A 57,671-nucleotide genomic window follows, 5' to 3' on the forward strand; every position below is an offset into this window, starting at 1 on the left:
TGGGCGCCCCCCGTGCCCGCCCCCCCGCGGGGGGGGGTTTGCGGGCCCGGCGGGGGGCCCCCCCGGGGGGGGGGGGGGGGCCCGGGGGGGGGGGGGGCGCCCCCGGGGCCCGGCCCCCCCCCCGCCACAGTGCGGGCCGGGTGGTCGGGATGGTGGGCGGAATGCGCCGGCTCGGTTGCCGGGCGCCGCCGACAGCGGTGCGTGCGCCGGCGGGGCCGGACGGCCCGCGGGTAGGGGTGCCCGGGGTCGGCGGATGTGCGGCCCGTTCTCAGGTCTTGCGCGCGACCGCGCCGAACTGGGGGACGACGGGCGGAAGTTCGCCGGTGGGGGAGTAGGCGCGCCAGCGGGCGCAGGAGACGACGCCCGGTTCGAGCATCTCCAGGCCCTCGAAGAACCGGTCGAAGTCGGCGCGGCTGCGGGCGGTGATCGGCGGTGTGGCGTTCTCGTTCCAAAAGCGCATCGCCTCGACGTTGCCCTCGCCGCCGAGCTCGGTGGTCGGGTGGGTGACCACGAGGTAGCTGCCGGCGGGCACCGCGTCCATCAGTCGGCGCACGATGGCCACGGCCGTGTCGGTGTCCAGGATGAAGTTGAGGCTGCCCAGCAGCATCACCGCGATCGGCCGCTCGAAGTCCAGCGTCGCCGCGGCGGCGCGAAGGATGGAGTCCGGGTCGTGGGCGTCGGCATCGATGTAGTCGGTGGCGCCTTCGGGGGTGCTGGTGAGCAGGGCGCGGGCGTGCGCGAGCACCAGGGGGTCGTTGTCCACGTACACGATCCGCGCGGCGGGGTTCACCCGTTGGGCGACCTCGTGCGTGTTGTCCGCGGTGGGCAGCCCGGTACCGATGTCCAGGAACTGGTCCACGCCCGCCTCGCCGGCCAGGAACCGCACCGCCCGGCCCAGGAAGACGCGATCCGCCCGGGCGACTTCGCCGATCGAGGGGAACATGTCGGTGACGTGGTCGCCGACCTTGCGGTCGATCGGGTAGTTGTCCTTGCCGCCCAGCCAGTGGTTCCAGACCCGGGCGTTGTGCGCCACGTCCTGGTTCGATGTCGGCGGGCCCTCGGCGGGTCGACTCTCGCTCACGGGGTGGTTCCTCTTCCCTGGACGCGTTCACCCGGCACGCTCCGCACGGAAGACGGCGCCGACCGGCGCGATCGAACCGATTCCCCAACCATTGTGCCAGGCCGGCGCGGATCGGCTCGCTGCGGTGCGTGGGCGTGTCGGCCCGCGCGGAGCAGCCGACCGCCCGGCTCGCCGGCCCGCGACCGGCGCCGTTGTGGCCGGTCCGGCCCGGGTCGGGGATGGTGGAGGGATGACCGGGCAGCGGTTCGACACATGGGCGGTCGGGGACGCCTACGAGCGGTACATGGGGCGATGGAGTCGGGCGGTCGCGGCCGAGTTCGTGGCCTGGCTGGATGCCGCGCCGGGGCTGCGGTGGCTGGACACGGGCTGCGGTACGGGCGCGTTGACCGCGACCGTGGTGGCGCGGGCCCGACCCGGATGGGTGCTGGGCCTGGACCGGTCCGCCGCCTTCGTGGCGCGGGCCCGGGCCGAGGTGCCCGCGCCGGCCGGCTTCGTGGTGGCAGACGCGACGGCGCCGCCGCTTCGGGAGGGCGCGTGCGACGTCGTGGTGAGCGGACTGGTGCTCAACTTCCTGCCGACGCCCGCCGCGGCGGTGGCCGGGGCGACCCGGGTGGTGCGGCCCGGCGGGACGGTGGCCGCATATGTGTGGGACTACGCCGAGGGCATGGAGTTCCTGCGGTACTTCTGGGCCGCCGCCGGCGCGGTGGACCCGGCGGCGGAGCGGTGGGACGAGGGCCGCCGGTTCGCGGTGTGCCGTCCCGATCGGCTGCGGGAGTGCTGGGAGCGGGCCGGGTTGCTCGACGTGGCGGTCGTACCGATCGAGATCACCACCGGGTTTGCCGGCTTCGCGGACCTGTGGGAGCCGTTCCTGGCCGGGCAGGGCCCCGCTCCCGGGTATGTGGCCGCGCTGTCCGGGCCGGCCCGGGACCGGCTGCGGGAGGCGCTGCGGGCGTCGGTGCCGACTCGGGCGGACGGGTCGATCGTGCTCGGCGCGCGGGCCTGGGCGATCCGCGGCGTGCGGCCGGGGCGGGTGCACGGCTGAACCGGGCGGGTGTGTGGGGCGGGCAGGCGGGTCGAGGGCGGCTTGCCGGGCGGGGGTCGCGCCCGGGCGTTCGGTGCGCGCGTGGGCGTACGCGGGTCCGCGCGGCCGGCGGAGTGTGCGCGGCATGTGCGCGGGCGGCCGACGCAGCGGTGCGAAGGCGCCGGAGCGGATACGGAAGTGTGTCGGGCGGGACGGGTGTCGGTATTGTCGGGATTTCCGGCGGCGAGCAGAGGCCGGCCTTTTGCATATGCAATTGCATGGGCGTCACTCGGGAGAGTGGATTCGACGAACGGGCGTGTCCTCTCCATGATGAGGGTGGAAATCTGGTCGTTCCGAGGCGTTGACGCTTTCCGATCGGGTCTCGTTGGCGTGTGTGCTTTTATGCCCTCGGACCTGCGGTTCTCGGCGCATCGACCGTTCGATGATGTCGGATCGACAGGACGTCCTCGATCGTTTCGGATGCTCGGGGCCGGGCTCCGTGCATTTGCATTTCCGTGGATTCGTTGATGTCCGGGAAAGTCTGGGAGTAGCTTCCGGAACGTCGAATGACCCCGGGCGGCGGTCGCCGCTCCGAGGTCATCGGAAACAACGATCAAGGAATCGCCCATGCTGATCGAATTATCCGTCGGAGGGTTTTCCGACCGCCTCCGACGATTCCCGAATGTACTATTCCGTGCTTTCTCTTCGGGGAAACGACGGGGAGTGCGGAGGTTGCGGACGTCCTGCTCCGGCCGAGCACCGCGGCGCCGCCGGCGAGATGCGGGCGTACCGCGGATCCGGCGGATCCCTTGATTGCCTCGCCCGGAACCGGAAGGAGAAACAGGGGATGAACACCCGAAGGGGCATCACCAGGTGCGCGGCGTGCGGGCGGCGCTTCGCCCAGCGCAAGGCGACCGGCCGCAAGCGGATGTACTGCGACCCGACGTGTCGGCGGCGCGCGCAGCGGGTGCGCGAGCGCGAGCGGGGCGCGCGCCCTCCGGCCGACTCGCGGGGCCTGGAGGCGGGCATCGTGGAGATCCTGCGCCGGGTGGCCTGCGCACTGGAGGAGGCCGAGCGCACCCGCGAGCCGCTGCGGGTGCGGCTGGCGTACGCGGATCGGCTGAGCGGGGAGACCCAGCGCTATCGGGCGGTGGTGGGCGAGGCGCACCCGCCCGCGACGACGCGGGTGCGCCCGGAGTGGTCCGCGCAATTGGCCGCGCGCCTGGGCGCTCGGGGGCACCCGGGGGCGGACGGCGGCGGTGGCGAGGACCTGTCCTGCTCGCAGCACGCGGGGGAACGGTTGGCCGCGGCGCTGCGCGAACTGCGCCGCCTCGACGGAATCACCGTCGCGGACCTGGCCTGGCAGGCCGGAATCAGCGTGGAGTTCCTGGCCCGGATCCTGGCCGGAGAGGTGTGGGCGTCGTGGCCGGTGGTGGAGACACTGGCCGGCAAGTTGACCGGCGACGCCCACGAGTTGCGGGCATTGTGGGAGTGTTCGCGCGGCATCGATCACGGCATTCGGCGCGAACTGCGGGATCTGGTGCGGTTGTTGGCGGCGATGTTGCGCGGGTTGTGGTTGGCCGCCGGGCAACCGGCACCGGATCTGCTCGGCGCGGCTCCGTTGACCGCCGACATGCCGGCGCGGATCCTGGCCGGCGAACTGATCCCGGACCGGGCCTGCACCGAGATCCTGGTCGAGCGACTGGGCGCACATCCCGATGTGGTGCGCAGGTTGTGGACCCAGGTGCACTACGGCGTGCTGACCCGTCTCGGCGATGCCGGATTCCCGTCCGGCGGATTGGCGTTCGCCGCGCTCGACGGTCCCGAGACGGGTGCGCACGCACGTTCCGGCGCAGCCGACCCGGGCTCGGGTAGCCGACGCGGGGCCGCCGACCCGGATGCACCGGCCCGTTCGGGTGGTGTCGATGTCCCTTGACCCGGCACCGGTCCGATCGGGCACCGTCGGCGTCGCGGTCGTCGGGCGGTCCCGTGCTCCGCTCGACTTCGCCGCGTTCTGCCTGCTGCACCGGGCGCGCTGGGCGCAGTACGCCCGACTGCGGGTGGGCGACCCGGTCCGCGGCGAGCGGGCCGTGCAGTCGGCGGTCGCGGAACTGGCCACGAACTGGGCGGACATCCTGCGCGGGCCGAACCCGACCGCCGGGGCCTGGCGCATCCTGGGCCGCGCGGTCGCCGGCTCGCCCGGGCCGGCGCCGGACTCCCTGCACGAGGCATTGCCGTCGCCGCAGGCGGACGCGGTGATGCTGCACTACCGCCTGGGCATGACGCTCACCGCGACCGCCGACCTGATGGGCACCGATCCACCGGAGGTGGCCGCGCAGTTGGTGCTCGCCGAACGCAGCCTGCCCACGGATGTGGTCAAGGCCCTCGAACGCGGTCCCGAAGCCGCACCGGTGTCCGGACATCGCGATCGATGAGACGGCACGGGTCGTGCGGCCCCTCCCGCGCGGCCCGTTCCCGCCCGGCCGTCTTCTCCTCCCGGGCGGCCCGTCTCGCTCCGGTGGCCTTCTCCCGCTGCATGGCGGGTCTCGCTCCGGCCACCTCCTCCCGCCGCGCGGCTCGTCTCGCTCCGGCCGCCTTCCGCCGCCACGCGACCCGTCTCGCTCCGGCCACCCTCCCCGCCCGCGGGGTCCGTTTCTCCCCGGTCGCCGTTTCGCCCGTCGTCCATTGGTTCACCCGCGCCGATGCGGGCCGCAATGCTGCGGGGCGCATCTCGATCGAGTACCTGCCCCGGGACGACCTGCGGTCCTAGCATGGCCCGTGGGCCCGGGACGGCGGCGGCGCACCGGCGGGCGCGACAACGAGGGGGCAGGATGGGGCACGGGGAGAAACACGATTCCGAGATCGACGTGGACACACCCAGCGCGGCCCGGATGTACGACTGGTACCTCGGCGGCACGGAGAACTATCCCGCCGACCGGGCGGCCTGCGAGGAACTGCTGAAGATCGTCCCGAGTACCCGCGAACTGGCCCGCAACAACCGGGCGTTCCTGCAACGGGTGGTACGGGTGCTGGCCGCCGAATACGGGGTCCGGCAGTTCCTGGACCACGGATCCGGCCTGCCGACCCGGGAGAACGTGCACCAGGTGGCCCAGGGCGTCGACCCCGCGGCCCGGGTGGTCTACGTCGACAACGACCCCATCGTGCTGGCGCACGGCCGGATGTTGTTGGAGGAGAACGACAACACCGCGGTGATACAGGCGGACATGACCGACACCGCGGGCATCTTCGAACACCCGGAGGTCGAACGGCTGATCCGGCTCGACGAACCGGTCGCCGCGCTGTTCGTGTCGGTCCTGCACTGCCTGCCCGAATCGGCCGAGCCCGCCGCGATGATCCGCCGGGTCGCCGAGCGGCTGCCCTCGGGCAGCTTCATGGTGATCTGCCAACTGGTCAGCGAGGACCCGGCGATCCGGGACGGGGTCAGCGACTTCATGGCCGAGGCGACCGGGAACAACTGGGGTCGGGTGCGCGAACCCGCCCAGGTGGACGGCTACTTCGACGGCCTGACCATCCTGGAACCGGGCCTGGTCGAGGTCTCCACGTGGCGGCCCGACTCGCACGTGACCGCACGGCAGCAGACCGACGAGTGGATCGAGTACGGCGGCCTGGCCCGGATCCCCTGACCGGGCCCGCCGCGAACCGGAACGACGGGTGCGCCGCGGCCTATCCGGACGGGGTTCGACCTCCGTCCGGGGCCTGCCCGGCCGCCGCGAAGTGCCGCTCGGCGTCGCGCAACATGCGTTGGCTGGACAGGCGGTCCTCGGCCACGGCCCACAGTCGCAGCAGAATCTCGCGGTAGGCGTCGATGTCCGCACGCCTGCTCAAGTACGTGGCGCTGTTGGCCTGTTCCAGGTAGATCATCTCGCTCGGCCCGCCCGAGGCGAAGCGCAGATACGTCATCGGCGACGGCGGCGTGATGCTGGCCGCCCGGTCGAAGCGCACGATGCGGATGTTGATCCGGTCCCGGGCCGATTCGGCCAACAGGTGCCGCATCTGCTCGGCCATCACGTCCGGACCGCCGACCGGCCGCCGCAGGATGCCCTCGTCCAACAGTGCGGTCAGGTCCGGACGGCGCTCGTCGGCGAGCAACGCCTGTCGCTGACGCCGCAGTTCGATCCGCCGCTCGACCTCCTCGTCGGCCGCCCGAGGCAACCCGGTCCGCACGATCGCACGGGTGTACGCGGGCACCTGCAACAGCCCCGGTACGACATGCACCTCATAGGTGTCGATCTTGGTCGCCGCGTCCTCCATGCCGATCAACCGCGCCAACCAGCCCGGCATCACGTCGCTGTAGTGGCTCCACCACGCGCGCTCCAGCGCCTTCTTCAGCAACTCCTCTATCTCGAAGAGGGATTCCTCGTCGTGGACGCCGTAGAAGCGGACCAGATCGAAGACGTCCCGGGCGCGCGGCGGGCTCTCGCCCCGCTCCAGCCTGCTGATCTTGGACATCGACGCCCGAATGGCCTCGGCCGCGTCCTTGAGCCCCTTGCCGTTGTCCAGACGCAACTTGCGCAGTGTGGCGCCCAGTACCTTCACGGCAGCGGCCGGACTGCTCTGCTGGGTCAGTGACACCACCGGTGCGATCGACGGGACGCGGGCCGGGCGGTCGGCGGACATGCGGGCTCCAGGAATGGACGTGTCGACGCACGCCATTATTCCGAGGAGGAACCCGCGTGTCCGTCGATCCGGTCGGCCGCGACCCGGTCGAACCGCCGGGCTCAGTCGATCAAGGAGTCGAACTCGCCGCTCTTGGCGCCCGCCACGAACGCGGCGAGCTCCGCTCGCGCGTAGATCAGAGCCGGCCCTCGCGTGAACCGTGAATCGCGGACCGCGATCTCCCCGCCGGGCAGCGCGGCCAGTTCCACGCAATTGCCCTCGGCCGTGCTCGCACTGCTCTTCACCCACGTCACGGACCCGAACGAGTCCGCCGGATCCCCGTTGCCGGCACGCATTCCTCATCACCCTTTCCGAACCCGTCCGCTCGTGGCCCGAACGGCGCGATCACGGACGCGACCGCCCTCGTGCAAAGCCACCTGCATTTGCATCATGGATCCGACAAGCAGCCTAGTCGCGGGAAGCCCGGCGTGAAGTCCCTCGAAAGAGTGCCCGTGTGCTCGGCGCGCCGACCCGCCCGCCCGCTTCCGGCAGGGCGAATCGCTCGCGCGGGGAACGGGATTCGCGTTCAATACTTTTCGAAAATCTCGACGATCGCCGAGTCGACCTGCTCGGGGCGCTCCGGATGGCCCAGGCGGCCCGCGTCGGGGATCGTGACGACGTCGTGGCCGTGCCGGAAATGTGGTCAGGACGGCCGTCCGTGCTCGCTCAGGCTCTCCGCCGCCCGGGCGACCAGTCTCCCGACGCGTGTGCACCCGGCTTCGTCGAGTCGGCCGGCCGGGGCGCTGACGATCAGCGCGGCCATCGGGCGGCCGGTCGCGTCGAGCACGGCCGCCCCGACGCTGGAGATGTCGGCGTTCACCGCGCCGATGCTGAGCGACCAGCCGCGGCTGCGAGTGTCGGCCAACTCCCGCCCGAAGCATTCGTCGTGCGGATCGATGCCGGACAGGTCCCATTCGTCGGGGGGTGTGGCCGCGCACAGGGCCAGCCCGGCCGCGCTGGTGGCCGCGGGGAACACCAGCCCGATGCGTGGGACGGTGCGCACGAGCTGCCGGCTCTCCGCGACATCGACGGCGACGATGCGCCCGGCGTCGGGCACCGCGAGGGTGACCGTTTCCCCGGTCGCCTCGCGCAGGTCCGCGAGCACGGGACGAGCGCGGGTCGACAGGTCGTCACGGCGTCGCGCCTGAGCCGCCAGGACCAGGGGGCGGGTGGTCAGCCGCCATCGGGTGGGCGGTTCGGCGGTGGGCCGCAGCCATCCGCTCGCGTGCAACGTGACCAGGACCCGCTGTAGGGCGCTCTTGTCCACTCCGGTGAGGCGAGCGAGCTCCGCCACCCCGACGGGCTCGTGCGCGGCGACGACCTCGATCACTTCCAGGGCGCGCGCAAGGCTCTGCAGGGGCTTGACGGCCATCGGGAACCCTCCGATACATTGCGGATCACTGTGCAACATACCGTGTCGCATGGCGACACACAAGGATCAGGGAGTTGTCGTGACGACCCTCGACCCCGAGCTGTTCCTCCCCGATCCCCAGCCCGCCGAGGTGCGGTACACCGTCATCTCGGTCGACGACCACGTCGTCGAGCCGCCGCACCTGTTCGACACCCATCTGCCGGCGTCACTGCGCGCACGCGGCCCGCGCATCGTCGCGGACGCGAACGGCGCGCAGGTCTGGGAGTTCGAGGGCGAGCGCTACTCACAGGTGGGCATGAACGCCGTCGCCGGCCGCCGGCCCGAGACGGTCAAGCTGGAACCGGCGCGCTTCGACCAGATGCGACCGGGCTGCCACGACGTGCACGCCCGGGTTCGGGACATGGACCTCGGCGGCATCTGGGCCATGCTCAACTTCCCGTCCCAGATCACCGGGTTCTGCGGCCGCGTGTTCGCGCAGGCACGGGACGTCGAGGTGGGCAAGGCGTGCGTGCGCGCGTGGAACGACTGGATGTACGAGGAGTGGTACCGCGCCTACCCCGAGCGGATCATCCCCGGCGGGATCACCTACCTCGCCGACCCGGCCGAGGCCGTGGCCGAGATCGAGCGCAACGCGGCCCGTGGCTTCACCTCGGTGACCTTCCCCGAACGCCCGCACGCGATCGGCCTGCCGTCGCTGTGGAACCGCGAGCACTGGGACCCCATCATCCGCGCGTGCGACGACACCGACACCGTCATCTCGCTGCACGTGGGCAGCTCGGGCATGCACGCCATCCCGCCCGGCGGCCCCGCACTGCAACTCGGCGCGACGATGTTCGGCCAACTGTCCCTGGGCGCGTGCAGCGAGTGGTTGTGGTCCGGCTACCCGGTCCGGCACCCGAACCTGAAAATCGCCATGAGCGAGGGCGGCATCGGCTGGGTGCCCATGCTCATCGACCGGCTCGACAACATCGTCGACCGTTCCGGCTACGGCCTGGGCTGGGACGACCGCCCCGCCGACGTGCTGCGCCGCAACTTCTGGTTCTGCACCCTCGACGACCCCTCCACGATCGCGCTGCGGCACGTCATCGGCGTCGACCACATCATGCTGGAGACCGACTACCCACACGGCGACGGCACCTGGCCGCACACCCAGGACGTGGTCGCGCGCCACTGGGGCGACATCCCCGCCGCCGAGCTGCGGATGATGTGCAGCGAGAACGCCGCGAAGCTCTACCGCCACCCGCTGCCCGACGTCGTCCTGCCGCTCGACGCCTGAGCGCCGCGGACCCGGCCGCGCGGGCCGGACCCCGGTCGACTCTCCCTCTGTGAAAGGCATTCATGGCATTCGAACCGACGCCCGGAAAGCTGATCCCCGATCTCACTCCCGCTCAGGAGATCGTGCTGTTGGCGCGCACGCTCTGGCGCGAGGGCTACGACGACCACCTCGCCGGCCACATCACCTACAACCTCGGAGACGGCACGCTGCTGTGCAACCCCTGGTTGCTGACCTGGAAAGAGATCCGCCCGCGCGACATCATCCGCATCGACCTGGAGGGCAACGTCGTCGAGGGCGATTGGCCCGCGCCGCTCGGCATCCCGCTGCACCTCGAACTGCACAAGGTTCGCCCGGACGTCCGGGTCGCGATGCACAACCACCCGCGATTCGGCACGGTGTGGGCCGACATGGGCGAGGTGCCGCCCGCGTACGACCAGAGTTCGGCTCTCGGCGGCGGGGACCTGACGCTCGTCGACGAGTACGACGAGGCGGTGAACAATTCCGCAGCCGCGCGCACGGTGGTCGCGGCGATGGGCGACGCCGACCTCGCGCTGCTCGCCGGGCACGGCGTGTTCGTCCTCGGCGTCAGCACGCGCGCCGTCCACCAGCGCGCGGTCGCCCTCGAAATCCGCTGCCGGAACGCCTGGATGGTCCGCGCCGCCGACGGGCGCCGGACCAGCCCGCTGCCCACGCACTGGCTCGAACGCAGCCGCGGCAGCGACGGCAACGGCTTCGTCGGCTTTTGGGAGTCCTCGGTGCGCGCGGAACTGCGCCTCGCCCCGGATCTCCTGGCCGACCCCGGAGAGGCCGACTGACCCCGGACGTTCCAGTACAGCGACCCGGGCTGCGCCATCGAACTGCGCGCGTTCGCCGAGGACGGCTACGTGCCGGTCGAGGCCGCGGACACCGGACGCGGCATTCGCGCCGACGAACCACCCACGGGCTGGGCGAAGTTGGTTCGCGGAAGCGTCGCGCGGGACGCCGGGCAGTGGCTTGGGGCCGGCCCTGCCGTTCTACGGGGTCAAGGCCGACGGCAGCAAGCCCGACATCATGGGTGGGGGAGTCCGCGCCGCTCTCGCCGGTGGCCGGAAATCCCCTGTCCGGTAATCCCGAGGTCCCGCTTCTCCGCCGCTTCGTGGTGGGGGAGAGGGGCCTTTCTCGGATTCTCGGCTCGATATTCAAGGCATGGCTCGATTTCCGAGGGCGGCGTAAAACACCCACCGGGCTTCGATACGCCGGAGAATGCATCAAGCCCGAGAGGAAACGTTTCTTCATGGCGCTTTGCTGATCGAATGGTTGCGATCATGCAAGATTATGATCGATGCCGGATCATTCAGTCAAGCGCGTGAGCAGGTGCAATTCCACACAGTCAGTGCACTGACACGGACAGCTAACATAGGTCTAGACCGGTGGCAAAAGAACCGAAAGGCTCTGCTGCGTGCGCACTCCGGAAGGGTTCCGTTCACGAACGGTTCATTCTCGGGGTCGAGGTCGGCCGGCCTCGATGCTCCGCGCACAATCGCGGCCCGCGTGTCCCGGACCGCAGGCGATAAACCGTTCGGCGTGCGTCGGGTGACGGTGTAATAGGTATCGGCGGATAGTCCAAAAGATGAACGCCGGATATCGAATTCCGCTCCGAATCAACCGAACGCCGACGGCGGAGCCGGGCGGGCCCTGCCCGCGCTTCGGCCTGCCCCGGTGCGCGCGCCCCGTGCCGCTCGGCCCGGCGGCGTATCCACCGATGCCTCCCGGGGGCGGAGTCCGCCGCGCCGCGACCCGGTCGTTCCACAGCACCACGACCAACGCTCCACCGAAAGGAACCACCCCGATGTCGCCCACTCGCACCACCCACCTCCGGCCCCGGCCGCGCCGCCGGCGTCCGGTATCCCTGGTCGTCGCCGCGCTGGTCTGTGCCGCGACGGCCTGGGTCGGTTCGCCCGCCGCCGGCGCATCGCCCACGGCGGGCACCGCCTCAGCCGGCGCCGAGGCCGCTCCCGCGGCCGTTTCCGCGAGCACTCCCGCCGGTGCAGGGCCGGTGAGTCCGGCCCTGGTCACCACGACGGCCCACCCCGGCAACCAGGTCGCGCTCACCTTCGACGACGGACCCAGTCCGCAGTACACCCCGCAACTTCTGCAGGTGCTCAAGAAGCACCAGGTCAAGGCGGTGTTCTGCGTCGTCGGCGAAATGGTCGAGTGGCAGCAGCCGATGGTCCGCGCGATCGTCGCCGACGGCCACACCCTGTGCAACCACACCTACCGCCACCGCGACCTGAGCACCGTCTCCCCGGCCGAGATCGAAGCGGACATCCAGCAGACCAACGACCGGATCCATGCCGCCGTACCCGGCGTCGAAATACCCTACTTCCGTGCGCCGTACGGCAATTGGGGCCAGTCGCCCGCGGTCGCCGCGAACCTCGGCCTGCGCCCGCTGAGTTGGACCCTGATGCCCGGCGACTGGGAACTGCCCGGCGTGGACGTCCTCCTCCAGCGCCTTCGTGACGGGATCACCCCGACCGGCGTGGTCACCCTGCACGACGCGGGCGGCGATCGCCAACAGACCGTGGACGCGGTCGACCGCCTGATCACCGAATACAAGGCCAAGGGCTGGAACTTCGACCTCCCGTCCCGCTGAGCCCTCGTCCCCCGAGCCCCCTTCGCGCTGAGCCCCCGTCCCACCGAGCCCGCCGCCGCGCCGACCTACCGTCGGCGCGGCGGCCGTCCCGATCCCACCGGCCCTCGACCTCCGGCGGCACCCCGCAATACCCGGCCCGCGCACCGGTTGCTCGTGTGCGCGACCGCGGGGAAGCCGGGTGTGCCCAGCGGGCCCGGCGCGTGTGAAACGCCCACTCCCGGTGCGTCGCAGGGCGGATCGTGGTCGGCCGGGGTCGGTATGCGCCGAGGCCGACTTCGTCACCCGACCGGGCGCTCGGGTCGCGTACCGGTCAAGCCCGCTGCCCGGTCCCGGCGCCACCCGCAGGCTTGCGGCCGACCCCCGCGTACATCCACTGGCGGTCCGCGTGCGGGCGGGGCAGGCGGTCGGCTCGCCAGGTCGAGATCGGGACCACTCCGGGCTCGACCAGGCTCAGCCCGGTGAAGAACGCGCGCACGTCCCGGAGGGTGCGCGGGAACAGTGGGGCGGCCGAAAGCCGGTACGTCTCGGCCGTGGCCCGGGCCGCCTCCGGACGCAGATCGGCGGCCACGTGCGAGAGCACGAGCGCACTGCCGGGCGCCGTGGCCGCCATCAACTCGCCTACCACGGACCGCGGATCGTCCGCGTCCGACAGATAGTGCAACACCGCGGTCAGCACCACCGCCACCGGCCTGCGGAAGTCCAACCCGGACCGCCCGGCCGCCCGTTCCAACAGCGTGCCGGGATCCCGAAGATCCCCCTCCGCCACGTGCACCCGACCGGGCCGGGTGGACAACGCGCGGGCGTGCGCGAGCACCAGCGGGTCGTTGTCGACGTACACCGCCCGCGCCTCCTCGGTCGCGAGCACCGCACACTCGTAGGTGTCGCCGGCTGTCGGCAGACCCACCCCGATGTCGAGGAATTGACGGATCCCGCACCCGGCCGCGAAGGACACCGCGCGCCGCAGGAACGCCCGATTCGCGAAGGCCATCCCACGCACCTCCGGCGCCAGGGCGAGCACATCCGCCGCGGCGCCGCGATCGATCGCGAAGTTGTTCTTCCCGTTGAGGTAGTGGTCGTACATCCGCGCGGGATGCGGCAGATCGGCGCGCAACCCGGACAACCGCGACCAGGGCACCGGCGCCGCCGGAGGCGACTCCGGAGGTGCCGGCGCCCTGGCCGCAGGCACCCGCGCCGGCGGTCGTACGCCCGGTCCCCGTACGTCCGGCCCCCGTGTGCCTGACGTCCGCGTATCCGATGTCCGTACGACCGCCGCTCGCGTGTCGGCCGGGCAGCCGCCGCGCGGCGTGCCACCCGGTGTCCGGTCAGGCATCACAATCATCGGCCTTCCCGACTGTCGACGCGCGAGTCGCGGGTCGCGGGCCGCCCGAATCGGGCGAGGCGGGGATACCCGCCGGGCGTCCCGCATCTTCCTCCGTACCACCGCCCGGGAGGTCAGCGGCGGAGGAAATCCTTGACGACAGCGTCGAATCGTTCGCGTTCCTCAACGAAGGGCACATGCCCGCTCGCAGGGAACTTCGCCACCCGCGCGTCGGGCAAAACCCCGGCGAGCCAACCGGCGAGGTCCCCGGGGAAGATCCGACTGCGCTCGCCGTAGACGAGCAGGGTCGGCACGTTCACCTCGGGCAGCACCGGCCGCCAGTCGGAATGCGCCATGTCCATCCAGACATCCAGCGCGGAGGAGGTATGGGTCTGGGTGGTCTCCGCATACGCCGCGTCCACGGCCTCCGCAGCCGGCGGCTCGGCGAAGCACGCCTGGATGAACGGCTTGATCGCCGACGGCCGGGCATGCCGAACCGTCTGCGCGAACACGGCCAGATCCGCGGCCGAGTAGCCGCCCTGCAACGGGAACTCCCAGTCGGGAGCATCCATGAAGCACGGAGACTGATCGACGAACACCGCGCCGCGCAGCCCGGCGCAGCCGAACTGCCGTACATACGACAGAATCACCGATGTAGCCATGGACCAGCCCACCAGCGTCGATTCGGACAGATCCAGTGCCCGAACCAACTCGTGGACATCACGGGCGTATTGGGCCAACGAATGCCCCTCGGGCGTCTTGCCCGATCGTCCGTGCCCGCGGAAATCGGCGAGGATCACCCGGTTCTCCGCCGCCAGCGCGGCGACATTGCCCGCCCAGAAGGTGCTGTTCATCGTCCACCCGTGCAGCAGCAACACCGGCCGGCCCGAGCCGTGTTCCTCGTAGTACAGCGGAACGGCGTCGGACAACTCCAGATAGGGCACCGTCTCTCTCCTCCGATCCCGGCCGCCGAGTCGCCGACGTGCGCCACCGCAGTCTGCGCGAGCGCCCGCACGTTCCACCAGACACCGGAGGGGGGTTGCAGCAACGTTGCACATTCCGCTTTGCCATCCGGTACGAGGGCGACGCGGGCGCTGCCGGGTGCGGGCGGTGGCGATGTCGTCGATTCGGCCCATACGCCCCATACGGAGGCGACGCCGACCGTCTCGACCGGGGCCGACCTGCCCCGACGCCATGAATTGCGTTTACACGTCCGAAACGAACGAGCTCACCCCGCGCCGGCATGATGGTCACATGGCGCTACGACCGAAGGCGCGCGACCGAGCCCTGAGTGGCGGATCGGCGGCGGACATACGAGACCCGATCCGGGCCTCCTGGTCACGTGCGCGGCGACACGGCCTGCCGCCGGACGCCTATCTCCCGCCGGTCACCCTCTACGACGACGAACTGGCCCGGCAGCGCGAGGAACACCCGCTGAGCCGGATCTGGCCGCTGCTGCGCCGCTCGCTGGCCGGCCTCACCGCGGACCCGGGCCGGCTCCTGTTCCTCAGCGACGCCCGAGGGCATCTGCTCTGGGTCCAGGGCGACACGGCCACGCTGCGCTCGGCCGAGCGGGTGCATCTGCTGCCCGGCGCGCTGTGGAGCGAGGACGCCGCGGGCACGAGCGGGGTCGGCACGACGCTCGCGACCGGCCGTCCGTTCCAGGTGTTCGGCGCCGAGCACTTCCTGTCCGCGGCCACCGCATACACCTGTACCGCCACCCCCATCCACGACCCGGCGAGCGGCGAACTGCTCGGCATTCTCGACTTCACCTGCCCCGAGCGGCACTGGCAACCACTGGCCATACCCCTCCTGGACACCGCCCGCCGACTGGCCCAGTCGGAACTGGAGACGATCCGGCTGCGTGCGGAGGCCCGGGTGAGCACCCGCTACACCGAACGCATCGCCCGCCGGCTGGGCACCCGCAGTGCGATCGTCGACGCGCGGGGCCGCATCGTGCGTTCGGATCCACCCGGTTGGCTCCCACACCACCTGCCAGGACCCCCGACCGAGGGCCGCCTGTTGCTCCCCGACGGACAACCCGTCCTGGTCGAACGCCTCGCCGCGGGTGGCCTGTTCCTCCTGATCGCCGAGGACTCCGCGGCCGGCGCCCTGACCACCGCGCCGCTGCGCTTTCGCGCATTGGGCCTGCGTCGGGCCCGCCTGGAGATCGCCGGCACCACCCACGAACTCACCCCGCGCCACGCGGAGATCGTCACGACCCTGTTGAGCGAACCGGGAGGCATGACGGCCCGGGCGATCACCGAGGCGGTGCACGGGCCCGCCGGCCGCCCGGCCACCATCCGGGCCGAACTCGCCCGACTGCGCCCGATCCTGGGCCACCGGCTGGCCTCCGACCCCTACCGCCTGACCGGCGACGTCGAAGCCGACTTCCTCGACCTCGACCGGGCGCTGTCCATTCCCGGCACCCCGATCGACACCCTCCTCGACCACTATCGGGGCCCGCTTCTTCCCGGCTCCACGGCGCCACGCATCCTCGCCCTGCGCAACACACTGCACGAACGCCTGCGCCACCGCGTGCTGGCCACGGCCGACTACGACACGGCCCTGCGCTGGTCGATGTGAGGTCGTGGGTGCGCAGATCGGGCGTGGGGTCCGCCAGGCCGCTCCGCGGCGGGAGAGCGGGGCGGCTTCCGGGTCGGGCCGTCCGCTGCGCGGCGCCGGGCCGTCCCTCCCGCCGGTCGGCTGGCCAACCCGCCCGCCCGGCACGCCAATTCCCCGGCTCCGGCGACGCTTGCGGCGTAGGTACTTGGCGGAACGCGGGCACGGCCGGTAGGCTCTGCGGCGATGATCACTCTTTCTGCTCACAGAATGGGGGTCCCGTCCGCGCAAGGTGAGTGCTGATGCTCACTCGAATCGCGAACAGGGATTCCCGCCCCTCTTTTTGGCTGCGCGTGCGCGAGTTCGCCGTGCCGCCCTCCATGATCGAGATTGCGACCGCTCGCCGCCGCGTCGGCGACTGGGCGGGGGCATGTGCCGCCGCGGGCATCGACGTCGACGTGCATCCACGCCTCGTGGCCCGCACCCACGGCCGAGACCTGGCGGCCCGAGTCCGGGACGATCTCCGGCACTTGGCTCCCGACCTGCTGCGTTGGCACATGCCGAGGATCGCCCCCGACGGACTGCTGCGGCCCGGCCTGACCATCGCCCTGGCGCGGTACCGCGTCGAGGACGATGACGGCCGCGCCGGCCGAGGCCCGGTGTACCTGGTGGCCAGGACTCCACCCGCATGGGCGGACGCCGGTCAGCGGATCAGCCTCGCGCTGTGGGACGGATCGCCCGACCGGGCCGATGTCCCCCCGCGCTCGTACCCCCACCCCCACCCCAACCGGCGATACCGCCTGGACCTGCACCGCCACCTGTGGGACGCACGCAGGACCGACGAACTGCGGGTGCGATCCGGGGCCGACCGGCTGCCCGCCGACGGTCCTGCCGACCCGGACGCGCACCGGGATCCGGAGCCGGCCGGGGCACCGCCGTACCCGCACCACTGCGCCCTCGACCGGTGGGCCGCCGAGGCGCGGATTCTGCTCCGGGCCGAGGGTCGATCCGCGGGCAGCGTCCAGGTGCGGCTCGACGGGCGACGTCGGCCGGTCCTGGACCTGACGGCCGACGGCGACGACCTCGGGCCGCCCGTACTGCGGGCCGCGCCGGAATCGGCCGGCGGCATCTCGGGGTTGCCGATCCTGCCCGACGCGGCGACCTGGGTGCTCCCGGACCTGGCACTGCTGCGCGCCGGCGCGATCGACGTCGATCGGCTGCACCCGTTGGTCGCCTCGGCACTGGCACCGGATCACGTCCCGGCCGGTCCGTCCCGGATCCCGGACCGGGCAGGCCGACCGCATCCGGTGGATTGCCGGGGTGCCCGACACCGGATCGGTCTGGTCGACGGAGTACTGGTGCCACTCGACCACGACCCGGCCGAGATCCGCCGCGAGGAACTGCTGGCCGCGCTGACCGGCACACCGCTGCCCTGTCTGCGGGTCATCGACGAGGCACACCGGCGCCCGAACTGCCTGGCCGGCGTTCGCGAACGCCTGGACCACGGCGACACCGCCGGGGCCCTGGCCGTCGTCGAGGGCCTGCTGGGCCCCGAGGCACTGCTGCGCGACGGTCCGCTGCGCGACGAGTTGGAGACGGCCGCGCTGCGCCGGGTCACCTACGGCCTCTTCAGAGCAGGCCTGATCGACCCCGGAGCGGGCCGCATCCACGTGAACCACCGCCGCCCGCGCGGCTATCGCACCTGTCCGTGCCACTCGAAGTCGCGTTGACCCGAAACCTCTCGAAGTCGCGTCGACCCGAAACCTCGGTCCGCACACTCGCGCGCACCCGACGTCGCGTCGATCCGAAATGACAGTCCGCGCACTCACGCGCATCGGAACACAACCGCCGCCCGCCCCGGGGACGTCCGGTCACGCTCGCGCGACCGCCGCCGCAGCCCCGGGTGCCCAAGCCCAAAGGTGATCGAAGACATGACGACATACGCCCCGTACAGCCCCGCCACCGCGCCGAACTCCCGGCCGTCCGTCGACACCACCGCAGCCCGCACCCCGTCTGTCGAGCCGCGGCACGCGCGTCAACTCGACGTCGCCGGCGACCTGTTGGCCCTTCTACGCGAAGCCGGCACCGAACCGCGACCGGACACCCAGTTGGAGGCCCTGACCCTGGCCGTGGCCGCCGACCTGCCGGTACTCCTGTGGGGCGAGCCGGGCATCGGCAAGACCGCTGCGCTGACCCAACTCGCCGCGTCCCTGGACCTTCCGCTGACCACGGTGATCGCCAGCGTGCACGAACCCTCCGACTTCTCCGGGCTGCCCATCGTCGGTGACGATCCCGCCGAGCAGGGTGTCCCGTTGGCGCCGCCGGACTGGGCGGTGCGCCTGGTACGGGCCGGCCGAGGGCTGCTGTTCCTGGACGAACTCTCCACCGCGACACCGGCCGTACAGGCCGCCCTGCTCCGCCTCGTCCTCGAACGACGGATCGGCGCACTGCAGTTGCCACCCGGGGTGCGGATCGTGGCCGCCGCCAACCCGCGCTCCTCGGCGGCCGACGGCTGGGAACTGAGCGCACCCCTGGCGAACCGATTCGTGCATCTGCAATGGACCCACGACCACGACGTCGTGGTCCGCGGGCTCGGCGGCACGTGGCCGAAGGCCACCCTGCCCCGGCTCGACCCGACCGGCCTGCCGGAGGCGGTGGCGTTCGCCCGTCGGGCCGTGTGCGGGCTGCTCGCGGCGCGACCGACGCTCGTGCACCGGCTGCCGACCAGCGAGACCGGCCGAGGCGGTCCGTGGCCGTCGCCGCGCAGTTGGGAGATGGCGCTGTGCCTGATCGCCTTCGCGACCGCGGCCGGCTCCTCCCGGGAGGTGCTCTCCATGCTGGTCAGGGGCACGGTCGGGGACGGCCCGGGACTGGAGTTGCTGGCCGGCCTGGACCGGATGGACCTCCCCGACCCCGAGGACCTGCTCGCCGACCCGGCGGCCGCCGTCCTGCCCGAGCGTGGCGATCTGCGCCAGGCCGTGCTCGACGGCGTGGTGGACGCGGTTCGCAAGCGCCCGGAGAAGTCCCGCTGGGACGCGGCATGGGCGCTCCTGGTCCGGGCGATGGAGACCGGCGCCCCGGACCTGGTGGTCGTCCCGGCGACCACGCTCGCCTCGCTGCGCCACGAGGACTGGGACGTCCCGGCCTCGATCGAGCGCCTCGCCGGGGCGGTGTCCCTGTCCCGCCGAGCGGACCGGACGGCGGCCCGCGTCGCGAGCGCCGCGAAGGCGGTCCGATGACCACGGACGCACCGACGACCACGAACGCGGCCGGGCCGACGGATCCCCCCGCCGCACCGCCCGCACCGAGCCCCTCGAATGCATCGAGCCCACGACACGCACCGAGCCCACGAAGCGCATCGGGCCCGCCGGCTGTGCCAAGGGCGCCGGACGCACCACGACCCGCGGACGCCCCCAAGCCCCTGGACCTCGACAAGCTCTTCGCCGCCCGCCTGTACGCAGCCCGAGCCCGCCCCTACCTGGCCACCGCGCTGTTCGCCCTGCACATCGTCGAGTCGCGGAGCGTGCCGACGATGGCCGTCGACCGGTACTGGCGGTGCTACGTCTCGCCGGCGTTCGTCGACCGCATGCCGCCGGAGGAGCTGGCCGCGGTCTGGGTGCACGAGGTGTCGCACCTGTTGCGCGATCACCACGGACGCAGCGACCGGGTGGCGCGCGAGCGCGGGCTGGTCGGACCGGGAGAGCGGCTGCGGATGAACATCGCCGCGGACTGCGAGATCAACGACGACGCCTACGGCGACGGCCTGGTCCGACCCGAAGGCGCCGTCGAGCCGGCGATGCTGGGGCTTGGCGAGGGCGAGCTGATGGAGGACTACCTGCGCCAGTTCCGGCTGGGCCCGTTCACCCAGGGGCTGGTCTGGCTGGACTGCGGCAGCGGCGCGGACGGCCTGGAACGCGAGTGGGAGTCGGGGCCGGAGGGCGCGCACGGTCTCAGCGCGCAGGAGCGCGACGCCGTGCGATTCCGGGTGGCACAGGGCATCACGGCCCGTCCGGGAGATGCGCCGAAGGGATGGCGGCGATGGGCGGAGGAGGCGTTCCATCCGCCGCAGCCGTGGCGGGAGTTGTTGGGGGCGGCGGTGCGCTCGGCGACCTCGGGTGCCGGGGCGGGCGACGACTACACCTACGGCCGTCCGTCCCGGCGTTCGGCCGGCGTGCCCGGCGTCGTGCTGCCGAGCCTGCGCCGCAAGCCGCCGCGGGTGAGCGTGATCATCGACACCTCCGGATCGGTCAGCGACGCCGAACTGGGCAGCGCGCTCCTGGAGGTCGCCGCGATCTGCCGTGCCGTGGGCGGTCGGCGCGACCTGATCACCGTGGTGCCGTGCGATGCGGCGGCCACGATCGCACATACGCTGTGCAGCAGCGAGGGGATCCCGCTGGTGGGCGGTGGGGGTACGGACCTGCGCACCGGCTTCGCCAAGGCGCTGCGGGCGCAGCACCGACCGGACGTGGTCGTGGTGCTGACCGACGGCCAGACGAGTTGGCCGAGCACGCGGCCGTCCTGCCGTACGGTGGTCGGCCTGTTTCCCCGGCAGGCGAGTCGGTCGTGGAACGAGGACGATCCCGACTACGTGCCGGACACGCCGCCCGAGTGGGCGCGAGTCGTGGTCATCGACGCGGCGTCCACCGCCCGGTGAGTTCCGGGCCGCGCGAGGGGGCGGACGCTCGCCGCCGAGCCCGGTTGTCGCAGACCATGCCCGAAGGGGTGGCTGTTCGGTGTGGCCCCTACCGCTTTTTGTAGGAACCCTACAACGCAGCGGCCCAGGCGTGCACGATGCAGGACATGGGTGTACCCGGCAGTAACCAAGCAGGGTATAGATAGGTGCAGGCGACGCTCCGGGACCCGGACGTCGCCTTCTGCACGAGGGTACTTGGGAGGCTACAGCCGGTGTTCAGTCGTGTCGCGATCGTCAATCGTGGAGAAGCCGCAATGCGGCTCATCCACGCCGTCCGGGATCTTTCGGCGGAAACGGGGACGAGGGTGGAGACGGTCGCCCTCTACACCGACTCCGACCGCGACGCGACCTTCGTGCGGGAGGCCGACATCGCCTACCCGCTGGGCCCCGCCTCGGCGCGCCCCTACCTCGACCACGCCGTCCTGGAACGCGCGCTGGTGGAGTGCGGCGCCGACGCCGCCTGGGTCGGCTGGGGCTTCGTCGCCGAGGACCCGGCGTTCGCCGAACTGTGCGAGCGCATCGGCGTCACCTTCGTGGGCCCGAGCGCCGACGCGATGCGCAGGCTCGGCGACAAGATCGGCGCCAAGCTGCTCGCCGAGGAGGTCGGTGTCCCGGTCGCGCCGTGGAGCCGCGGCGCGGTCGCCACGCTGGAGGACGCGCTGCGCGCCGGCGAGGAGATCGGCTACCCGCTGATGCTCAAGGCCACCGCGGGCGGCGGCGGGCGCGGGATCCGGATGGTCGCCTCGGCCGCGGACCTGACCGACGCCTACCTGCGCACCAGCCAGGAGGCGCTGCGCGCGTTCGGCTCCGGCGTGGTCTTCCTGGAGCGCCTGGTCACCGGCGCCCGACACGTCGAGGTCCAGGTCATCGCCGACGGGCAGGGCACCGCGTGGGCGCTGGGCGTACGCGACTGCTCGGTGCAGCGACGCAACCAGAAGATCATCGAGGAGTCCGCCTCGCCGGTCCTGGACCCGGAGCAGACCGCGGAACTCAAGGCGTCCGCCGAGCGGTTGGCCGTGGCCGTCGACTACCGCGGCGCGGCGACCGTCGAGTTCCTCTACCACCCCGGCGAGAAGCTGTTCGCCTTCCTGGAGGTCAACACCCGACTCCAGGTCGAGCACCCGATCACCGAGATCACCACCGGCACCGACCTGGTACGCCTGCAACTGCACGTGGCGGGCGGCGGCAGGCTGACCGGCCCGCAGCCGGCCGAACTCGGCCACGCCATCGAGGCCCGGCTCAACGCCGAGGACCCGGACCGCGACTTCGCCCCCTCGCCCGGCCGCATCACCCGCCTGGCGCTACCCGCCGGCCCCGGCATCCGGGTGGACACAGGGGTCAGCGAGGGCGACCGGATCCCGGCCGACTTCGACTCCATGATCGCCAAGATCATCGCCTACGGCCGCGACCGCGAGCAGGCACTGGGCCGACTGCGCCGGGCGATGGCCGAGACCACCGTGATCATCGAGGGCGGCGCGACCAACAAGAGCTTCGTGCTCGACCTGCTCGACCAGCCCGAGGTGATCGACGCGAGCGCCGACACCGGCTGGATCGACCGGGTCCGCGCCGAGGGCCGCCTGGTCACCCACCGGCACTCCGCGATCGCCCTGGCGGCGGCCGCGATCGAGGCATACCAGGACGAGGAGGAGATCAGCCGGCAGCGACTGCTCTCCACCGCACACGGCGGCCGCCCGCAGGTACAGCACGAAAGCGGCCGGCCGCTGGACCTCAAGCTCCGCGGCGTCGGCTACCGGGTGAGCGTGGCCCGAGTGGGCGACAAGCGTTTCCGCGTCGCGATCTTCGGCGGCGGCGGCGCCGCGCACCCGGCCGACATCGAGGTCGAGCGGTTCGACACGCACAGCGGCCGGATCGTGGTCAACGGACACCGCTTCCGGCTGGTGTCCGCCACGCACGGCCCCACCCACCTGGTCGAGGTGGACGGCGTCACCCACCGGATCAGCCGCGACGAGGGCGGCGTCGTACGCTCGCCCGCACCCGCGCTGGTGGTCGCGACGCCCATCGCGGTCGGCGACGAGGTCGCCTCGGGCGCGCCGATCCTGGTGCTGGAGAGCATGAAGATGGAGACGGTGCTGCGTGCGCCGTTCCGCGCCCGGGTTCGCGAATGCCCCGTGTCGGTGGGCAGCCAGGTGGAGACCGGCGCACCGCTGATGCGCCTGGAGCCGCTCGCCGAGGAGGGCAGCGAAGGCGCCGTCGAGGAAGCCGCGGGCGCCGGCGAGAGCATCGAGGTCGACCTGCCCGCCGAGACGGTGCCCGCGTCCGCCGCCCAACGGGTCGAGCGCGGACTGCAGGATCTGCGCAGCCTGCTCCTGGGCTTCGACGTCGACCCGCAGGACCACAAGCGCGTGTTGTCGGAATACCTGGCCGCCCGGGCCGACCTCGGCGGCCGGCCGCTGCCGGGCGAGGTGGACCTGCTCGCGGTGTTCGCCGACCTGTCGGAGCTGAGCCGGAACAAGCCCGGCGGCGAACTCGACGTCGAGCGGGACAGCCCGGTGCACAGCCCGCGCGAGTACTTCCACAGCTACCTGCAGAGCCTGGACCCCGAACGCGCCGGGCTCACCGAGGCGTTCCGGGCCAAACTCGTGCGAGTGCTGGGCCACTACGGCATCGCCGACCTGGACCGCACCCCCGAACTGGAAGCCGCGATCTTCCGGATCTTCCTGGCCCAGCAGCGCACGTCGACCGATGTCGCCCTGGTGTCCGAACTGCTGCGCCAGTGGCTGGCCGGCGCACCCCCGCTGGAATCGCTCAGCGAACGCGCCGGACTCACCCTGGAACACCTGATCGAGGCCACCCAGGTGCGCTTCCCCGCGGTGTCGGACCTGGCCCGCGGCGTGGTGTTCCGCTGGTTCGCCCAGCCGCTGCTGCGCCGCATCCGCGCCAAGGTCTACGCCGGGGTACGCAACGAACTGCGCCACCTGGACCAGCACCCGGACGCACCGGACCGCGCCGAGCGGATCCAGACCATGGTGGCCGGCTCCGAGCCGCTGGTCCGGCTGATCGGCCAGCGGATCGGCCGGCCGGGCCGCGACCACGCGCCGCTGCTGGAGGTGCTGACCCGCCGCTACTACGGCAATCGCGGGCTCTCCGAGGTCACCGTGCGCGAACAGGCGGGCTGCCGGTTCGTCACCGCCGAGCACACCCGTACGGCGGGCCCGACCCGGGTGGTCACCACCGCCGTCGACATCGCCGAACTGCCCGACGCCATCGGCGCGGTCGGCGCGCTCGCGGCCGACGTCGCCGAACAGGGCCTGGTCGCCGACCTCTACCTCACCTGGGAGGACCAGCCGGACGCCGAGGCCATGGCGGAGCGGCTGGGCCGCATGCTGGCCGAACAGCCGCTGCCGGCGGGCGTACGCCGGATCACCACCACCGTGGCCGGCACCAGCGGCGCGGTGATGCACCACCACTTCACCTTCCGCCCGGACGGGGCCGGCTTCGCCGAGGACCGGCTGATCCGCGGTCTGCACCCGCAGATCGCCCGCCGCCTGCAACTGCATCGGCTGCGCGAGTTCGACCTCACCCGGCTGCCCTCGGTCGACGAGGAGATCTACCTGTTCAAGGCCGTCGCCAAGAGCAACCCGGCCGACGAGCGGCTGATCGCGATGGGCCAGGTCCGCGACCTGACGCCGCTGCGCGAGACCGACGGCCGACTGGTCGCGCTGCCCGCCGTGGAGGACGCGATCAACGCGGGCCTGGACGCGATCCGCAACATCCAGGCCCAACGACCGCAGAACAAACGCTTCGACACCAACCGCATCATGATGTACGTCTGGCCGTCGACCGAACTGACCGCCGACGAACTCAACGCCCTGGTCCAACGCATCCTGCCGACCACCGCCGGCGCCGGGCTCGAAGAGGTCCAGTTCGTGGCCCGCCGGCGCAGGAGCAGCGGCGAACTGACCGAGATCGCCGCGACCATCACCCTCGCTCCGGGCCACGGTGCGAGCCTGCACGTCGGGGAGCCGTCGACGGAACCGGTGCTTCCGCTGGACGACTACCGGCAGAAGGTGCTGCGCGCGGCCCGCCGCGGCAACGTCTACCCGTACGAACTGACCGGCATGCTCGCCGGCGCGCACGGCAGCTTCGTCGAGCACGACCTCGACGAGTCGAGCGCGCTCGTACCGGTGGACCGGCCCAGGGGCCGGAACACCGCGGCGATCGTCGCCGGCGTCGTCTCCACGCCCACCGAACGCCACCCCGAGGGCGTGGCCCGCGTGGTGCTGCTCGGCGACCCGACGAAGTCGCTGGGTGCGCTGTCCGAGCCGGAGTGCCGCCGGGTGATCGCCGCGCTCGATCTCGCCGAGCGCATGCGTGTCCCGCTGGAATGGTTCGCGCTGTCCTCCGGCGCCCGGGTCTCGATGACCTCGGGTACCGAGAACATGGACTGGGTCGCCGCCGCACTCAAGCGCATCGTCACGTTCACCCAGGACGGCGGCGAGATCAACATCGTGGTCGCGGGCATCACCGTCGGCGCACAGCCGTACTGGAACGCCGAGGCGACGATGCTGATGCACACCAAGGGCATCCTGGTGATGACGCCGGACTCGGCGATGGTGCTGACCGGCAAGCAGGCGCTGGACTTCTCCGGCGGCGTCTCCGCCGAGGACAACTTCGGCATCGGCGGCTACGACCGGGTGATGGGCCCCAACGGCCAGGCGCAGTACTGGGCGCCCGATCTCCCGTCCGCCCGCGACGTGTTGATGGCGCACTACGACCACACCTACATCGCGCCCGGCGAGAGCGCACCGCGCAAGGCGCACACGAGCGACCCGATCGACCGCGACGTCTGCGACTTCCCGCACGCGCCCGTCGACAGCGACTTCACCACCGTCGGCCGGATCTTCTCCGCGGAGCACAACCCGGACCGCAAGAAGCCGTTCGACATCCGCACGGTCATGCGCGCGCTGTCCGACCAGGACCACCCGGTGCTGGAGCGCTGGGCGGGGATGGCCGACGCGGACACCTCGGCGGTCCAGGACGTGCACATCGGCGGTTGGCCGGTCTGCCTGATCGGCATCGAGTCGCGGTCGGTGCCGCGGCGCGGCTTCCCGCCCACCGACGGCCCGGACACCTACACCGCCGGCACCCTGTTCCCGAAGTCGTCGAAGAAGACCGCCCGGGCGATCAACGCGGCCTCCGGCAACCGGCCGCTGGTCGTGCTGGCCAACCTGTCCGGCTTCGACGGCTCACCCGAGTCGATGCGCAAGGCCCAGTTGGAGTACGGCGCCGAAATCGGCCGCGCCATCGTCAACTTCGACGGCCCGATCGCCTTCTGCGTGATCTCCCGCTACCACGGCGGCGCGTTCGTGGTCTTCTCCAAGGCGCTCAACCCGAACATGACCGTGCTCGCGCTGGAGGGCTCCTTCGCCTCGGTCCTGGGCGGCGCTCCGGCGGCGGCCGTGGTCTTCTCCGGCGACGTCAACAACCGCACCGCCACCGACCCGCGGGTGACCGACCTGCAGACGCAGATCTCGACCACCGTGGGCGCCGAGCGAGCGGTCCTGAACGCCCGCCTCGCCGAGGTGCAGTCCGCGGTCCGTGCGGAGAAGGTCGGCGAGGTGGCGGCCGAGTTCGACCGCGTGCACAGCATCCGCCGCGCGGTCGAGGTCGGCTCGGTGGACGCCATCATCAGCGCCGCCGAACTGCGCCCGAGGATCATCGAAGCCATCGAACACGGCATGAAGCGCTGACCGTTCGCCGCGCGACTTCGGCGGGGTGGAAGGGACGTCGTATCGTCCTCTCCACCCCGCCGAGCCATGTGTGTGGGGGGGGCGGTGGCGTTGCGGGCCGTTCGCCTCGTGACGCGTGGTGGGCTTCGGTTCGCCCGGGCAGCGGCGGGTTTTCGGTTCGCCCGGGCAACGGCGGGCTTTTGATTCGACCGGGCAACGCTTCGTCGTCGCGCCGGAGTTCGCGGGGGGGCCGGTCGGCCCGAAATGGCGGATCGGTGCTCGATGCTCGATGCTCGGTGATCTGTGCGTGGGAGTGGGCTACGCGGTGTCGCCGGGTGCGTCGAGTACGCGGCTCAGGGCGTCGCGGACCACGCGGCGCATCGTGTCGGCGTCGTCCAGGTAGCAGCCGACGGCCAGGCCGTCGCGCAGCAGCATGAGGATGTCCGCGGTGGCCCCGGGGCGGGTGTCGCCGGCGGCGGTCAGCAGGTCGGTCAGCATCGTGCGGAACCACGTGCGGTGGTCGAGGACGGCGGCGCGCACCGGGTGGGAGGCGTCCGGGAATTCGGCGGCGGCGTTGATGAACGGACAACCACGGAAGCCGGGTTCGCGGCCGATCTCGACCATCAGGTCGAACAGCCGAAGCAGGACCGCGCGCGCCGGCATCTCGGCCGTGCCGGCCAGGAGCGTTGCGGCCGCGTGGCGCTGTGAGCGGTACTGCTCGTCGAGGTAGGCGTGGACCAGTTCGTCCTTGGACGGGAAGTGGTTGTAGAACGTCGCCTTCGCCACGCCGGCCTCGGCGATGATCCGGTCGACACCGACGGCGTGCACGCCCTGGGCGTAGAAGAGCGTGGTCGCGGTGTCCAGGACACGGCGGCGGGCCGGACTCTCGCGGGGCTGGTCGGAGGCTGTCGTACGCACACCTTGACGATACCAGACAGACCTGTCTACATTCATGGAGGCGAGCAAGACAGAAAGATCTGTCTAGGTCGCTCGCTGCCATCGCTATTCGCTATTTGCCACCGCTGCACGTTCACCCCACTCGGAGAAGGCGGAAACCACCATGAGCCTCTACACCGCGATCGCGACCTCGGCCGGACGGGACGGACGGGCGGTGAGCTCCGACGGGCAGCTCGACGTCACCCTCGGCCTGCAGAAGGAGCTCGGCGGGGACGGCATCGGCACCAACCCCGAGCAGCTGTTCGCGGCGGGATACGCGGCCTGCTTCGCCAGTGCGATGCAGCTCGTGTCCAAGCGCCAGAAGGTGGACGCCGCGGACGCCTCGGTGACGGCCGAGGTCGGCCTGAACGCGAACGGCGAAGGCGGCTTCGGCCTGAGCGTGACCCTGCGTGTGGAACTGCCGGAACACCTGTCCCCGGAGCAGGGCCGCGCGCTCATCGAGGCCACCCACCAGGTCTGCCCGTACTCGAACGCGACCCGAGGCAACATCCCGGTCGAACTCGTCGTCGAGTAGACCTCCCCTCGGCCTCGGTCGGATCGACGGGGTCGGTGGGATAGACGGGACGTGGCGAGAGCCCCGCCCGAACGGCCGGAAACCCCCGCCGCCTCATTCCGTCACCCACCACCCCGACCACCTCGGCACCCCTCCGGACCGATGTCCGGCGATCGTCAATACGCAGCGCCCCGGATTTCCTCGCGCCGGCGGCGGCCGCACACGTTCGTCGGCTGTCACGTGCAGTCGGCGGTCGGTTTGCGAAATGATGGACGTATGCCGAAGCGGGACGCGGAACGGCAGCGGAGCCGAAGGTCTCATCCATGACGGGCAGGGGACAGCAGGGACATCACCAAGAGGTCAGTGGCGGGACTCAATACGGCCCGGTGATCCAAGCCCGCGATATCCACAATCTCACGATGGTTCTTGGTCCGGACGAGGGAGCGGGACGACCTCGACGGGTCGGGGTCGGTCCCGAAGTTGCACAGGATTTCCAAGAACGCGGCATCGAGACAGGCCCCGACCGGCCCGACCGGTCGGGCCGGGCCGTTGATGTGATCGTACGATCACGAGTGCTCTTTGGTATGGGAGGAGCGGGAAAGACCCAGCTTGCGGCTCATTACGCTCGTCGATCGTGGGACAGCGGCGAGCTGGATCTGTTGGTCTGGGTGACGGCATCCTCCCGGGAAGCGATCGTGGCCCGCTACGCCGAGGCTGCCGAGCAAGTCACGGGAACGATCGCCCATTCGGGAGATGAAGAACGCTCCGCTGCCCGGTTTCTCAGCTGGTTGTCAAGTGACACAGATCGGCGCTGGCTCATCGTCCTGGATGACCTGGTCAACCCCGCCCACCTGCGCGGATTATTACCGCCGATGGGCAATCCGCTCGGACGGACCCTGACGACGACTCGGCTGTCCGGAGAAGCAACTCGTGCGCTCGGGGCTCGGATTCCGGTCGGGGAGTTCACCCGGGTCGAGGCCCGGGACTACCTTCAAGCCCGGCTTGCGGGACGCGGAGAGCCCGTCGATCACATCGACGGGATGGCAGCGGACCTCGGTCGGTTGCCACTGGCCTTGAGCCATGCTGCATCGTTCATTCTCGACCGGAATCTGATGTGTGCCGAGTATCGGCGACGTTTCCATGATCGAAGCAGGCAACTCGCGGAACTTTTTCCCGAACGGGATTGGCTCCCCGATGGCTATGAGCAAACCATCGCGACGACCTGGTCTCTCTCGATGGAGGCTGCCGATCGGCTGAACCCGATCGGACTTGCCGCGCCCCTCCTTCAGTTCGCGGGCCTGCTGGACCCGAACGGAACTCCACTGAGAGTTTTCACGATGCCCGCCTGCCTCGACTGGCTCAAGACCGCATGCCGCCGGGACGGATCGAGAGCGCGAGAAGTCGAAGCGGAGCACGCCCGTGACGCGCTGTACAACCTGAGACGCTTCAGTTTGGTTGCCCTCGATGCCGCCGAGCAGGTTCATGTGCACGCTTTGGTGCAACGAGCGACCCGCGAGGACTTGGAGATTCGCGATTTGCAGGCCGCAGCCGACTCCAGAAGGTTCATCGCTGACGCACTGCGGCAGGCCTGGGATGCCGACCCCGACTCCGCGCACTGGTCCTTGTTGTCGATGTGGGTAGGTATTGCCGACCTCGAATCAGACGACCGATCGAAGCGAGAAGTTTTCCATCGGCTTTTAAACCTGCTCGACAACAAGGAATCCGACGTTGCGACAGGCTTGGCGTGGGCGGCGACTCAAGTGATCAAAGCGCACTTCGCGTGCCTTTTCCCGCTAGTGCTCGAATGTCTGGCCGGAGAACCGGTTGGGGGAGCCGGGGTGGGCAGCAGATTGAGTCCCGAGCCGCGAATCACCCAGCAGGCGGCGAGTTCGCTGGCTTACTCGTTCGAGGCACTGGCCGACTGGGAAGCCATCGACTCCGACCGTAGGGGTGTACCGATTCTTCGTGACGGGCTGGTCACTTGGCCGTACCGCAAACGGTTCATCGAAGCCCTTACGAAATATTCTCACCCGGACGCTCTCGAAGCGCTGCGGGAGTTCGCCGAGCAACAGCTGGCTGCCGGGATTGACGCGGACCCGGAGGCACTCGCGGCTGTGGCCAAGGCGCTGGCTGAGTTGGAGCACAAACTCGCCCCCATGTCTAGCCTCGGCACCGGCCATCTTTTGGAGCGTATCGCCAGTCGGCGGGTCGAACCATGGATCAGACGGGCTGCCATCCAAGGTATGAATTTGGTGACAGGGCGCGAGGAGCCGATTCCCGAGATTGGAGAATCCGAGACGATCACGCGCCTCGACTCACCCGATTGGAGGGTAGTCGAGGAGTACGCGGGATACGCTGCTGACCGCATCAAGGCGGGCGAGAGTTCCGAAGCTCTGCGGGATGCGCTGTTGCACGCGTTTGCAAGGCATCGGGATCCGACAGCGCGCGTGGCCATCGTGAAGTGCCTCGGCAAGCTGACCGATCAGTCGGCACATCAGGCTTTGAGGGCCGGGTCGATGCGAGACGTTGCCCTCGTCGTCCGGCAGGCGTGTGTCGAAGCGCTGGGTGCCGCGCGCGCTCCCGCGGTGGGCGACGTGGATGGATTCCCGGGTGCTACATAGCGCGAAGTCGCCACTTTCCGGGGCCGAGCGGCATGGCCTCCGGGGTCACGTCGGCAGGCCGTGCGGCGCGCAATAGCCTGGTGGTCCGCATTCCACATCGCTGGACACCATCGAAGCGAACGGCGACCGCCCGAGGCGAACAGGAATTGCCCGGCGGGTCAAGTGGCCGCCGCCGGGAGGCCTTGGGTGGGGCGGGTTTCGGAGGGGTGGACCCGGTTTCCGGGCGGTCAGATCAGGCCGGCCACGTCGGACGCGTACTCGGGCGTGATCCTGTTCGCGTCCACCATCATGCGCAGCACCATGACGGCCGACTCCGGGTGGTGCGAGGCGGTGTCGGCGATCGCCCGCTCGAACAGGTTGTTGCCGAAGGTCAGCGCGATGCCGGCCATGCGGTACCAGGCGTGCGGATCCTCGTGTTCGGCCGTCTCCTCGGCCTCGATGGTGTCGTCGTCGGTCGCGTGCACGGGCAGCTGCTGCAGCGCCACGGCCGCCAGGTGCCGGGCGGTGGCGGGCTCGGCGTGCAGGACGAGTTCGTGCAGCAGATCCCCGTCCAGCTTGTCCGCGGGGTCGCCCTGGTCGACGTGGACGGTGACGGTGATCCCGGTGCGGCCGCCGTTGCGCAGGGTGGCCACGGTGCTCTGATCGCCCACGCCCGGCTCCACCTGGATCAACAGCACGATGTCCTGCCTCGTCAGCATCTCGTTCACGGCCACGTTCTGTGCCGCGATCTGCTGAACCAGGTTGTACGCGCGCGTCCTGAGTGCTTGCGACGCCGCCCCGTGGATCTTGTTCTGCAACAGCATGCGGTGCCCGACCTTTCCCTGGAGTGGTGCCGACACGACCCGAGAACGTCTCGAACTCCCGCGCAAACTAGCCGAACTCCTGGGCGTATCAGGGCTTTTTGCAGTGATTTTTGCATTCCTCGTATATCGGGCGCCTCGGCTGCCCGCCCGGCGGCAGCAGGGGAGACGTCCTTCTTCGCCGTACCGTGCCGTCGCACATGACAGCCCACGGCTCACGTGCCGGCCGGCGGCCGTGTTCGTCACGAACGGGCTAGCTGTTCCAGGCGGTTGTGCAGGTGGTCCACGTACTCCTCGGACTCCGGCTTCATCAGCACGCTGCGCAGGATCCGGGCACCGTCGGCGTCGGCGGTGATCTTGGGGTGACGGGCGGTCAGCCGATCGGCATCGATCCGGAGCGTACTCACGAAGACCGGGTCCTCGGGGTCCGCCATGCCCGCGTGGAGGATTCGGGCGGCGGCCGCGTCGATGTGCGAGAGGGAGTTGGGCGAGGTGACCGGGAAGTAGCCGACGATGTCCAACTCCGGGGGTTGGTAGAGCTGCAAGCAGTCGGATCGGTCGATCAGTTCGGCCCAGCGAAGCGCCGCCCGGCGGCCGGCCGCGAGCGACTGCCCGAGTCCTTCGAGCGTGGGCGGCAGCACCTGGAAGGTGAGCCACAGCGCCGCCGCGGCGGCGCCCGCGCGCGAACATTCCAGGCTGATCTCGCCCAGGTGCAACTCCTCGGAGGTGAAGTAGGTATAGGGCGAGTCGTGCAGGTAGAAACGGCCGACCGAGGGGTCGCGAAACAGCACGGCACCGCACCCGTAGGGCTGGAGACCGTGCTTGTGCGGGTCGACCACGATCGAGTCGCACCGGGCGATGGCCCGCCACGGAGCCGCCGGCAGTCCTTCGGGGCCGTCCACCCCCGCCAGCAGGGTGAAGAATCCGCCGTAGGCGGCGTCGACGTGGATCCGCACGTCGTACCGCTCGCGCAACTCCAGTGCCTCGTGGACCGGTTCGACCGCGCCGAGCGCGGTGGTGCCCGCGGTGAGCACCACGGTGCCCACCCGCCCCGTCCTCAACAGTGCCTCCAGCGCGTCGAGGTCCATGCGCCCGGAGTCGTCGACCGGGACAGGATGGCCGTCCACGCCGAGCACGCCGCACATGCGCCCATGGGTGTAGTGGGCTTCGGTGCTGTAGGCGATGCCCTTCCCTGGGTGGAGTTCGCGCGCCACGAACAGGGCTTCCAGGTTGGCGATGGTTCCGCTGGTGGTGAGGTGCCCGAGGTGGGTGTCGTAGCCGAACATGGCGGCGAGCTGTTCGACGACCTCACGTTCCATCTCGGCGGTGGCGGGTCCGCCGTCCAGGGCGTGGTTGTTGGGGTTGATCAGCATCGCGGTCAGGTAGCCCACGACCGCTGCCGGATGCGGCGGCTTGAGCATCTGACCGGCGTAACGCGGATGAAAGAACGGGTAGTTGTCCTTCAGTCGCTCGGTGAACGTCTCGAAGGCGGCGGCAAACCGCGCATCCTCGACCGCCAGGGCCGGATGGCTCGGGTAGGGCCCGAAGCCGTCGGACCAGTGCTCGTTCGATGCCATGGCGGCTTCGAGCCAGCGGCGCAGATCCATGACCTTCTCCTTCTGTTCCGTACCCGGACGGGGTTGAGGGGGACGGCGGGCCGACGGACGTGGTGGTTGTCCCGGCTGCGGCCGAGGGCGATGGACGGGACATCCGCCGGAGTGTGCGGCTGTTGCCTGCCGCGGGGCAGTCGTGTCGCCGGTGGCTCTCGTGCGGCCCGGGCGCGGTCCGGAATTCCACTACTCGGTTGGGATGTTCGGGGTCCACCGCGGCGATCTCGGCGGGGACGACCCGGGACAGGTGCATGACCCGGTCCGTTCTCATCGGACGGCCCCGTCTCCGGCACGGAGTTCATCGCCTCCACGGGCGACCCCGACGGCAGTGACTTCGAGGGGGGAGGCGGCCGCAGTCACCGCGATCGTGCCTGTGTCTCGCCTGTCTTGCCGGTATTGCCCGTCTCGCCGGAGAACACGCCCGCCTCCGCATCGTTTGATTCCAAACAAGCTAACGCGACGGCGAGAAGCCGGTCAAGACGACCGAACAAAGCCCGAACATCCGCGAACCGGCTCATCGACCGAACTCGTCCCGGTGGTGATCCGGCGCACCATCCAGCCGGTGCACCGAACGCCGGGCCCGCCAGGCCCGGGCCGACGGGAGCCGCCGAGCGCATGCCGCGGGCCCGTACCCGGAATGGGCGCCGCCGAGCCGCGGCGGTGCTGCTGTTCGGCCAGGGCAGAGGCGAGTTGGGGTTGCCGCCGTCCCGGATGGCGATCGATTCCCCCCGGGATCCGTCGAGGCCGGCGGCACGGTGGGCTTGGGAGCGATGGAGACGGTGGGGGTGGTTGCTGCACCGGGGTGGTGTGTCCGCTCGATGCCAGGAGGCCGCGCCTGGTCATGAGTTCGATGAGTGCGCGCGGTGACGGGCGGGCGAAGGTGCGGGCTGGCTCGGACGCGGGGTTGGCCGCCCCACGGGTCAGGTCTCCTCGGCGATGCGGAACAGGACGGAGTACGCGTGCACAGGTGCGCAGAACCTACGGGCCGATCCGAACCCGTGACAACTGGCCTGCCATGTGACCCACTTCACCTGCCGAAAGTGCCTGAGTCGACTCATCGTCATCGAAGGAAATATTGCCAACCGTCTATCCGCCTATGGCCGGCGGTGCGCCTTTTGGGGCCGTCGAGGACTCGCGGCGGGCCATTTTCGTTGTTGTGACGAACATCATGTCCGCCCCGGGAACTGCCTTTGCCGGCAGGGGAGTCGGCGTCATAGCTTGCGCTCCTCATTCGACTTTCGCCCGGCTCGGGGGCGGGAACGGCGGGCGGCGGCGTGCACGGCAAGAGCATGTGGACATGGGGAACCGGCGCCGGTGCTCGGCGCGGACGTGCCGCCGGTCGGGGCGCCGTGGTGGCGGCCACCGTGGCGGCCCTGCTGGCCTCGGCCGGCCCGGCGCAGGCCCAGTCGTGGATCGTGTCGCCGGAGCGGGCGCCGAAGTGGTCGCCGGGGCCGTTGCCCAAGACGAAACCCGTGAAGGGCGTCGACGCCCCGAAGCCGAACGTGCAGGCGCCCGCGGGCGATGGTCACGCGACGTGGAAGCCCGGGAAGGTCGTGTGGCCCGAGCCGCTGACGGCCGAGACCGCGCCCGCCCCCGAGACGACCGCCCCGCGCGCCTCGGGATTCTCCGCCCTGTACGCCACGCCCTCCGACGGCCGTGTCGCCGGGGGTCCGATCCGGATCACCACCCCGACGGCCGCCCCGTCCCCGTTCCTCGACCGAGGTGCCGCCTCGGCCGTACCCGGGACGACCGGGACCGGGACCGCGACCGCGACCGCGACCGCGACTGCGACTGCGACTGCGGCTCCGGCGAAGGTAAAGGTCACCGTCGCCGACCGCGCCGCCGCCGACCGGGCGGGTGTCGACGGCGTGGTGCTGAGCGTGGCCCGTGCCGACGGCCGCGCAGACGCCGGGCGGGTCACCGTCTCCCTCGACTACGCGGGCTTCCGGGACGCGTTCGGCGCCGACTGGTCCACCCGCCTGCGCCTGTCGACCCTGCCCGAGTGCGCGCTGACCACTCCCGACCTGCCGCAGTGTCGGGTGAAGACGCCGCTGGCCGGCTCGCGCAACAACGCGGCAACGCACAGCGTGGGCGCGGCGATCGACCTGCCCGCCGCGAGGCCGGGCAGCTCCGGGCGCGTGGTACTGGCGGCCACCGCGGCCGAAGCGGGACCCTCCGGCGACTACACCGCCACGTCCCTGGCCCCCTCCGGCTCGTGGACGGCGGGCGGCAACTCCGGCTCCATGTCCTGGAGTTACCCGATCATCGCGCCCGCCGCGATCGGCGGCACCGCGCCACAGGTGAACCTCTCCTACAACTCGGGTGCCATCGACGGGAAGGGCACCTCCACCAACAACCAGGCGTCGTGGATCGGTGAGGGCTGGGAGTACTCGCCCGGCTTCGTCGAGCGCTCCTACCAGGCGTGCGCGAGGGACGGTCAGGACAAGTCCGGCGAGAAGTGCTGGTCCGACCAGAACTCCCTCACTCTCTCCCTCAACGGCCGCTCCTCCACGCTGTTGCGCGACGACGTCTCGAAGGCGTGGCGCCTGGCGAACGACGACGGTTCCCGCATCGAGTTGCTGACCGGTGCGAGCAACGGCGACGACGACGGCGAGCACTGGCGGCTGACCACCACGGACGGCATCCAGTACTACTTCGGAGTCGGTCACAAGCCGGGTGCGAACACCGGCCCGGCCACGAACTCGGCCTGGACGGCGCCCGTTTACGGCAACAACACCGGCGAGCCGTGCAACAAGGCATCGGGCTTCGACGCCTCCTGGTGTCAGCAGGCCTGGCGCTGGAACCTCGACTACGTGATCGACGCCCGCGGCGGGATGGTCACGTACACGTACAACGAGGAGAAGAACAACTACACGCGCGGCGCGATCCTGGTCGGCTCGGGCTCGATCACCCCGTACACCCGCGGTGGCACCCTTGCGAAGATCACCTACGGTTCGAAGAAGAACGACACCGCTCAGCCCACCGCCCAGGTCGTCTTCGACACCGCCGAACGCTGCCTGAAGAAGGACGGGTTCGACTGCGACCCGGCCAAGATGACCAAGGCGAATGCGGCCAAGTGGCCGGACGTACCCGTCGACAAGGTGTGCGCCGCCACCGGAACCTGCGAGCAGTACGGCCAGACGTTCTTCTCCACCCGCCGGCTCACCAGGATCACCACCCGGATCCTGGTCGGCTCCGGTTACCAGACGGTCGACGAGTACGCCCTCGACCAGGACTACCCCGACCCCGGCGACGGCTCGACCGCGACGTTGTGGCTGAAGTCGATCACCCGTACCGGTTACGACGGTTCGAAGCGGATCGACATGCCGTCGGTGGACTTCACCGGCACGTTCATGCCCAACCGCGTGGACGCGGGCGGCGACATGGCCCCGCCGATGAACCGCCGCCGCATCACCACGATCACCAACGAGACCGGCGGATCGACCACCTTCCGCTTCAACGCCGCGGAGTGCACGACGGCGAACCTGCCGACGCCGGACACCAACACCAAGGCGTGCTACCCGATCTGGTGGAGCTACAGCGAATCCGATCCGGTCCTGCACTGGTTCCACAAGTACACCGTCGCCGAGGTCACCGAACAGGACCCGACCACGCACGCACCGGACAAGTCCACCCGCTACGAATACGTCGGCGGCGCGGCCTGGCACCGCGACGACTCCGAACTGACCGAGGACAAGGAAGCCGCCAAGCCCAAGTCCAAGGACCGCCGCACCTGGAACGAGTTCCGCGGCTATGCCGAGGTGATCACCCGATCCGGCGTCGCCCCGGACAAGATCACCCAGTCCAAGTCCCTGTTCCTGCGCGGCATGGACGGCGACGTCAAGAAGGACGGCACCAAGCGCGCGGTGAGCGTCACCGACTCCGCCGGCACCGTGATCACCGACACCAACGACCTCCAGGGCTTCGGTTACGAGACGCAGACCTACGACGGCGCGGACGTCGGCAACAAGGTCGTCGCGACCAAGTCCGACAAGCCGTGGCTGTCCGCCGTCACCGCGACGCACAAGCGGGTCCGCGGCCTGCCGGATCTCACCGCCCGGATGACGCGGTCCGACCTGACCCGTACCCGCAGCCTGCTCGCCGACGGCAGCACGTGGCGGCAGACGCGCAAGGAGACGACGTACGAGGGCACGTACGGCCTGGCGACCACCGTCGCGGACTACGCGGACGACCTGCCGACGTACTGCACGAAGACCACCTACGCGCACAACACCACCGCGTGGATCATCGGCAAACCCACCGAGACCGTCTCCGTCGTCGGCGACTGCACCGTCGCCCCCACGGCGAGCACGGTGTACGCACTCACGCGCACCTCGTACGACGCGCAACCCTGGGGCCAGGTCGGCGCGATCGGTGACGGCACCTCCACTCAGGCGGCGATCTCCTACCGAGCCGACGGCACCCCGGAGTGGCTGACGACCGCCACCACCGAATACGACGCCTACGGCCGTGCCACCAAGGTGACCGACGCCGAGAACAAGACCACGACCACCGGCTACGAGCCGGCCGTCGGCGTCCTGCCCACCAAGACGACCGTCACCAACCCCAAGGGCTGGATCAGCACCACCGAGTTCGCCGGCTCGCGTCATCTCCCCGTCAAGTCCGTCGACATCAACGGCCTGGTGGTCGAGCAGGAGTACGACGCGCTCGGGCGGCTGCTCGCGGTGTGGAAGCCCGGTCACCCGAAGTCGGGCGACGCCGACCTGCAATTCGCCTACGCACTCAACAAGTCGGCGCCATCCGTGGTGACGACCAAGAGGATCCGGGTCGACGGGAAGTACACCACTTCCCACAACATCCTGGGCGCGTTCCTCCAGCCCCGCCAGACCCAGGCCGACACCGGCAACGGCGCGACCGGCCGCCTGGTCGCCGACACCTTCTACGACAGCCTCGGCCGGACCCTCAAGTCCAACCAGTCGTACTACGACGACAAGTCGGCACCCTCGGCCTCCGTCTTCGTGGCCAACGACAACGAGGTCCCCGCGCAGAACGCCGTCGTCTACGACGGCATGGGCCGCAAGACGATCGAGTCGTTCTCGTCCCTGTCCGTCAAGCAGTGGGAAACCCGCGTCACCTACGCCGGCGCCGACCGGGTCACCACGACGCCGCCCACGGGCGGCACCGCGACCGTGACGATCAGCGATGCCCGCGGCAAGCCGCAAGAGGTCCAGGAGTACAACGGCGGCACCGCCACCGGCGACTTCTCGAGGATCACCTACACGTACAACGGTCGCGAGCAACTGCAGAGGGTCACCGACGGCGGTGGCAACAAGTGGGAGTACACGTACGACTTCCTGGGCCGCAAGACCCACGTCGTGGATCCGGACAAGGGCGCGTCCGACACCACGTACGACAAGGTCGGCCGGATCACCGGCACCACCGACGCCCGGACGCAGAAGCTCACCTACACGTATGACGACCTCGGCCGCAAGGCGGGCCTCTACAAGGGCGCGACCGCCACACCCGAAAACCTTCTCGCGTCGTGGTCCTACGACCGCTACGCGAAGGGCCAGGCGGACGGCTCCACCCGCTACGTCGGCGGCCGGGACGGCGTGAAGTACACCAGCGAGATCATGGGCTTCAAGCCCGACTCCTACCTGCCCACCGGCACCCGCACGACCATCCCCGCCGCGGAAGGCAAGCTGGCCGGCGTCTACGAGTCGGAGACGGACTACGAACCCGTCACCGGGATGCCCACCTACTCCTACCTGCCCGCGCACGGCGGACTCCCGATGGAGCAGGTGACGTACGCGTACCACCCCACCGGTCAGATCGGCACGATCGGCAGCAGCACCGGGGACTCGTACCTGAACTGGTCCAACTACGACGTCTTCGGCCGCAACGTCCGCGCCATCCTGGGCTCCACGCCGCGCCAGGCCGCCATGACGTCCGCGTACGACCCCGCCACCGGCCGCCTGCTGTCGACCAACTGGGACAAGGAGACCGGCACCACCGCGAGCGTGGACGCCACCTCCTACACGTACAAGCCGTCCGGCGATGTCACCTCCATCAAAACCGTCCGTGACGGCACTTCGACCGACACCCAGTGCTTCGCCTACGACGGCCACCGCCGCCTGAAGGAAGCCTGGACCGACACGGCCGGCACCACCACGCTTCCCGCGCCCAGCGTCCCCGGCATCGGCGGCTGCACCACCCAGACCCCGACCCCGTCCACGGTCGGCGGCCCGGATCCGTACTGGCAGTCCTTCGACTACGACATCGTCGGCAACCGCACCAAGCTCGTCGAGCACGACCCCACCAACGACCCGACCAAGAACGTCACCACCGAGTACGGCTACCGCCCGGGCGTCGAACCGACCGACCGCACGCACCGCCTGGACACGGTCACGGTCAAGACGGGCACGCGTGAGGCCGTCACCACGGGCCTGACCTACGACCCGGCCGGCAACACGAAGACCCGCCCCGGCGGCGACGCCAACCTCCAGACCCTCACCTGGAACGAAGAGGACAAACTCACCAAGGTCGCCTCCGCGACCGGCACGAGCGAATACGTCTACGACGCCGACGGCAACCGCATCATCCGTCGCGAGGCCGGCAAGACGACCCTCTACCTCGGTGGCGACGAACTCACCACCAACACCGACCAGTCCGGCCCCGTCGTCGGCACCCGCTACTACCCGACGGCGGGCGGAGCCACGGTCGTCCGCAGCAGCAACGGTGCGTTGGTGTACATGACGGCCGACCACCACGGCACCCCCGGCAGCACCCTCGACGCGGCCGCTCTCACGGCAACCCGCCGCCAGTCCAAGCCCTTCGGCGAGGCCCGCGGCCCGCAACCCACCCAGGCCAACGGCCAATGGCCCGACGACAAGGGCTTCCTCGGCAAGCCCATGGACGCCACCGGGTTGACCCACGTCGGCGCCCGCGAATACGACCCAAGCCTGGGCCGCTTCATCAGCGTCGACCCGGTGATGGATCTGACCGACGCGCAACAGATGCACGGCTACACCTACAGCAACAACAATCCCGCGACGCTGTCGGACCCCACGGGCCTGCGGACGGGTCCCAACGATCCCCGCGTGGACAATCCCAACTACTCGCAGATCATCAACGAGCGCGACAACGCCGCGGCGGCGCCCCCGCCCGTGACGACGGAAGTCACCATCACGGAGACGGTCACCAGCAACGACGAGGCCCCCACCTACACGTACCAGTGCCACGGGAACTGCCCCACCGCTGCCAAGCCCAAGCCGAAGCCCAAGCCCGAGCTGCCGATGTGGAAGCGGCTGGCACCCGTGGTGGCATCGGTCCTCGCGGAAGTCGGCTGCTTCGGTGCCGCCGGGGCCGCGGGCGCAGTGACCGCCGGGGCCGGAGGCGTGGCCGTCGGCGCAACCTGCGGGGCACTCGGCGCCGCCACCTACAGCGCGGTCGGCGAGGCCGTGGACCCGGGTGGGAAACGCAGCCTCGCCCAGCAACTCATCGACGGCTTCACCGACGTGGGCCTCGGAGCCATCACCGGCGGCGGAACTCAGGCGCTCTTCGGCAAGCTGCTCAAGGGCTGCCACAGTTTCGTCCCCGACACCGAAGTCCAGATGGCCGACGGGTCGTCCAAACCGATCCAGGACGTCCAACCCGGCGACGAAGTCCTGGCCACCGACCCCGAAACCAGCGAGTCCAAGCCACGCACCGTCCTGGCCGCCATCACGACCGAGGACGACAAGGAATTCGCCGACCTCACCATCAAGACCGACGACGGCGACGCCTCCATCATCGCCACCACCAACCACCCCTTCTGGGTTCCCGACCTGAAAGCGTGGATCAACGCAGGCGACCTTAAACCCGGTCAGTGGCTTCGGACTTCGGCAGGTACCCGAGTCCAGATCAGCGCGATACGGATTCTTGCGCGCGAACAACGCACTCACGACCTGACTGTCGACGACGACCACACGTACCATGTGCTGGCCGGGGCTACACCGGTACTCGTCCACAATTGCAACGTGGCGCTCGGGCAGATGGCGGAGGGAACCTATTCTTGGGCGAACAGCAATGGGTTCAAGCACTTCGGCGGCTATGCCCCTGACGCGTGGCAGGGTCCGGTAGAGAACGCGATCAGGGACCCATCGGTGACGCTTCATGTAAATCTCCGCGGCCTGGGTAACTTCACTGCATCAGCCAAGGCCGGACTCCAGCCGGGCGCGTATGCCACGGATATGGAGATGGGCTGGATCGCCAGAGCTGTTGCCAATGGTGAACGCTCCTGGTCTTCGATCAACTTTTATCGGCCCAACGCGAAGGGAGCTCTTGTGAGAGTCGATGTCGCGGAGCCAGATTGGGCAAGTTTCGATAGACTGCGGCCCTTCATACAGGATGCAGGGAAGTTCTGTGGATGTTAGCGAAGGGGTTTACGAAAGTGGATGCGCTCGATCCTGGCCTCTATTCGGACATCCTCGCGGCGGGCGGTCTTGTCTCGGTGATGGAGCTGACTGCCGGGAAGAAAGGTCTCGACCTGGGGCAGCTCTACAGTGACTACGCATCGGGTCCTGGCCTGCTAGCCACGGCCGAGCTGAATTCGAGTCGTGGACGGGCCTCCATCCAGCTCGACAGTCAAAGCAGGACCTTCTACGTAGCAATCCAGGGGCAGGGATTCACGTGGGCAGAGGGCGCCACTGAAGATCTGAATGATCTGGTTGAGGCGTTGGCTGCTTGGCGGGATGGCGTTTCGGTGGATGACTTCACTGGAAGATTCCCGTTCATGATGCCAGGGCGGCTGGCGAGAGCTCATGATTCAGGTGATCCAGTACCTGATCAGTGGAATTGGCTGCGGACCGATGAGGAGTTCTCCGAGGAGCGCCCGCTAGTGGAAGCCGCCTATGCGGATGGCAGGTTCGGTGATCTCTTCCCAAGCCTTAGCCATGGAGCGCTGCGATTGAGGTCGATGGACGCACAGAATGGGGCCGCGGAGGTGCGCATCACTCCGCTTTCCGGAGGTTCCTACCGCGTGGACAATCCTCGCTTGCTCGATCCGACGGTTGCAGATTCCTTGAGACAAGCCCTTACCGTGGCTTCTGAAGTTCTCTCGGGTGATGGATGAGGCAATCGCTCCAGTGGGCCTTTTTCACGTGTAGATCGTGAGGGTGAGGATGGCGGCGGTGATGCGGCTCATCCGGCTGGGGCTGCATCGTGCGCCGCGTAGGACGCGCCAGTGCTTGGCGGTGGCGACGCCGCGTTCGACGGGCCCGCGAATGCGGGCGTGGACGCGGTTGTGTCGGCGGTGCTTGTCGCACAGGTCGTGCCCGGTCTTGCGTTTGATCGGCGTGGTCAGGTGTCCGCCGCGGCAGGCGTACGCCTTGTCCGCGAAGCCGGCGATCTCCAACGAGGCGAGGACGTCGGGGATTTCGTGCTCACGGGCGGCGGCCAGGTCGTTCGCGCGGCCCGGCAGCGCGGGTGAGAGCCACAGGAGCCGTCCGGTCGGCCCGTTCACGACCTGGACGTTCACGCCGTGCTCGCGGTGCTTGCCACTGTAGCCGGCGCGCCCGTCGCCAACCTGGTCGCAGCGGGCGAGCAGCCCGTCGACCAGGACCCAGTCCGGCTCGGCCTCCTCCAGGACCTCCCGTAGCGTCGGCGCGAGGGCCTCCAGGTGCCCGATGACGTCCCACGTGTACCGCCACGCGGTGGCGATGCCGATGCCGAACCCGGCGACGAGCTGCGCGAACGTGTCGTTCTTGCGCAGGTACACCAGCGCGCACAGCACCCGCTGTGATGGACGCAGCCGGCACCGGCGTTCACCCTCACGGCTGATTACCGCCATCGTTGCGGCCTCGACGACGCTGGGCGGCACGTCGACTGCGGCAGGGTAAGGCACCAACGACGCTTCTTGGTGCACGACTTGACTTCGGACACCAGCCGCAACCGCCAAGGAGCCTCGTCCGTCACGTGGCCTCCTCGACGTCGATCCACCGTCCTTCGACAGCCCGGCCATGTTCTGGCAGCACGTGGTGCTCTTCGCACTGGAGACCCTCGCGTCGGACGAGTGACGCTGGGTTGACCGGCTTCGGGGTGTTGCGACCGGGACCGGCGCGGCCCTGATCCGGTTCGTCACCGGCCCGCCCGGAGCGGATCCCCGACGCCTGTGCGCGGCATTGGTCCGCATCGTGTCGCACCGCCTGTCCGAGGTTGAACGCCAGAAGGACAAGGCCTTCCAACCCGTTGCCCAAGACGGACATCTGGGACCCATCCAGGGTCGGCTGACGGTTTGGGCGCCCGCGCCGGCCTCCCCGGCGGGGCCGGCGCGACGTTGCCGGTCGGCGGCTGACGTACGCGTGCCGCCGCCTCCGGGCGGTCGCGATGGGCGGGACCGGGCGGAGGCGGCGTGGGTTTGCGGGGTGGGAGGGACCCACCCGTCTGCGCGGACGTCAGCCGATCGGTGCCTCGGTGCGGGGCTCGGCGGACTGTGGGTCGGTGGGGCGGATGGTTTCGGTGGGCGGGTTGGCGGTGTGGCGTGCCCACAGGTAGTAGAGGGCCGATGTGACGACGAGGCCGACGATCCAGGAGATGTCAGCGCCGTCCAGCTTCTTGGTGATCGCGCCCGTGTAGAGCTTGGTGGCCAGGAATGGGATCTGCACGACCACGCCCACGACGTAGCAGGTCAGGGCGGTGAGGTTCCAGCGGCCGTAGCGACCGTTCGGGTCGTACAGGGCGGGGATGTCGACGCGCTCGCGCGAGATGAGGTAGTAGTCGACGAGGTTGATCGCGCTCCACGGCGTGAAGACCATCAGGAGCAGCAGGACGAAGTTCTTGAAGTTGGTCAGGAAGTCGGCGCTGGCTGCCATCGCGATGACCACCGAGACCGCGGTGAATCCGATGATGTACGCCGCGCGGGCGGCCTGCGAGATCCGCGACCGGCCGTCGAACGCCGTCACGATCGTCAGGATCGACATGAAGCCGCCGTACGCGTTCAGGCAGTTGACGGTCAGCTTGCCGACCACGATCACCAGGTAGATGAGGAACGCCAGGAACGCGGGGCCCGCCAGATCGCCGAGGAAGCCGACCTGGTCCGGCAGGAAGGCCTTGCCCGCGACGGCCGCGGTGAGCGCGCCCAGCGTCATGGCGATCTGCGAACCGACCACGGAGCCCGCGAATGTCGACCAGAACGTCGCGCGCTGGCTGGTGTTGCGCGGCAGGTAGCGCGAGTAGTCGGCGACGTACGGGCCGAAGGTGAGCTGCCACCCGGCGCCGAGGCCGACGGCGAGCAGGAAGGTCGCGGAGTCGAAGCCCTTCTCGCCCACGTGCGCGCCGACGTCGTACTGCGTGAACAGGCGGATCATCAGGTAGCCGAGGCCGAGCACGCCGACGACGGTCGCGATGCGGCCGGCGAGGTGGATCAGCCGGTAGCCGGTGACCGCCACCACCGCGGTCAGCGCACCGAAGATCAGGATGCCGACCTTGGCGTTGTCGATGTGCAACATCTCGCAGACCGCCTGACCGGCCAGGACGGTGCCGGTCGCGGCGAAGCCGAGGTACATCAGGATCACCAGCAGCAGCGGCAGGACCGCACCGTAGACGCCGAACTGCGCCCGACTGGAGATCATCTGCGGGACCCCGAGCCGCGGCCCCTGCGCCGAGTGCAAGGCCATGACGGCGCCGCCCAGCACGTTGCCGATGAGCAGGGCGAATATGGCCCACAGCGCGTCGGCGCCGAAGACCACCGCCAAGGCGCCGTCGACGATCGCGGTGACCTGCATGTTGGCGCCGAACCAGAGGGTGAACTGGCTGAGCGGCGTACCGTGCCGCTCGGCGTCGGGGATCACCTCGATGGTGCGGCGTTCCACCGCGAGGCCCCCCTCGGAGGCTGGCTCGATCGGCATGCTCGTGACTCCCAAGGCGTAGCGGCGATCACGCCGAACTGTGTCTGGTCTGTGTCTGTGTCTGTGCGCCGAATCTGGCATGGAGATGAACAGACCGCAAGATCATGAATGAAGAATTTCATTTCTCGGACACCGAACCCCTCCGTCGCGGAGGAGCGGGAATCGGCCACGTCGGCCACGCCCGCCACGCCGATCACGCCGGCTGCAGCGGCCGCACGGGTCGTGTCGACCACGTCGGTCACACCGACCACGTCCGCCGCACCGCCGCAACGCCCGCAACGCCCGCAACACCGGCACGGCTCACACCGGGCACGTCGACCACTGGCCGCACCAGCCGCACGACCACACCGCCAATGGCGCTGCCGGTGCGCTTGTCGGCCGATCCACCTCGGTCGCGGAGCAGCCCTGCCGCTGGAAGGTCCGATCCGCGCGCTTGGATTGGGCGTATGACCGTTCACGACGTTGCGCGAGCTACGAAACCGCGGTGGACATCGACGCGGTGCGCCACCTGTACGCTCACCGACCGCTCCGCCGGGACACGGTCCGCGCCCTGAACGCCACGGCATCCTGGGCGTCCGTAGCGGAGGCGGCCGCCGCGATCGGGTACCCCGTCGAAGGGGACCCGGGATCGGGAGCCGACACGGCTACTACGACAACGGCCGATGGCGACGCACGGACCGCCGTGCCGACCGACGGGTGAAGTTTCGCCCCGAGCCCGAGCCCGAGCCCGAGTATCACCAACTCTGAAGCCTGCGGCCCCGACGGAATGCGTCCGTCGGGGCCGGGGTGCCGGTCATGGGACGTCCTTCGCCGGGGACGCCTTTGCGGAGAACCTGGTGAGGAGGCGCCGGACGGGGGCAGCGTGGGGGCCGAGCCCGGCCCGTCCGGCGGTCGGCCGGTCGGTCGGACGTGGGGACGATCAGGGATGCACCGTCCAGTGGTGGTTCTGTGCGGCCCGGGTGAAGGTCAGCGACGGGCACAGGAAGTCGCTGCCGCGCGGGTTGGTGCTGGTCCACGGCGAGTCGGTGGAGGTCGCGAGCTGCCACGTGCCGCCCCTGCGGAGCTTGATGTCGGCGCTGTCGAACGCCGTATTGCGCGCCTCGGTGCAGAAGTAGCCCTTGCCGGTGGCGGGGTTGACCGTGGCGTAGATCTCGAAGATGTCCCAGCCGTGGTTGAGCGCGCTCTGGTCGGTGCCGGACGAGCGGAACAGCAACTCCCAGGCCTGGGTGCGGTGGTTGTACAGGTAGGACGACCACGCGTTCCCCGAGGTCGCGTCCTTGCTCAACTGCACGCTGTAGGAGGAGATTCCGTTGGCGGTGGTGGTGTACTTCGCCAGGAAGTCGGCGTTCACCTTCAGGGTCTTGGCGGGGCCGCTCTGGCCGCACCAGTCCCACGCCCATATTTCGGCGCCCAGGCTCCAGTAGGCGGTGACCACCTCCATGCACGAGTTCTGTGCCTTGGTGGTCGGGGCGTAGGTGAAGTTCTGCGAGTTGCTCACCCGGTACGAGGGATCCACGCTGTGCGTCGCGGTGATGCCGTCGTGAGTACCCGGCTGCGGGAAGACACCCCAGAAGTTGTGCGTAGGCGCGAGGTTTGCGCTTGCGCCCGCGCCGGCGGTCGCGGCGCCGTCCGGTGCGCCCGCGGAGTCGCCGGAGAGCGTCGCGCGCAGTTTGGCACGCTGCTCGACGAAGGCCGCAACCGCCTTGTCCCGTCCGGGAGTCGGCGTGTCGGATGAATCCTGCGCAACGACCCCCCTATGCGGCGCGGTGGGCGACGGAACGGCGCCGGGTCGCGGCGAGCCCGTCGCGCCGGCGGGTCCGGCTGGGCCCAGCGTGACGAGCGCGACGAGGGTGGTGACCAGGACGGTCACCAGGCCGATGGGTAACGGGCGAGGGCGTGGACGGGCGCGGCGGGACATGCGTCTCCTCGGGAGGGGCGGAAGTGGCGTGGAACCGGAGGACGGGCGCCGCCGCGGAGTCCGAACCAACCACCGTCGAGCGGGACGTTCTCGTACAGCTCCGGTCGGACGGCACCAAAGTAGCCGGTGGTCCCGCTCCGGGGTAATCACATCTGTCGATAACATCGCACGAGCCGGACACCGCAAGTACGTTCGCGTGCAAGGCGGTTGGCGGCGCGCGAAGACGGCCTCGGCCTCGGAGAACTGCCTCGAAAGGTGCCGGTCCCGACCGCCGGGTGGGATGGTTGTGGCGTGACCGTACCGCCGGCCCCGGGGCTCCCGACTCCCTGCCCGGGCCCGCACATGCGAGGCTGCGGTCCTTGGCGGAGTAAGGCGTTGGCCGGGGGCGAACCAGGTCACCCGGCCGCAGCCGCTCCAAGACCAGCCGTGCGCGAGTCCGATATGCGGAGCAAACCCACGGCAGCGATCGTCAAGACCCGCCGGTGAGAGCCGCGCCGGCCGCACCGGCGGGAGCCGCACCGGCCGCACCGACCCAGCGGTGATAGGCGTCCACGTCGACGTTGCTGCCGCACACGATGGTGACCACGTGGCGGCCGGCGAAGCGGTCCCGGTCTTCGAGGATCGCCGCGATGCCGAGTGCGGCCGACGGTTCGACGACGAGGCCGGCATGGTCGAGGAGCATCCGCATACCGGCGATGATCGACGTCTCGCGGACCAGGACGGCATCGTCGGCAACCAGGAGGAGGTCGTCCAGGACGGCCGGGATGGGACGTCGACCGGCAACGCCGTCGGCGATGGTGTTCGTCGAATCGGTGGTGACGACGCGTCGCCCGCGCCACGAGTGGGTCATTGCCGGTGCGCCCAGCGGCTGGACGCAGATCACCTCGACTCCGGGCGCCAAGGCCTTCACCACACGACCCACACCGGTGGCCAGTGCCCCGCCGCCGAGGGCGATCAGGACGGCGTCGAACGTCGGTGTGGCACCCAGCAGTTCCAGGCCGATGGTCGCCGCGCCCTCGCAGGTCTCGATGTCCAGGCTGTCCTCGACCAGCCGGATACCGTCGTTCCGCGCGAGGGCCGCCGCCCGCTCGCGCGCCATGTCGAAGTCGCCGTCCACCAGTTCCAACCCGGCGCCCAACGCACGGATGCGATCGAGCTTGGTCGCAGGCGCGAAGCGGGAGGCCACGACGGTGACGTCGAGCCCGCGCTCGCGCCCGGACCAGGCGAGGGCCTGTCCGAGGTTGCCCGCACTGGCACACACCACCGCTCGCTCGCCACTGTCCGCAAGCCGGCTCGCGATCACCTCGGTGCCGCGGCCCTTGAAACTGCGGACCGGGTTCGCCGTTTCCAACTTGATGCTCACCGCGCACCCGAGGCCGGGCTCCAGCGCCTCGCACCGATACAGCGGAGTGTCGAGAAAAATCGGGTCGATCGCCCGCCGAGCCGCCCGGATCCGATCCATGTCGAGACGCGTCTTCCGCACGACACAGCAGCGTAGTCCCGCCCGCGTGCGTAAGCGCCGCACCCTGTCGAGGAGTTGAGCCTCCTCCTCGCGTCGCCTCTTCGCCCCGGTGCCGGCCCGAGCACTCTCCCGCGCAGCCGACCCGACTGCACGGACGATGCCTCATCGTGTCAGGGAGAGGGCCCACACCCCACAAATCCTGGTCCGGGACGAACGGTTTGCCCACGAAACCCGGCTGCCGACGTGGACCGAGACGACGCCCTCCACATTCGCCTGCGCGTGCCGCGGCGTGAAACCGGTCGACGCGAGCGTCACCGCACGCGTGCCAGTCGGGCGGCCACGAACGGGATCACGGCGGCCGCGACGACCAGATGCGAGGCAGCGAGGACGAGTTGCGTGGACAGGGCGACGTGGGGGACGGTGAACGGCAGGCCCAGCGAGGCGATTACGACGATCGTCGTGATCACCGCGTAGGTGCGCCCCGGTCGCTTCGCCCACCGGGCGAGCCCGAGCGCGAGGACTACGCCCGCGAGGGCCCACATGGCGGTGAAGCCCACGAAGCCCCCGGTCGGGATCGGTTCCGCCTCGCCCGATGCCGCACCGATGTCCAACGACACCCCGGACGCCCGGACGATGCCCTCGTAGACCCCGGCCACCGCCATTCCCGCCAGGGAAGCGAACGCGAGCACCCTGCCGATGCCCGCCGTCGCGCTGCCCCGCTCTTCGCGAACCGAAGTAGCCATTCGAACACCGGGGTTGATGGTCGTGCTCATGATGCGTCCTCCGAAAGGCGGATGTCGTCGTGCTGTCGAAGGGTTGGACTGCCGCCTACCGCGAAACTCATCGCCGCCGCCGTCTCGCGTTCCCCGACCAAGGTGCCCGCCGCACAGTGGTCGGAGACCCGCGCCGGGCCCGCGAAGCCCCGGGGACCTCGCGGCGGCCCCCGGCGCGGCGCGGCTACCTGCTCGCGTGCGCTCGCGCGAGCGCGACACGAACGCGTCGCCAACCGTCCCCAACGCGTCGCCAACTCCGAGCCGAAACAGCGCCCTCCGACGCCGCTCGACGCCGCTCGGCGTCGCCCCATGCCGGCGTGCGGGTAGGTGGCCGTCGGTGTGGTTCAGTGTTGCCGGATGGGCATGTTTCCGGCCTGGGTGCGCAGGCCGTCGGGGGTGACGATGTCGATGACGCGGTAGGCGGTGGTTACCGTCCCGGCTCGGCGTTGTTCGCGAAAGAAGTTCTCCACCGATGCGCGGGAGGTGCCGACGGCGTCGGCGATGTCGGTCTGGGAGAAGCCGGAGATCCGGACGCCGTCCCCCGCCTTTTCGCCGAGGAAGTCGGCGAGGAAGCACAGGTATCGGGCGATCCGCACGGACGTGTTGCCCTGCCGCACGTGGACGTTGACGAACAGGTCGAGTTTCTCCCGTTGGGCCATCGAACGGGCAAGCGCCGCCATCGCACGAGGACGTTCGCCCAGGTGTGCGACGAATCCACGCCGGGAGATGGAGACCAGCACGCTGGACTGCACACCGTGGACGGCGATGTTACCGCCCGTCGGGTCGAAAACCGCCGATGATTCGAGAATATCGCCCGCCGTACGCAGCCTCGTGTGGAAAGGGCCCCCGGCGAACGGGGCCTCCATCAGAATTCCCCGCAGGAGGATCGTCACCGTGCGTTCCGAGAACAGGTTCTCCGAGCCTCCCTTTTCGAGGCGGTGCAGCAACGCCATGGACAACAGCGCCTCGCGATGGACCCGATCGAGGGATCCGAAGAAGCTGTGCGGGGGATAGTGCATGCGCGAGTACACCAAGGGGGCCGTGATCCGCGCCCTGGTATCGGGGACCTGCCGCCGGGGCCTGGGCAAGAGCCTGACACCCGTCATGGCAGGGCGGGGACGTCGCCCGGGGCGGACGCCCGGAACCCGGTCGTGGGCGACTCCGACGCGGGCGACACCATCTGCGGGGACGTGGCCTGGGACGGGGCGACGGGGGACCCGGACGACGATGCCGGGGAGCCGGCGAGCGCGGCGTAGATCACCGCCGGTACCACTCCCGCGAACGCGGTGATGGCCGCGATCACCGCGACCAGACGCCCCGGCGCGGTCGCGCTCAACCGACGGACCGCATACGCGATCACCGCCGACAATGTGAAAACGATCAGGACGACGCAAAATAACGTCGCGAAACTTTCAGACATTCTCTTCCTCATTCACCCGAGCTCTGGGACACGAAAGCGTCGGCGCCTTGGTAGGAGGCAGACGCAATTCGTGGCGGACAGCTTACGCTGCCATGTGAGTGATTACCAAGACAACTCGAACGGCCCCTGACCTGCGTATTCCTCCACGAGTGCGGACCGATTCCCTGAATTCAGGGAGTTCCCGGCCGTGCTTCGCGATATCGTGTACACGCTGACGTTGACCTCATTCGCCCGAGCTCGGCCCAGCAGCCCGGTCGACCCGCGGGGGTGGTAGCCCGCCGAACACCGACCGGGCAGTGAGCCCCCTTCGGCCGTCGGCCGGTGGGGGCTCACCCGTTCGGGGAGAGCACGATCGGCCACCTGAGGTACGTCCGATCGAACGCGTCACACCGTTCATCGAACCCGCGCCGCCCGCCCGCCGCCACTCCCTCGTACGAACGCGGACGGTCGCGGACGACCGTGGACGACCGCAGACGTCCCCGAACGACCGCAGACGTCCCCGGACGACGCTACTTTGAGTCCTCGCACGATCGCGGACCGCCGGCAACACGGGTGAACCTGGGGGAGAAACGAATGACCGCCCGCGAGCGCAACGAGCCACCCCGGACGGTCGTGGAAGACCTCACGCCCGTCCGCGACTTCGCGAATTGGCTCACCCTCGTCCGCTTGCACAGCGGCGCCCCGTCCTACGACGAGATCTGCCGCCGCTGCAAGAAGGCCGGCGTCGACATACCCAAGAGCACCCTCGGCGACGGCCTCACCGGCCGCCGCCTGCTCAGCCGCGAACGCGCCCTCGCCGTCGTCCGCGCGTGTGGCGGCAGCCAGGCCCTCCTCGCCGAATGCCGCAGCCGCTGGACCCTCGCCAAACAGGGCCGGATCACCAGAACCCCGGCCGAAGGCACACCCGCCGACGGCCTGCGCGACGCCGACCCCATCGACATCCCGCTCGGCGCCCACCACCGCCGCGCCGGTGTCACCTGCCACATCGCCCAACACGGCGAATGGCAGATCGTCCGGCTCAGCGGCGACTGGGACGGTCAGGTCATGCCCGCCGTCCGCCCTCACCTCGAAGGCGCCGTCGCCGACACCCGACACCCGCACATCGTCATCGACCTGTCCGACGTGACCTTCATGGACAGCAGCGTCCTCGGTGGCCTGGTCTACGTCCTCCAGACCATGCGTCTGCGCGGCGCCGTCCTGCGCCTGGTCTCCGGAATGGGCGCCGAGAACCTCGCCCGCATGGGCAAGGTCCTGATCGTCACCGGCCTCAACCAGATCCTCCCCGTCTACCCCACCCTCGAGATCGCGCTCTCGCCCTTGTCCACCCTCGACAACCCCACGACCCCCCACGACCAGGCGCCTCTCCCGGAGCTGAAGGAAACGCCGGCGGCGACCATCCTCGAAGGCACGATCGTCCCCACACCGCGCTCGTCGCTCGGCTGGCGTGACGAGCCCCCGGCCTGAATGCTCGGAACCGAGGCGAGCCGGGCGGGGGCGAACAGCCCGGGGCGAACAGGCCGGTGCGGGCCGGCGGAAGGCGAACAGGCCGGCGTGGGCCGGGCCCGAACTGCACGTCGCGGTCGCTGAGCGATTCGTTCCCCGAACGCTGCCCGCATCGTGGCGAACGCCCGTGTCTCCGGGCCGCCGGTGAGCAATCCCGCAGCACCCGCCCGCCCGAGCACCACCTTGCGTATCGGGCCCGACGCGTGGGTCCCGTCCGGCCACCCGGAGTCGCCGCGCTACGGGTAATGCGGCGACGCGGTCACGTAGTCGAGTCGGAAGCCGTTGTCGGCCGGTGCGCCGGTCGGGGTGTAGCAGGCCAGGTACATGAGGACGTCGTCCTTGGCGCCGTAGTCGTTGCGGAGCACCGTGGTGCAGTACCCGCCGCCGGTGGCCGTCAGGTGCGCGTAACTGGTCATGTACCCGACCGACAGGCGCAGGGTGTAGCGGCCGGTCGCGGTGCGGGTCACGGTTGCCGTGCCCGGCCGGGACATCCACGATCCGCCGACCGTCGGCGCGGCGGAACCGGGTGCGTCGGCGACGGTGAGGTGCACCGTGTGCGGGACCCGGGCATCGTCGAGCAGGCTCTGACGGCCGGTGTGGCTCAGCGTGAACGCGGTGTCGGCCGGCGCGCCGGTGTGCGTGGTGCAGGACACCGACGCGGTGCCCCCGGACAACGCGACGACCGCGCAGTGCCGCGCCGTCGTACCGATCGGCGAGACCTGCACGGACTCCGTGTCCGCCGCGACCGCCACCGCGTAGCGGCCGATGCCGGTACGGGTCACCGCGCCGGTGTTCTGTCGGGACGCGGCGGCGGGGAGTTGGCGGGCGGCGGTGGGCTCGCCGGCGTACACGTAGCCGCGCGAACCCGCCTGTCCATACGGGCCGTTCCGGTCGCCGGCGAGGAACAGTCCGGTGAACGGGATGTCGGCGCGGGTGCCGGTACGGTCGAGACAGGTGACCTCGATCCTCTCGTCGGCGCCCTCCTGCCACCATCGAACCGGCTGGCAGGACACGCCGTTCGCGGCGTAGTCGGAGACCGCGACATGGGCGATGCCGCCGGGTGCGCCGCTGTCCGGGAGGATCACCACATGCCGGCCGACTTCGAGGTGCGTGACGCGTACCGTCTTGACGGCGGGCGGATTGCCGAGCCGCCAGATGCCGTAGGTCCAGTTCGGCTCGTGGCTGTCCGGGCGCTGCGGGGTCGGCGACAGTTCGCGCGTGGTACCGATCGGGTCGTCGGCGTAGCGGACCATCCAGAAGCCCCAGACCGCCGGCACGGGGGGACCGCCCGTTTCGGTGCCGGGACCGGGACCGGAGTCGGTTCGGCCGCCGGTGCCGGGGGTGGTGCCCGCACCGCTCTGACCGGTGCCGGTGCGGGCGTCGGACCCGGACCCGGCCCCGGAACCGGAGCCGGTTCCGGCGGGAACTCCGCCCGGCAGAGCGGCCGTTGTGTCCTGCCCGTCCGGGGGCGACGTGCCGTCCGGCGAGGAGGTATCGCCGGGAAGCGGTACTCCGGAGGCATCCGTCGCGGTGGGGCTCGATGGTGAGGGTCCGTCCGCTTTCGGATTCGCCGCCGGGCCGGGGCCCGTACCGCCGGGGGCCGCCGAGGCGCCGGGGGAGGGCCGGGCGGTCGGTGTGTGCGCGGATTCGGGCGATACGGCCAACAGGGTCAGGGCGGCCGCCGTGGCCAGGGCGACGACGGCGCCGCCGACGCGTACCGCCATGGGGTTCTCGCCGGCGAGCCGGGAGGCGGTGTTCATCATCGGCGCGACGCCGGGAACGCGCAGCAACTGCTGTAGAACCGCATCACGTACGACGCGGGTCGTGGTGACCAGGGGCCGGGCGACGGCGTCCAGGGCCGGGCGTACGTTCCGCACGATCTCGCCGAACCGGCCGGCCGGATCGGCCGTCGCGGGCGCCGCGGCGGTCATCGACGCGGCGAACTCCGGTGTCGCGGCGGGCGCCACCGAGGCCGCCTCGGCCGTGGCCGCGGGACGACCCGTCCACCAGGCCACCGCCGCGCGCCGCCGCTCGTCCTCGTCCTCCGCGCCGTGCCGAGCCGCCGCCAACGCCAGGCCCGGGCCGAGCACCCAGGTGCGCTGGAGCACGGCGTCCCTGGCCACGGCGGAACAGTTCGCACACGACTTCGCGTGCGTCCCGAGCGCCCGATACTCCGCCCGAGTCGGCACCAGGCCGGCCCCGGCTTCCTCGGCGACGAACAATCGTGCGAGCGCCGGGACTCGGGCCGCCTCGGAGCAGGAGCGCACCGCGCGTGCCGCCGCCAACAGCCCCACCCGCTCGCGTACCTTCTTCAGGCCGCGGCTCAGTTCGCGGTCTACCCTGATCCGGGACCACCCCAGACGGGCGGCGAGTTCGGCGCCCTTGACCGGGCGCATCTCGGCGAGCGTGTGGTCCAAGTGTGCGCTCACCACCACGCGTTGGGTCTGCGACAGCGCGTCGGTCGCGGTGTAGATCGCGGCGAACGCCTGAGACTTGCCGTACGCGTGACCGAGATCGGCATCCCACGCGGCCGACCCCGAGCCGGTCACGCTCTTCGCGCCCGGTGTCTCCTCCTCCTCGATCGACCGGTCCGCGACGCGTTGGCGCGCCTTCAGTTCCGCCATCCACACGTGCTTGGCGATGCCCCACAACCACCGGTCGACGCCCCGGTCCGGTTTCAGGTCACGGGCGATGCCGTCCAGCGCCCGGACGAACACCTCACTGACGCAGTCGTCGGCCTCGGCCGCCGAGGGCAGCCGCACCCGGAACCAGCGCACCATCGCGTCGTGGTGACGCTCGTACAACGCGATCCGCGCAGCCTCGTCCCCGTCCCGCAACCGGTGCCACATGTCGTCCGGGTCCGGGTCCGGGCCCGAGTCCCGGTCCAACTCCAGGTCCAGGTCCGGGTCCAGATCCCCGTCCCGGTTCAGGTTCGCACCCGAACTCGCGCCCGCAGCAGCCGAGTCGGCGTCGTCGACCGCTGGCACGACCGGGCCGTCGGGGCCGTGCGGGAGGGCCGACGCCCCCCGATCCGACGACTCCTGATCCGACGCCCCCCGATCCGACGGCAGGTCGTCGGGCAGCTTTCCGGGCGGGTCCGGTCGGGTCTGTGTCATGACACCCTCCGCAACGGCGACGCGGCTCTGTCACACGGAACGTGGCCCGAGGGGCACAGATCTCTCCACTCTTCGCGCGACGATTATCCGCCGGCGGCCGGCCGTAGGTCCCGGAAAGCGTCCGTCGCGGCGAAACTCACGAAATCGGACCTCGAAAAGTGGAGAGATTTCGCCGCGCCCGACCACGTCTCGGGCAAGCGGACCACTCCCGGTGGCCGCTCACCGGCTCACACCGGTGTACACCGAAGGAAACACACCATGCGCGAGCACTCGCATTCCTTCCTCGTGGCGAGGGAACTCGTCATGATCATCGGCCCGTTCGTCATCATCCTGATCGCCCTGCGGGTCAACTACCTGCGCAGGGCCGGGATCCGTGCGACCGGCACCGCCGTTTCCTCCCGCCTCGAGCGCCGTACCCGGCCGAGCACCGACCCCGACCGCACCCGCGACGACGTCTACTACGTGCCCGTGACCACCGTCGACTACGCCGACCACAACGGCCATCGGCACCGCTGCACGGTCGACGGCCGCTACCGCACCGGCTCGTCCGTCCCGCTGGTCTACACCCCGCGCCGGCCACACCGCGCCCAAGCCGAGTCGGCGGCATCCTACGGCCGCGTCTTCATGGCCATCCTTACCTATGTGATCCTGCTGGCCGGCCTCACCTACATCGCCGGCCAAGTCGACAACCAGGTCGACGACTTCTGCGCACCCCTAACTCCCGATGCCCGCACATTCCACGACTGCCCCTGAAGCCCGCCGAGATCCCGGTCGGAGCGCCCCGGCGTGCTCGTGGCATGTCCGACATCCATGAGCCGCCGGGCCACGAGGTATACGCGTGGCTGCACGGCATGGACGGTCCGTTCCGCTACGGGAGCCTGATCCTCGTCAGGGAACTTCCCGTCGACGACCCGTCCGATGTTTCGTACGCCACTGCGCCGGCCGCCGGTTGGCCACGCTGTCGGAGGCGTCGGGTCGAGCAACCGACCGTCCTCGGCGCCGTCGTCCGTGGTGTGTCGGCTCGCACACGGGCGTGGTGGCGTCCGGTCCAGGGAGGGGCGGTGGCCGCGTACCGGGGTGTGGGGAGCGAACCCCGGCCGCTCATCCGGCGTGGGCCCCGGATGCGGCAACCGATCCGTGCCGCCTCCGCGCCGGGCCGCGGGGCCACCGGATCTCCACCCCGCCGTTCGGTCTCAGCCCCGGCTGCGCGACCGGTTCCAGTTCTCGCTGGTGGTGAAGTGGGTGTCGTAGAGCTCCTGGACGTCGAGGAGGCTCTCCGGCGGCACCTTGCCGTAGGCGATGCGCTCCAAGTGCCGGAAATACTCGAAGCGTTCGACGCCCGGGGTGATCACGATCAGGATGTCCGCGTCCTCCCCGGGTGCGGCGCCGAACGCGTGGTCGAGACCCGGTGGCACGATGACCACGTCGCCCTTCTCGGCGGTCACCACTCGGTCGCCGGACAGGAGCTGCGCCGTCCCGTCGAGCAGGTAGAACAGTTCCGCCGACCGCGAATGCCGGTGCGGCGTGGCGCCGTTCGCGCCGTCGGCGAGGGTGACGCGCTGGGTGGACAGCGCGCCGCCGGTGGAACTGCTGTCCGCCAGGAGGCGGACGGTGGTCGGGGCGCGACCGATCACCTCCGCGTCGTCGGAGCGGACCAGGACGGAGTCGTCGAAGCCGGGAACGATGATCGACATGGCGAATTCTCCTCGGTGCGGGTCGACAGGTTCGGGTCGTCGGGTGTACGGGGCGTTCGAACCACGGGCGGAAGCAACACGTTCCACAGTGGCAGCCCCAGCGTTCGTATACGGCAGCCGCAGCGTACGTACCGTGTTGTTCTCCCGAGCACTGCGGTGTCCTTGCGTACTGCGGTGGTCTTGCGAGAAGACTGGTCCCTCGCTCTTGGAAACCACATGGATACGGCATGGAGCCCGGGCGGTCTCGGGCCCGCAGCCCTGCGCTCAGGTGGCGGTTCCCTCGCAGGCGTCCTCGGCCGCGCGGACGAATGCCCGGACGCGGGCGATGTTGTTGCTGTCCAGCCAGACCGGGCCCCACCGCACCGGGGCGGCGTCGTGGAAGGGGACGTAGGTGATGTCGGGGCGCGGGTAGAAGTGCGCGGCGTGTTCGCCGACGGGGAAGACGCCTTTGCCGGAAGCGATGAGGGCGAGTGCCTCGGGGAACGTGGTGGCGGTCGGGCCCTTGGGTACCGGCCGGCCGGAGGGGGTCTGCGCGGGCGAGCGGTCGATGCGCAGTTCCTCCGGCATGTTCGCGGACATCTGGATCACCGGGTGGTCCGCGAGAATCTCGATCGACACCGATGTGCGCGATGCCCACGAGGGTGTCGTCGGTGCGGCCAGGACCCGGGTCTCGGACAGCAGGACGGGGCCGGTGATCACTCCCGACATCGGCAGGGCCGTGATCAGGACGTCGAGTTCACCGGCGTGCAGCCGTCCGATGGCGTCGTGGACCTGGGTCTCGTGAATGTGGACTTCGCAGTCGGGGTGGCGGGCCGCGAACACGGGGATGGTCTTGAGCAGTAGTTGGCCGGCCGCAGCTCCCAGGAATCCGGTTCGGAGCACGCCGGTCACCCCGCGCGCGGCGTCCATGGCTCGGCGCAGCGTGTCGTCCATGTCGCGTATCAGGGGCGCCAGTTCGTCGGCGAACCGACGACCCAGCGGGGTCAGGCGGACCCGGCGGGTGGTGCGCTCGAACAGGGGAGCGCCGACGCGGCGTTCGAGTTTGCTGATGCTCTGGCTGACCCGGCCGGTGGTCAGGCCCAGGCGCTCGGCGACACGTCCGAAGTGCAGTTCCTCGGCGAGAGCCAGGAAGGTCT

37 protein-coding genes (1 of these 37 cut by a window edge) are annotated in these 57,671 nt (G+C 70.4%); 18 read left to right on the plus strand and 19 right to left on the minus strand.

Going from position 1 to position 57,671, the window contains the following annotated elements; translation table 11 throughout:
* Positions 1–268: 268 nt before the first annotated feature.
* The gene (locus tag ACFZBU_RS06170) at positions 269–1,081 is read right to left on the minus strand and encodes an SAM-dependent methyltransferase (protein ID WP_391582290.1); all 813 of its coding nucleotides are present in this window, start codon (positions 1,079–1,081) and stop codon (positions 269–271) included.
* A gap of 229 nt (positions 1,082–1,310) precedes the next feature.
* On the opposite strand from ACFZBU_RS06170, the gene ACFZBU_RS06175 reads away from it, so the two are divergent.
* The 4 genes from ACFZBU_RS06175 (at position 1,311) to ACFZBU_RS06190 (ending at position 5,746) form a co-directional block, all read left to right on the plus strand.
* Positions 1,311–2,123, plus strand: a complete 813-nt coding sequence (locus tag ACFZBU_RS06175) for a class I SAM-dependent methyltransferase (protein ID WP_391582291.1) — start codon at positions 1,311–1,313, stop codon at positions 2,121–2,123.
* A gap of 826 nt (positions 2,124–2,949) precedes the next feature.
* Positions 2,950–4,038: a helix-turn-helix domain-containing protein gene (locus ACFZBU_RS06180; RefSeq protein WP_391582292.1), complete on the plus strand. Its 1,089-nt coding sequence runs from the start codon at positions 2,950–2,952 to the stop codon at positions 4,036–4,038.
* A complete protein-coding gene (locus ACFZBU_RS06185) occupies positions 4,028–4,537 on the plus strand; it encodes a hypothetical protein (protein WP_391582293.1) in 510 nt (169 codons plus the stop codon). Before ACFZBU_RS06180 ends, ACFZBU_RS06185 begins: the two co-directional genes overlap by 11 nt.
* A 396-nt stretch (positions 4,538–4,933) precedes the next feature.
* Positions 4,934–5,746, plus strand: coding sequence for an SAM-dependent methyltransferase (locus ACFZBU_RS06190; protein ID WP_391582294.1), 813 nt, complete (start codon positions 4,934–4,936; stop codon positions 5,744–5,746).
* Between the two features lie 40 nt (positions 5,747–5,786).
* On the opposite strand, the gene ACFZBU_RS06195 is transcribed toward ACFZBU_RS06190, so the two are convergent.
* The 3 genes from ACFZBU_RS06195 to ACFZBU_RS06205 all read right to left on the minus strand — a co-directional run bounded on the left by ACFZBU_RS06195 (position 5,787) and on the right by ACFZBU_RS06205 (position 8,151).
* Positions 5,787–6,740 carry a helix-turn-helix domain-containing protein gene (locus ACFZBU_RS06195; protein ID WP_391582295.1) on the minus strand — a complete coding sequence of 318 codons (954 nt, stop codon included), beginning with the start codon at positions 6,738–6,740 and terminating at the stop codon, positions 5,787–5,789.
* Between the two features lie 101 nt (positions 6,741–6,841).
* Positions 6,842–7,075 (minus strand): DUF397 domain-containing protein, encoded by a 234-nt coding sequence (locus tag ACFZBU_RS06200; protein WP_391582296.1) that lies wholly within the window; start codon positions 7,073–7,075, stop codon positions 6,842–6,844.
* Between the two features lie 347 nt (positions 7,076–7,422).
* Positions 7,423–8,151 (minus strand): IclR family transcriptional regulator, encoded by a 729-nt coding sequence (locus ACFZBU_RS06205; RefSeq protein WP_391582297.1) that lies wholly within the window; start codon positions 8,149–8,151, stop codon positions 7,423–7,425.
* A 79-nt stretch (positions 8,152–8,230) separates the two neighbouring features.
* Between ACFZBU_RS06205 and ACFZBU_RS06210 the strand changes: the two genes are divergently transcribed.
* The 3 genes from ACFZBU_RS06210 (at position 8,231) to ACFZBU_RS06220 (ending at position 12,059) form a co-directional block, all read left to right on the plus strand.
* A complete protein-coding gene (locus tag ACFZBU_RS06210; RefSeq protein WP_391582298.1) occupies positions 8,231–9,427 on the plus strand; it encodes an amidohydrolase family protein in 1,197 nt (398 codons plus the stop codon).
* Between the two features lie 62 nt (positions 9,428–9,489).
* Entirely contained in the window at positions 9,490–10,242 is a 753-nt protein-coding gene (locus ACFZBU_RS06215) for a class II aldolase/adducin family protein (protein ID WP_391582299.1), read from the plus strand.
* A 1,013-nt stretch (positions 10,243–11,255) separates the two neighbouring features.
* Positions 11,256–12,059 carry a polysaccharide deacetylase family protein gene (locus tag ACFZBU_RS06220; RefSeq protein ID WP_391582300.1) on the plus strand — a complete coding sequence of 268 codons (804 nt, stop codon included), beginning with the start codon at positions 11,256–11,258 and terminating at the stop codon, positions 12,057–12,059.
* Positions 12,060–12,369: 310 nt separating this feature from the next.
* Here the strand turns inward: ACFZBU_RS06220 and ACFZBU_RS06225 are convergent, their stop codons facing one another.
* Together ACFZBU_RS06225 and ACFZBU_RS06230 are read right to left on the minus strand one after the other, a co-directional pair.
* Positions 12,370–13,194 (minus strand): SAM-dependent methyltransferase, encoded by an 825-nt coding sequence (locus ACFZBU_RS06225; RefSeq protein ID WP_391582301.1) that lies wholly within the window; start codon positions 13,192–13,194, stop codon positions 12,370–12,372.
* A 317-nt stretch (positions 13,195–13,511) separates the two neighbouring features.
* On the minus strand, positions 13,512–14,321 hold the full coding sequence (locus ACFZBU_RS06230) for an alpha/beta fold hydrolase (protein ID WP_391582302.1): 810 nt from the start codon (positions 14,319–14,321) through the stop codon (positions 13,512–13,514).
* 310 nt (positions 14,322–14,631) lie between these two features.
* Between ACFZBU_RS06230 and ACFZBU_RS06235 the strand changes: the two genes are divergently transcribed.
* The 5 genes from ACFZBU_RS06235 (at position 14,632) to ACFZBU_RS06255 (ending at position 26,343) form a co-directional block, all read left to right on the plus strand.
* Entirely contained in the window at positions 14,632–15,963 is a 1,332-nt protein-coding gene (locus ACFZBU_RS06235) for a GAF domain-containing protein (protein ID WP_391582303.1), read from the plus strand.
* Between the two features lie 278 nt (positions 15,964–16,241).
* The gene (locus ACFZBU_RS06240; protein ID WP_391582304.1) at positions 16,242–17,669 is read left to right on the plus strand and encodes a hypothetical protein; all 1,428 of its coding nucleotides are present in this window, start codon (positions 16,242–16,244) and stop codon (positions 17,667–17,669) included.
* Positions 17,670–17,870: 201 nt separating this feature from the next.
* On the plus strand, positions 17,871–19,178 hold the full coding sequence (locus tag ACFZBU_RS06245) for an AAA family ATPase (RefSeq protein WP_391582305.1): 1,308 nt from the start codon (positions 17,871–17,873) through the stop codon (positions 19,176–19,178).
* Positions 19,175–20,593, plus strand: coding sequence for a VWA-like domain-containing protein (locus ACFZBU_RS06250; protein ID WP_391582306.1), 1,419 nt, complete (start codon positions 19,175–19,177; stop codon positions 20,591–20,593). Before ACFZBU_RS06245 ends, ACFZBU_RS06250 begins: the two co-directional genes overlap by 4 nt.
* A gap of 251 nt (positions 20,594–20,844) precedes the next feature.
* The gene (locus ACFZBU_RS06255; protein ID WP_391582307.1) at positions 20,845–26,343 is read left to right on the plus strand and encodes a biotin carboxylase N-terminal domain-containing protein; all 5,499 of its coding nucleotides are present in this window, start codon (positions 20,845–20,847) and stop codon (positions 26,341–26,343) included.
* A 297-nt stretch (positions 26,344–26,640) separates the two neighbouring features.
* Here the strand turns inward: ACFZBU_RS06255 and ACFZBU_RS06260 are convergent, their stop codons facing one another.
* Positions 26,641–27,240, minus strand: a complete 600-nt coding sequence (locus ACFZBU_RS06260) for a TetR/AcrR family transcriptional regulator (RefSeq protein WP_391582308.1) — start codon at positions 27,238–27,240, stop codon at positions 26,641–26,643.
* A 142-nt stretch (positions 27,241–27,382) separates the two neighbouring features.
* Between ACFZBU_RS06260 and ACFZBU_RS06265 the strand changes: the two genes are divergently transcribed.
* Both ACFZBU_RS06265 and ACFZBU_RS06270 read left to right on the plus strand, forming a co-directional pair.
* Positions 27,383–27,793: an organic hydroperoxide resistance protein gene (locus ACFZBU_RS06265; protein ID WP_391582309.1), complete on the plus strand. Its 411-nt coding sequence runs from the start codon at positions 27,383–27,385 to the stop codon at positions 27,791–27,793.
* Between the two features lie 302 nt (positions 27,794–28,095).
* On the plus strand, positions 28,096–30,393 hold the full coding sequence (locus ACFZBU_RS06270) for a HEAT repeat domain-containing protein (protein ID WP_391582310.1): 2,298 nt from the start codon (positions 28,096–28,098) through the stop codon (positions 30,391–30,393).
* A gap of 227 nt (positions 30,394–30,620) precedes the next feature.
* Here ACFZBU_RS06270 and ACFZBU_RS06275 read toward each other — a convergent pair whose 3' ends face one another.
* Both ACFZBU_RS06275 and ACFZBU_RS06280 read right to left on the minus strand, forming a co-directional pair.
* On the minus strand, positions 30,621–31,196 hold the full coding sequence (locus ACFZBU_RS06275) for a hypothetical protein (RefSeq protein WP_391582311.1): 576 nt from the start codon (positions 31,194–31,196) through the stop codon (positions 30,621–30,623).
* Between the two features lie 239 nt (positions 31,197–31,435).
* Complete coding sequence (locus ACFZBU_RS06280; RefSeq protein ID WP_391582312.1) at positions 31,436–32,800, minus strand: pyridoxal phosphate-dependent decarboxylase family protein; 1,365 nt, start codon at positions 32,798–32,800, stop codon at positions 31,436–31,438.
* A 1,355-nt stretch (positions 32,801–34,155) separates the two neighbouring features.
* On the opposite strand from ACFZBU_RS06280, the gene ACFZBU_RS06285 reads away from it, so the two are divergent.
* Complete coding sequence (locus ACFZBU_RS06285; RefSeq protein ID WP_391582313.1) at positions 34,156–41,178, plus strand: polymorphic toxin-type HINT domain-containing protein; 7,023 nt, start codon at positions 34,156–34,158, stop codon at positions 41,176–41,178.
* A complete protein-coding gene (locus tag ACFZBU_RS06290) occupies positions 41,172–41,876 on the plus strand; it encodes a DUF6193 family natural product biosynthesis protein (protein WP_391582314.1) in 705 nt (234 codons plus the stop codon). Before ACFZBU_RS06285 ends, ACFZBU_RS06290 begins: the two co-directional genes overlap by 7 nt.
* 24 nt (positions 41,877–41,900) lie before the next feature.
* Here the strand turns inward: ACFZBU_RS06290 and ACFZBU_RS06295 are convergent, their stop codons facing one another.
* The 7 genes from ACFZBU_RS06295 to ACFZBU_RS06325 all read right to left on the minus strand — a co-directional run bounded on the left by ACFZBU_RS06295 (position 41,901) and on the right by ACFZBU_RS06325 (position 50,222).
* Entirely contained in the window at positions 41,901–42,650 is a 750-nt protein-coding gene (locus ACFZBU_RS06295; RefSeq protein WP_391582315.1) for a transposase family protein, read from the minus strand.
* Between the two features lie 547 nt (positions 42,651–43,197).
* On the minus strand, positions 43,198–44,649 hold the full coding sequence (locus ACFZBU_RS06300; RefSeq protein WP_391582316.1) for a purine-cytosine permease family protein: 1,452 nt from the start codon (positions 44,647–44,649) through the stop codon (positions 43,198–43,200).
* A gap of 919 nt (positions 44,650–45,568) precedes the next feature.
* Complete coding sequence (locus tag ACFZBU_RS06305) at positions 45,569–46,567, minus strand: carbohydrate-binding protein (RefSeq protein WP_391582317.1); 999 nt, start codon at positions 46,565–46,567, stop codon at positions 45,569–45,571.
* 469 nt (positions 46,568–47,036) lie between these two features.
* A complete protein-coding gene (locus ACFZBU_RS06310; RefSeq protein WP_391582318.1) occupies positions 47,037–48,050 on the minus strand; it encodes a threonine/serine dehydratase in 1,014 nt (337 codons plus the stop codon).
* Between the two features lie 290 nt (positions 48,051–48,340).
* Positions 48,341–48,802 (minus strand): DUF6069 family protein, encoded by a 462-nt coding sequence (locus tag ACFZBU_RS06315; protein WP_391582319.1) that lies wholly within the window; start codon positions 48,800–48,802, stop codon positions 48,341–48,343.
* A gap of 344 nt (positions 48,803–49,146) precedes the next feature.
* Entirely contained in the window at positions 49,147–49,821 is a 675-nt protein-coding gene (locus ACFZBU_RS06320; RefSeq protein ID WP_391582320.1) for a Crp/Fnr family transcriptional regulator, read from the minus strand.
* An 83-nt stretch (positions 49,822–49,904) separates the two neighbouring features.
* Positions 49,905–50,222: a hypothetical protein gene (locus ACFZBU_RS06325; RefSeq protein WP_391582321.1), complete on the minus strand. Its 318-nt coding sequence runs from the start codon at positions 50,220–50,222 to the stop codon at positions 49,905–49,907.
* 573 nt (positions 50,223–50,795) lie between these two features.
* On the opposite strand from ACFZBU_RS06325, the gene ACFZBU_RS06330 reads away from it, so the two are divergent.
* Positions 50,796–51,686 carry an STAS domain-containing protein gene (locus tag ACFZBU_RS06330; protein WP_391582322.1) on the plus strand — a complete coding sequence of 297 codons (891 nt, stop codon included), beginning with the start codon at positions 50,796–50,798 and terminating at the stop codon, positions 51,684–51,686.
* Positions 51,687–51,961: 275 nt separating this feature from the next.
* On the opposite strand, the gene ACFZBU_RS06335 is transcribed toward ACFZBU_RS06330, so the two are convergent.
* Positions 51,962–54,841, minus strand: coding sequence for a sigma-70 family RNA polymerase sigma factor (locus ACFZBU_RS06335; protein ID WP_391582323.1), 2,880 nt, complete (start codon positions 54,839–54,841; stop codon positions 51,962–51,964).
* Positions 54,842–55,099: 258 nt separating this feature from the next.
* On the opposite strand from ACFZBU_RS06335, the gene ACFZBU_RS06340 reads away from it, so the two are divergent.
* Positions 55,100–55,594: a DUF3592 domain-containing protein gene (locus tag ACFZBU_RS06340; protein WP_391582324.1), complete on the plus strand. Its 495-nt coding sequence runs from the start codon at positions 55,100–55,102 to the stop codon at positions 55,592–55,594.
* A gap of 440 nt (positions 55,595–56,034) precedes the next feature.
* On the opposite strand, the gene ACFZBU_RS06345 is transcribed toward ACFZBU_RS06340, so the two are convergent.
* Together ACFZBU_RS06345 and ACFZBU_RS06350 are read right to left on the minus strand one after the other, a co-directional pair.
* Complete coding sequence (locus ACFZBU_RS06345; protein ID WP_391582325.1) at positions 56,035–56,535, minus strand: cupin domain-containing protein; 501 nt, start codon at positions 56,533–56,535, stop codon at positions 56,035–56,037.
* A gap of 264 nt (positions 56,536–56,799) precedes the next feature.
* Positions 56,800–57,671, minus strand: the 3' portion of a protein-coding gene (locus ACFZBU_RS06350) for a LysR family transcriptional regulator (protein WP_391582326.1). It continues 25 nt past the right edge of the window; 872 of the gene's 897 nt are visible here — the last part of the coding sequence; its start codon lies beyond the right edge, outside the window; it ends in the stop codon at positions 56,800–56,802.

Source organism: Embleya sp. NPDC008237 (genome assembly GCF_042956465.1).
Lineage (GTDB): Bacteria > Actinomycetota > Actinomycetes > Streptomycetales > Streptomycetaceae > Embleya.

Excerpts from the sequence above, each read along its gene's own strand:
- ACFZBU_RS06220 (WP_391582300.1), top strand. The coding sequence starts at position 11,256 with ATGTCGCCCACTCGCACCACCCACCTCCGGCCCCGGCCGCGCCGCCGG.
- ACFZBU_RS06200 (WP_391582296.1), bottom strand. The coding sequence starts at position 7,075 with ATGCGTGCCGGCAACGGGGATCCGGCGGACTCGTTCGGGTCCGTGACG.
- ACFZBU_RS06290 (WP_391582314.1), top strand. The coding sequence starts at position 41,172 with ATGTTAGCGAAGGGGTTTACGAAAGTGGATGCGCTCGATCCTGGCCTC.
- ACFZBU_RS06205 (WP_391582297.1), bottom strand. The coding sequence starts at position 8,151 with ATGGCCGTCAAGCCCCTGCAGAGCCTTGCGCGCGCCCTGGAAGTGATC.
- ACFZBU_RS06215 (WP_391582299.1), top strand. The coding sequence starts at position 9,490 with ATGGCATTCGAACCGACGCCCGGAAAGCTGATCCCCGATCTCACTCCC.
- ACFZBU_RS06275 (WP_391582311.1), bottom strand. The coding sequence starts at position 31,196 with ATGCTGTTGCAGAACAAGATCCACGGGGCGGCGTCGCAAGCACTCAGG.
- ACFZBU_RS06270 (WP_391582310.1), top strand. The coding sequence starts at position 28,096 with ATGACGGGCAGGGGACAGCAGGGACATCACCAAGAGGTCAGTGGCGGG.
- ACFZBU_RS06335 (WP_391582323.1), bottom strand. The coding sequence starts at position 54,841 with ATGACACAGACCCGACCGGACCCGCCCGGAAAGCTGCCCGACGACCTG.
- ACFZBU_RS06300 (WP_391582316.1), bottom strand. The coding sequence starts at position 44,649 with ATGCCGATCGAGCCAGCCTCCGAGGGGGGCCTCGCGGTGGAACGCCGC.
- ACFZBU_RS06265 (WP_391582309.1), top strand. The coding sequence starts at position 27,383 with ATGAGCCTCTACACCGCGATCGCGACCTCGGCCGGACGGGACGGACGG.
- ACFZBU_RS06195 (WP_391582295.1), bottom strand. The coding sequence starts at position 6,740 with ATGTCCGCCGACCGCCCGGCCCGCGTCCCGTCGATCGCACCGGTGGTG.
- ACFZBU_RS06190 (WP_391582294.1), top strand. The coding sequence starts at position 4,934 with ATGGGGCACGGGGAGAAACACGATTCCGAGATCGACGTGGACACACCC.
- ACFZBU_RS06315 (WP_391582319.1), bottom strand. The coding sequence starts at position 48,802 with ATGAGCACGACCATCAACCCCGGTGTTCGAATGGCTACTTCGGTTCGC.
- ACFZBU_RS06175 (WP_391582291.1), top strand. The coding sequence starts at position 1,311 with ATGACCGGGCAGCGGTTCGACACATGGGCGGTCGGGGACGCCTACGAG.
- ACFZBU_RS06320 (WP_391582320.1), bottom strand. The coding sequence starts at position 49,821 with ATGCACTATCCCCCGCACAGCTTCTTCGGATCCCTCGATCGGGTCCAT.
- ACFZBU_RS06280 (WP_391582312.1), bottom strand. The coding sequence starts at position 32,800 with ATGGATCTGCGCCGCTGGCTCGAAGCCGCCATGGCATCGAACGAGCAC.
- ACFZBU_RS06240 (WP_391582304.1), top strand. The coding sequence starts at position 16,242 with ATGCTCACTCGAATCGCGAACAGGGATTCCCGCCCCTCTTTTTGGCTG.
- ACFZBU_RS06235 (WP_391582303.1), top strand. The coding sequence starts at position 14,632 with ATGGCGCTACGACCGAAGGCGCGCGACCGAGCCCTGAGTGGCGGATCG.
- ACFZBU_RS06330 (WP_391582322.1), top strand. The coding sequence starts at position 50,796 with ATGACCGCCCGCGAGCGCAACGAGCCACCCCGGACGGTCGTGGAAGAC.
- ACFZBU_RS06345 (WP_391582325.1), bottom strand. The coding sequence starts at position 56,535 with ATGTCGATCATCGTTCCCGGCTTCGACGACTCCGTCCTGGTCCGCTCC.
- ACFZBU_RS06185 (WP_391582293.1), top strand. The coding sequence starts at position 4,028 with ATGTCCCTTGACCCGGCACCGGTCCGATCGGGCACCGTCGGCGTCGCG.
- ACFZBU_RS06245 (WP_391582305.1), top strand. The coding sequence starts at position 17,871 with ATGACGACATACGCCCCGTACAGCCCCGCCACCGCGCCGAACTCCCGG.
- ACFZBU_RS06340 (WP_391582324.1), top strand. The coding sequence starts at position 55,100 with ATGCGCGAGCACTCGCATTCCTTCCTCGTGGCGAGGGAACTCGTCATG.
- ACFZBU_RS06305 (WP_391582317.1), bottom strand. The coding sequence starts at position 46,567 with ATGTCCCGCCGCGCCCGTCCACGCCCTCGCCCGTTACCCATCGGCCTG.
- ACFZBU_RS06180 (WP_391582292.1), top strand. The coding sequence starts at position 2,950 with ATGAACACCCGAAGGGGCATCACCAGGTGCGCGGCGTGCGGGCGGCGC.
- ACFZBU_RS06250 (WP_391582306.1), top strand. The coding sequence starts at position 19,175 with ATGACCACGGACGCACCGACGACCACGAACGCGGCCGGGCCGACGGAT.
- ACFZBU_RS06325 (WP_391582321.1), bottom strand. The coding sequence starts at position 50,222 with ATGTCTGAAAGTTTCGCGACGTTATTTTGCGTCGTCCTGATCGTTTTC.